General features: G+C 69.1%; 55 protein-coding genes and 3 pseudogenes (1 of these 58 only partly in view). 36 read left to right on the top strand and 22 right to left on the bottom strand.

Going from position 1 to position 55,833, the window contains the following annotated elements:
* Both BCD48_RS01300 and BCD48_RS53035 read right to left on the bottom strand, forming a co-directional pair.
* Window positions 1–1,244, bottom strand: partial view of an aminomethyltransferase family protein gene (locus BCD48_RS01300; RefSeq protein WP_071046389.1) — the 5' portion only. It extends 136 nt beyond the left edge of the window; 1,244 of the gene's 1,380 nt are visible here — the first part of the coding sequence; its start codon is at window positions 1,242–1,244; the stop codon falls past the left edge of the window.
* Window positions 1,245–1,481: 237 nt separating this feature from the next.
* The gene (locus tag BCD48_RS53035) at window positions 1,482–1,643 is read right to left on the bottom strand and encodes a putative quinol monooxygenase (RefSeq protein WP_241841430.1); all 162 of its coding nucleotides are present in this window, start codon (window positions 1,641–1,643) and stop codon (window positions 1,482–1,484) included.
* 311 nt (window positions 1,644–1,954) lie between these two features.
* Between BCD48_RS53035 and BCD48_RS45200 the strand changes: the two are divergent.
* From BCD48_RS45200 to BCD48_RS01275, 6 genes and pseudogenes are all read left to right on the top strand, one after another.
* Window positions 1,955–2,128 (top strand): annotated as a pseudogene (locus BCD48_RS45200) (fumarylacetoacetate hydrolase family protein); the annotation flags it as partial.
* The gene (locus BCD48_RS01290; RefSeq protein WP_071046358.1) at window positions 2,125–2,553 is read left to right on the top strand and encodes a VOC family protein; all 429 of its coding nucleotides are present in this window, start codon (window positions 2,125–2,127) and stop codon (window positions 2,551–2,553) included. The pseudogene BCD48_RS45200 and the gene BCD48_RS01290, both read left to right, overlap by 4 nt.
* A 3-nt stretch (window positions 2,554–2,556) precedes the next feature.
* Window positions 2,557–3,360, top strand: coding sequence for an alpha/beta fold hydrolase (locus BCD48_RS01285; protein ID WP_071046357.1), 804 nt, complete (start codon window positions 2,557–2,559; stop codon window positions 3,358–3,360).
* Window positions 3,357–3,497, top strand: coding sequence for a hypothetical protein (locus BCD48_RS53030; RefSeq protein ID WP_241841429.1), 141 nt, complete (start codon window positions 3,357–3,359; stop codon window positions 3,495–3,497). Before BCD48_RS01285 ends, BCD48_RS53030 begins: the two co-directional genes overlap by 4 nt.
* Window positions 3,494–3,811 (top strand): GlcG/HbpS family heme-binding protein, encoded by a 318-nt coding sequence (locus BCD48_RS01280; protein ID WP_241841428.1) that lies wholly within the window; start codon window positions 3,494–3,496, stop codon window positions 3,809–3,811. The genes BCD48_RS53030 and BCD48_RS01280 overlap by 4 nt, the downstream gene beginning before the upstream one ends.
* Complete coding sequence (locus tag BCD48_RS01275) at window positions 3,804–4,877, top strand: uroporphyrinogen decarboxylase/cobalamine-independent methonine synthase family protein (RefSeq protein ID WP_071046356.1); 1,074 nt, start codon at window positions 3,804–3,806, stop codon at window positions 4,875–4,877. Before BCD48_RS01280 ends, BCD48_RS01275 begins: the two co-directional genes overlap by 8 nt.
* A gap of 260 nt (window positions 4,878–5,137) precedes the next feature.
* Here the strand turns inward: BCD48_RS01275 and BCD48_RS01270 are convergent, their stop codons facing one another.
* The 10 genes from BCD48_RS01270 to BCD48_RS01225 form a co-directional block, all read right to left on the bottom strand.
* The gene (locus BCD48_RS01270) at window positions 5,138–6,064 is read right to left on the bottom strand and encodes an alpha/beta fold hydrolase (protein WP_274536479.1); all 927 of its coding nucleotides are present in this window, start codon (window positions 6,062–6,064) and stop codon (window positions 5,138–5,140) included.
* Entirely contained in the window at window positions 5,961–7,148 is a 1,188-nt protein-coding gene (locus BCD48_RS01265; protein ID WP_071046354.1) for an amidohydrolase family protein, read from the bottom strand. The genes BCD48_RS01270 and BCD48_RS01265 overlap by 104 nt, the downstream gene beginning before the upstream one ends.
* A 528-nt stretch (window positions 7,149–7,676) precedes the next feature.
* Window positions 7,677–8,072 carry a 2Fe-2S iron-sulfur cluster-binding protein gene (locus BCD48_RS01260; protein WP_083418013.1) on the bottom strand — a complete coding sequence of 132 codons (396 nt, stop codon included), beginning with the start codon at window positions 8,070–8,072 and terminating at the stop codon, window positions 7,677–7,679.
* Window positions 8,069–9,778, bottom strand: coding sequence for an FAD-binding protein (locus BCD48_RS01255; protein ID WP_083418012.1), 1,710 nt, complete (start codon window positions 9,776–9,778; stop codon window positions 8,069–8,071). Before BCD48_RS01255 ends, BCD48_RS01260 begins: the two co-directional genes overlap by 4 nt.
* A gap of 55 nt (window positions 9,779–9,833) precedes the next feature.
* Complete coding sequence (locus BCD48_RS01250; protein WP_071046353.1) at window positions 9,834–11,174, bottom strand: aromatic ring-hydroxylating oxygenase subunit alpha; 1,341 nt, start codon at window positions 11,172–11,174, stop codon at window positions 9,834–9,836.
* 55 nt (window positions 11,175–11,229) lie between these two features.
* Window positions 11,230–11,472 carry a lipoyl domain-containing protein gene (locus tag BCD48_RS01245; RefSeq protein WP_071046352.1) on the bottom strand — a complete coding sequence of 81 codons (243 nt, stop codon included), beginning with the start codon at window positions 11,470–11,472 and terminating at the stop codon, window positions 11,230–11,232.
* Window positions 11,465–12,460: an alpha-ketoacid dehydrogenase subunit beta gene (locus tag BCD48_RS01240; protein ID WP_083418011.1), complete on the bottom strand. Its 996-nt coding sequence runs from the start codon at window positions 12,458–12,460 to the stop codon at window positions 11,465–11,467. The genes BCD48_RS01245 and BCD48_RS01240 overlap by 8 nt, the downstream gene beginning before the upstream one ends.
* Before the next feature lie 121 nt (window positions 12,461–12,581).
* On the bottom strand, window positions 12,582–13,580 hold the full coding sequence (locus tag BCD48_RS01235) for a thiamine pyrophosphate-dependent dehydrogenase E1 component subunit alpha (protein WP_071046350.1): 999 nt from the start codon (window positions 13,578–13,580) through the stop codon (window positions 12,582–12,584).
* A 28-nt stretch (window positions 13,581–13,608) separates the two neighbouring features.
* Window positions 13,609–14,376, bottom strand: a complete 768-nt coding sequence (locus BCD48_RS01230; protein WP_071046349.1) for a fumarylacetoacetate hydrolase family protein — start codon at window positions 14,374–14,376, stop codon at window positions 13,609–13,611.
* 430 nt (window positions 14,377–14,806) lie between these two features.
* Window positions 14,807–15,328 carry a nuclear transport factor 2 family protein gene (locus BCD48_RS01225; protein WP_071046348.1) on the bottom strand — a complete coding sequence of 174 codons (522 nt, stop codon included), beginning with the start codon at window positions 15,326–15,328 and terminating at the stop codon, window positions 14,807–14,809.
* 186 nt (window positions 15,329–15,514) lie between these two features.
* On the opposite strand from BCD48_RS01225, the gene BCD48_RS01220 reads away from it, so the two are divergent.
* The 8 genes from BCD48_RS01220 (at window position 15,515) to BCD48_RS01185 (ending at window position 25,635) form a co-directional block, all read left to right on the top strand.
* Entirely contained in the window at window positions 15,515–16,345 is an 831-nt protein-coding gene (locus BCD48_RS01220; protein ID WP_083418010.1) for an AraC family transcriptional regulator, read from the top strand.
* 299 nt (window positions 16,346–16,644) lie between these two features.
* Window positions 16,645–17,931, top strand: coding sequence for an amidohydrolase family protein (locus BCD48_RS01215; protein WP_071046347.1), 1,287 nt, complete (start codon window positions 16,645–16,647; stop codon window positions 17,929–17,931).
* Window positions 17,928–19,148: a CaiB/BaiF CoA transferase family protein gene (locus BCD48_RS01210; RefSeq protein WP_083418009.1), complete on the top strand. Its 1,221-nt coding sequence runs from the start codon at window positions 17,928–17,930 to the stop codon at window positions 19,146–19,148. Before BCD48_RS01215 ends, BCD48_RS01210 begins: the two co-directional genes overlap by 4 nt.
* 103 nt (window positions 19,149–19,251) lie before the next feature.
* Window positions 19,252–20,511, top strand: coding sequence for a cytochrome P450 (locus tag BCD48_RS01205; RefSeq protein ID WP_071046346.1), 1,260 nt, complete (start codon window positions 19,252–19,254; stop codon window positions 20,509–20,511).
* A 30-nt stretch (window positions 20,512–20,541) separates the two neighbouring features.
* Complete coding sequence (locus tag BCD48_RS01200; protein ID WP_071046345.1) at window positions 20,542–20,976, top strand: nitroreductase family deazaflavin-dependent oxidoreductase; 435 nt, start codon at window positions 20,542–20,544, stop codon at window positions 20,974–20,976.
* Window positions 20,977–21,051: 75 nt separating this feature from the next.
* Window positions 21,052–22,509, top strand: coding sequence for an aldehyde dehydrogenase family protein (locus BCD48_RS01195; RefSeq protein WP_071046384.1), 1,458 nt, complete (start codon window positions 21,052–21,054; stop codon window positions 22,507–22,509).
* A gap of 87 nt (window positions 22,510–22,596) precedes the next feature.
* Window positions 22,597–23,379 carry an SDR family NAD(P)-dependent oxidoreductase gene (locus tag BCD48_RS01190; protein ID WP_083418023.1) on the top strand — a complete coding sequence of 261 codons (783 nt, stop codon included), beginning with the start codon at window positions 22,597–22,599 and terminating at the stop codon, window positions 23,377–23,379.
* Window positions 23,380–23,451: 72 nt separating this feature from the next.
* A complete protein-coding gene (locus BCD48_RS01185) occupies window positions 23,452–25,635 on the top strand; it encodes a malate synthase G (RefSeq protein ID WP_071046343.1) in 2,184 nt (727 codons plus the stop codon).
* A 112-nt stretch (window positions 25,636–25,747) separates the two neighbouring features.
* Here BCD48_RS01185 and BCD48_RS01180 read toward each other — a convergent pair whose 3' ends face one another.
* Window positions 25,748–26,656 (bottom strand): NAD-dependent epimerase/dehydratase family protein, encoded by a 909-nt coding sequence (locus BCD48_RS01180; RefSeq protein ID WP_071046342.1) that lies wholly within the window; start codon window positions 26,654–26,656, stop codon window positions 25,748–25,750.
* A gap of 397 nt (window positions 26,657–27,053) precedes the next feature.
* Between BCD48_RS01180 and BCD48_RS01175 the strand changes: the two genes are divergently transcribed.
* The 6 genes from BCD48_RS01175 to BCD48_RS01150 all read left to right on the top strand — a co-directional run bounded on the left by BCD48_RS01175 (window position 27,054) and on the right by BCD48_RS01150 (window position 32,185).
* A complete protein-coding gene (locus BCD48_RS01175) occupies window positions 27,054–28,325 on the top strand; it encodes an aromatic ring-hydroxylating oxygenase subunit alpha (RefSeq protein WP_071046341.1) in 1,272 nt (423 codons plus the stop codon).
* A 5-nt stretch (window positions 28,326–28,330) separates the two neighbouring features.
* Window positions 28,331–28,663 (top strand): hypothetical protein, encoded by a 333-nt coding sequence (locus BCD48_RS01170; RefSeq protein WP_071046383.1) that lies wholly within the window; start codon window positions 28,331–28,333, stop codon window positions 28,661–28,663.
* Window positions 28,660–29,904 (top strand): metal-dependent hydrolase family protein, encoded by a 1,245-nt coding sequence (locus BCD48_RS01165; protein WP_071046340.1) that lies wholly within the window; start codon window positions 28,660–28,662, stop codon window positions 29,902–29,904. The genes BCD48_RS01170 and BCD48_RS01165 overlap by 4 nt, the downstream gene beginning before the upstream one ends.
* Complete coding sequence (locus BCD48_RS01160) at window positions 29,897–30,655, top strand: SDR family NAD(P)-dependent oxidoreductase (RefSeq protein WP_071046339.1); 759 nt, start codon at window positions 29,897–29,899, stop codon at window positions 30,653–30,655. The genes BCD48_RS01165 and BCD48_RS01160 overlap by 8 nt, the downstream gene beginning before the upstream one ends.
* Entirely contained in the window at window positions 30,652–31,242 is a 591-nt protein-coding gene (locus tag BCD48_RS01155) for a carboxymuconolactone decarboxylase family protein (protein ID WP_071046338.1), read from the top strand. Before BCD48_RS01160 ends, BCD48_RS01155 begins: the two co-directional genes overlap by 4 nt.
* Before the next feature lie 394 nt (window positions 31,243–31,636).
* Window positions 31,637–32,185, top strand: a complete 549-nt coding sequence (locus BCD48_RS01150; protein ID WP_241841426.1) for a MarR family winged helix-turn-helix transcriptional regulator — start codon at window positions 31,637–31,639, stop codon at window positions 32,183–32,185.
* A 61-nt stretch (window positions 32,186–32,246) separates the two neighbouring features.
* On the opposite strand, the gene BCD48_RS01145 is transcribed toward BCD48_RS01150, so the two are convergent.
* A complete protein-coding gene (locus BCD48_RS01145; protein WP_071046337.1) occupies window positions 32,247–33,203 on the bottom strand; it encodes a TIGR03564 family F420-dependent LLM class oxidoreductase in 957 nt (318 codons plus the stop codon).
* 19 nt (window positions 33,204–33,222) lie between these two features.
* Window positions 33,223–33,963, bottom strand: a complete 741-nt coding sequence (locus tag BCD48_RS01140) for a hypothetical protein (RefSeq protein WP_071046336.1) — start codon at window positions 33,961–33,963, stop codon at window positions 33,223–33,225.
* A gap of 295 nt (window positions 33,964–34,258) precedes the next feature.
* On the opposite strand from BCD48_RS01140, the gene BCD48_RS01135 reads away from it, so the two are divergent.
* Complete coding sequence (locus BCD48_RS01135) at window positions 34,259–35,008, top strand: hypothetical protein (RefSeq protein WP_071046335.1); 750 nt, start codon at window positions 34,259–34,261, stop codon at window positions 35,006–35,008.
* Window positions 35,009–35,333: 325 nt separating this feature from the next.
* Here the strand turns inward: BCD48_RS01135 and BCD48_RS56320 are convergent, their stop codons facing one another.
* Window positions 35,334–36,287 (bottom strand): winged helix-turn-helix transcriptional regulator, encoded by a 954-nt coding sequence (locus BCD48_RS56320; protein WP_241841425.1) that lies wholly within the window; start codon window positions 36,285–36,287, stop codon window positions 35,334–35,336.
* 92 nt (window positions 36,288–36,379) lie between these two features.
* Between BCD48_RS56320 and BCD48_RS01125 the strand changes: the two genes are divergently transcribed.
* The 6 genes from BCD48_RS01125 to BCD48_RS56315 are packed head-to-tail and all read left to right on the top strand — an operon-like array spanning window position 36,380 to window position 40,347.
* Window positions 36,380–37,207 (top strand): NAD(P)H-binding protein, encoded by an 828-nt coding sequence (locus tag BCD48_RS01125; RefSeq protein ID WP_071046334.1) that lies wholly within the window; start codon window positions 36,380–36,382, stop codon window positions 37,205–37,207.
* On the top strand, window positions 37,174–37,608 hold the full coding sequence (locus BCD48_RS01120; RefSeq protein ID WP_071046333.1) for a pyridoxamine 5'-phosphate oxidase family protein: 435 nt from the start codon (window positions 37,174–37,176) through the stop codon (window positions 37,606–37,608). The genes BCD48_RS01125 and BCD48_RS01120 overlap by 34 nt, the downstream gene beginning before the upstream one ends.
* Entirely contained in the window at window positions 37,605–38,507 is a 903-nt protein-coding gene (locus tag BCD48_RS01115; RefSeq protein ID WP_274536481.1) for a haloalkane dehalogenase, read from the top strand. The genes BCD48_RS01120 and BCD48_RS01115 overlap by 4 nt, the downstream gene beginning before the upstream one ends.
* Window positions 38,504–38,908 carry a hypothetical protein gene (locus BCD48_RS45190; RefSeq protein ID WP_083418008.1) on the top strand — a complete coding sequence of 135 codons (405 nt, stop codon included), beginning with the start codon at window positions 38,504–38,506 and terminating at the stop codon, window positions 38,906–38,908. The genes BCD48_RS01115 and BCD48_RS45190 overlap by 4 nt, the downstream gene beginning before the upstream one ends.
* 29 nt (window positions 38,909–38,937) lie before the next feature.
* Window positions 38,938–40,050, top strand: coding sequence for an epoxide hydrolase family protein (locus BCD48_RS01110; protein WP_083418007.1), 1,113 nt, complete (start codon window positions 38,938–38,940; stop codon window positions 40,048–40,050).
* A gap of 30 nt (window positions 40,051–40,080) precedes the next feature.
* Window positions 40,081–40,347 carry a hypothetical protein gene (locus BCD48_RS56315; RefSeq protein ID WP_083418006.1) on the top strand — a complete coding sequence of 89 codons (267 nt, stop codon included), beginning with the start codon at window positions 40,081–40,083 and terminating at the stop codon, window positions 40,345–40,347.
* Here BCD48_RS56315 and BCD48_RS01105 read toward each other — a convergent pair.
* Entirely contained in the window at window positions 40,279–41,406 is a 1,128-nt protein-coding gene (locus BCD48_RS01105; protein WP_071046331.1) for a Clp protease N-terminal domain-containing protein, read from the bottom strand. The genes BCD48_RS56315 and BCD48_RS01105 overlap by 69 nt on opposite strands.
* 71 nt (window positions 41,407–41,477) lie before the next feature.
* Here BCD48_RS01105 and BCD48_RS01100 point away from each other — a divergent pair, with 71 nt between their 5' ends.
* Window positions 41,478–41,858: an excisionase gene (locus BCD48_RS01100; protein WP_071046330.1), complete on the top strand. Its 381-nt coding sequence runs from the start codon at window positions 41,478–41,480 to the stop codon at window positions 41,856–41,858.
* A gap of 243 nt (window positions 41,859–42,101) precedes the next feature.
* Here BCD48_RS01100 and BCD48_RS01095 read toward each other — a convergent pair whose 3' ends face one another.
* Complete coding sequence (locus tag BCD48_RS01095) at window positions 42,102–42,920, bottom strand: DUF4118 domain-containing protein (RefSeq protein WP_083418005.1); 819 nt, start codon at window positions 42,918–42,920, stop codon at window positions 42,102–42,104.
* Window positions 42,921–43,157: 237 nt separating this feature from the next.
* Here BCD48_RS01095 and BCD48_RS01090 point away from each other — a divergent pair, with 237 nt between their 5' ends.
* The 3 genes from BCD48_RS01090 to BCD48_RS01080 all read left to right on the top strand — a co-directional run bounded on the left by BCD48_RS01090 (window position 43,158) and on the right by BCD48_RS01080 (window position 45,959).
* Entirely contained in the window at window positions 43,158–43,772 is a 615-nt protein-coding gene (locus BCD48_RS01090) for a hypothetical protein (protein ID WP_071046328.1), read from the top strand.
* A 104-nt stretch (window positions 43,773–43,876) separates the two neighbouring features.
* On the top strand, window positions 43,877–45,484 hold the full coding sequence (locus BCD48_RS01085) for a multicopper oxidase family protein (RefSeq protein WP_083418004.1): 1,608 nt from the start codon (window positions 43,877–43,879) through the stop codon (window positions 45,482–45,484).
* 160 nt (window positions 45,485–45,644) lie between these two features.
* On the top strand, window positions 45,645–45,959 hold the full coding sequence (locus BCD48_RS01080) for a hypothetical protein (protein ID WP_198543024.1): 315 nt from the start codon (window positions 45,645–45,647) through the stop codon (window positions 45,957–45,959).
* Window positions 45,960–46,017: 58 nt separating this feature from the next.
* Here BCD48_RS01080 and BCD48_RS01075 read toward each other — a convergent pair whose 3' ends face one another.
* Window positions 46,018–46,323 carry an SHOCT domain-containing protein gene (locus tag BCD48_RS01075; RefSeq protein ID WP_198543023.1) on the bottom strand — a complete coding sequence of 102 codons (306 nt, stop codon included), beginning with the start codon at window positions 46,321–46,323 and terminating at the stop codon, window positions 46,018–46,020.
* Between the two features lie 342 nt (window positions 46,324–46,665).
* On the opposite strand from BCD48_RS01075, the gene BCD48_RS56310 reads away from it, so the two are divergent.
* Entirely contained in the window at window positions 46,666–47,223 is a 558-nt protein-coding gene (locus BCD48_RS56310) for a methyltransferase family protein (RefSeq protein ID WP_241841424.1), read from the top strand.
* Between the two features lie 100 nt (window positions 47,224–47,323).
* Here the strand turns inward: BCD48_RS56310 and BCD48_RS01065 are convergent.
* A pseudogene (locus BCD48_RS01065) lies at window positions 47,324–47,599 on the bottom strand (C40 family peptidase); the annotation flags it as partial.
* Window positions 47,600–47,656: 57 nt separating this feature from the next.
* On the opposite strand from BCD48_RS01065, the gene BCD48_RS56305 reads away from it, so the two are divergent.
* From BCD48_RS56305 to BCD48_RS01050, 3 genes are all read left to right on the top strand, one after another.
* On the top strand, window positions 47,657–49,210 hold the full coding sequence (locus BCD48_RS56305) for an MFS transporter (RefSeq protein WP_491677103.1): 1,554 nt from the start codon (window positions 47,657–47,659) through the stop codon (window positions 49,208–49,210).
* Window positions 49,207–50,868 (top strand): ABC transporter permease, encoded by a 1,662-nt coding sequence (locus BCD48_RS01055; RefSeq protein WP_071046325.1) that lies wholly within the window; start codon window positions 49,207–49,209, stop codon window positions 50,866–50,868. Before BCD48_RS56305 ends, BCD48_RS01055 begins: the two co-directional genes overlap by 4 nt.
* Before the next feature lie 104 nt (window positions 50,869–50,972).
* Entirely contained in the window at window positions 50,973–53,513 is a 2,541-nt protein-coding gene (locus BCD48_RS01050; protein ID WP_071046324.1) for a heavy metal translocating P-type ATPase, read from the top strand.
* A gap of 41 nt (window positions 53,514–53,554) precedes the next feature.
* On the opposite strand, the gene BCD48_RS01045 is transcribed toward BCD48_RS01050, so the two are convergent.
* Together BCD48_RS01045 and BCD48_RS01040 are read right to left on the bottom strand one after the other, a co-directional pair.
* Window positions 53,555–54,523: a M56 family metallopeptidase gene (locus BCD48_RS01045; RefSeq protein WP_131803697.1), complete on the bottom strand. Its 969-nt coding sequence runs from the start codon at window positions 54,521–54,523 to the stop codon at window positions 53,555–53,557.
* The gene (locus BCD48_RS01040; protein WP_083418001.1) at window positions 54,520–54,951 is read right to left on the bottom strand and encodes a BlaI/MecI/CopY family transcriptional regulator; all 432 of its coding nucleotides are present in this window, start codon (window positions 54,949–54,951) and stop codon (window positions 54,520–54,522) included. Before BCD48_RS01040 ends, BCD48_RS01045 begins: the two co-directional genes overlap by 4 nt.
* 354 nt (window positions 54,952–55,305) lie before the next feature.
* Between BCD48_RS01040 and BCD48_RS01035 the strand changes: the two are divergent.
* Window positions 55,306–55,833 (top strand): annotated as a pseudogene (locus tag BCD48_RS01035) (C40 family peptidase); the annotation flags it as partial.

The following is a 55,833-nucleotide window of genomic DNA, read 5'->3' as shown; positions in this document are numbered from 1 at the left end:
AGGACGGTAACCTCCGCCCCCAGCTTGCTGTGCTCGACGTCGATCGAGCAGAGGGACATCATCTCTCGGTAGTAGTAGCTGTACATCCGCCCCGTGCTGATGCCGACGAGCTTGCCGTCGGCCAGCGTCTGATCCGCGTAGTGAGCGGAGCGCCCCCCCTTCTGGGTGAGGCTGATGGGGTCGTCCATCGGCAGGTAGTGCTCACCCGGCTCGTACTGAGAGCGATAGATGTCCAAGATGTCTTCCGGGTTCCAGATCAGCGTGACCATCGTGCGGCGCGGGCTGGCTACCTCCCGCTCCAGGGCCTTGCGGCCGACGAAGTCGTGGTTAAACCTGATCATCTTTTCCCAGCCGACCTCGACGGGAGTGCGGTAGCGCTTCTCGACGCCCGGGCCAAGGCTTCCCAGCAACCGGGCCGGCGACCGGCGCGGCCCCTTCCCGTCCATCCACTCCATGAACCCCTTGTCCGTGGCCAGCGCGCCGGGGAAGTCGACGAACGACTGCGGGAATCCGTTCTCGGTGTGATTCATCGCATAGCCGATGCGACCGAGCTTCCTGATCCCGTAGGGTTCACCGGCCGTCATGATGGCGTTGTAGACGTCGATGACCCGCTCGGTCTTGCCGTGGACCTCGTAGCCGAGGGTGCCTGCCATTCCCATCCGGAGGATCCGGACATCGTGGCCATCGATCTGGCTCGGCCGATGACGGCCGAAGCGGATGTCATGCAGGCACTCTCCGGTCGCGTTCTCGAGGACCTCGAGCGAGCGCGGGCCGCCCATCTGGAAGATGAACTCGTCGCGAATGTATTCGCCCTTCGCGTCGTAGTCGCCCTTCTCGAGCATGTACTCGGCGTACGGCGCGCGGTAATGCATGACGAAGTCTTCCTCGTCGAGTCTCATCAGGACGCCATGAACCAGGATCAGCCCGTCCTCGCCGCACATGATCCCGTGCTTGAGCGATCCGACGGGGAACGGGTCCATGCCATTGACACAGATGTCGGACCACAGCTTGATCGCGTCAGGTCCCGTGGTCCGGTAGGAAAAGGCCGGGTTCAGACCGGTGTGGAGATAACACGCCTCTTTCCACGACATCGCCTCGACACGCCAGTCGCTGTACTCCAAGGGGACGATGGTACCGATACCGAGATTGATGCGGCTGTAGACGTATAAGTCAACATCGGGGTCGTACGGTGCGTATGGCGTGCGATCAAAACTCTTCATCGCGTCCGTGCCTGAGGACTCCATGACGATGGCTCCTATGCTCAGTTCATGAGATGGTCGGCGGACGGGCGCGCGCGAGATTTCCCCGGTCGCGATCAGTGTCCGGGTCACGTCCAGCGGTGACTCGGGAGTCACTCGTCCAATGGCACCAGGTCGTGACGGTGGCGCTCCTGGAGGTGTGGCAGGTTTCCCGCGCGTAACCACCGGGCGAAGTGGTCGGACGCCGTGTGCGCGGAAGGCGGCCTCGTCGAGGTACTCCTCCTAGATCGCGAGCACTGTCGGGTCGGCCGGCGGCCGGCAGACGTTGTAGGCCCGATTGCCCGGCTCCTGGCGGCGGGGCTCGACCATCTGGCGCAGCGATTCGGCGACGCGCCTCTCGGTGCCCGGAGCCGCTCGGTAGTGCGCGACCACGACGAATGTCATCGATGTCCTCCGCCCGGAACCACGGTGCTGAATCGGGTCCATCCTTGCTCATCGGACCTGCCCGCGACGGGCGGAAATGACACCGAGCCCGTACACCTTAGCTTGCGATTTTTCGCGGGTCGCCAACTCCGTTGGCCTCCTACGATCGGACTGGTCTCCGGTCGGGCCGGTCCGCCCGGCAGGTCGAGGATTCGAGAGGACGGTCGGTAGCCGATGCCACCAAAGGCGGTGCCACGACTGGTCGTCGGGGAGTTGCGGACGCCGACACAGCTGTGCGTGTACAACGTCGCGGCGGTACCCGCCCTAGTTACATCACCTTGCGCCCGGGCGACGTGCTGTGGATGGGTACGGACGCGGTCGTCGACATGAAGCCCGGCACGACCCTGAGCGTGACGGTCACCGGCATCGGAACGCTGAGCAACCCAGTGGAACAGGAAGAGCCGCCCCCGGCGGCCGAGGAGCAACCGGCCGAGGAGCAACGATGAGCAACCGCCCCGCCTACATCCATCACGTCAATTTCCCGACTACCAACCCGGACCGCACGAGGGAGTGGTATTCGAAGGTCTTCGGCCTGAAGGCGGTCACCCCAAAAAGCAACACCAAGGTCCTGCTGATGACGCGGGGCAACTTCGACCTGCATTTCACGCCGATCGAAGAAATGGACCGCATGTCGCCCTATCACTTCGCTGTCGAGGTCGAGGACTGGGACGGCTTCCTCACGCACCTGAACGAGCTCGGCGTCCGGCACACCCGAACCATCGAGCGGCCCGAGAACAACTCCAAGTTCTGCTATATCCACGACCCCGACCACACCATGATCGAGCTCGTCTACCACGGCAACCGGTCCAGCGCGGGCGCTCCGGCCGGCGCCGGCCGGAGCGCCGCCGTCCCGGCCGGCCGAGGGGCGTGACCGATGTCCTACGCAACCTCGGCGGACGGCGCGCGGATTTATTACGAGACGCACGGCACCGGCCCCGCCGTCCTGTTCGTGCACGGCTCAGGCGGCCACCACGCCGCCTGGTGGCAGCAGGTGCCGCACCTGCGGGACCGCTTCACCGTCCTGACGCTTGACCTGCGCGGGTTCGGCCGCTCCGACTCGACAATGGACACCTTCGACAGCCGGATCTTTCCCGACGACATCCTCGCTGTCCTCACGGCGGCCGAGATCGACCGCGCGGTGCTGGTCGGCCAGTCGATCGGGGCCGCGGCCGCGCTGAAGGCCGCCCTGCGGCGGCCGGGGCGGGCGGCTGGGGTCATTCTGGCCCATTCCCTGGGCGGCATCGACCATCCCGACCTGGCGGCGCGGGTGCGCGCGGACCGGTCCACGGCGGAGAAGATCCCGGTGCTCGACCGGCTGCTCACGCCACGCTTCCGCGCCGACGAGAAGGCCAAGACGTTTCTGTTCCAGCAGATGGGCACGTTCAACACCGCGAAGATGGCGGACCTGCGCAACCTCAACACCGACGGCCCGACGGTGGACGACGTGGTCGGTTCTCGTATCCCCATCTGTTTCCTCGCCGGCGAGAACGACGCCGTCCTGCGCCCGGACACCGTCCGCGCCGCCGCGGCCCTGGTGACGGGCTCGACCCTGGACCTCGTCGCGAAGGCGCCGCACTCCATGTACTGGGAGGCCCCCATTTTGTTCAACGCCGCGCTGGACCGCTTTTTGACCCGGGTGTATTGCGACGAGTTGGCGGCCGCGGGAGCGTCGGCATGACTCTCGCGTTCAGCGACGCCAGAACGCTCGTCGACGGCGCCCACGCCTTCACGCCCGGCAAGGCGTTGAGTATCGCGGTCGTCGACTACGACGACTTCATCGTCCCGACCGAGCGTATGGACGGAGCCGGCCGATGACGCCGAGCATCGCCCTGTCGAAGGCGTACTCGGCCGCCGTCATGCAGCGGCCCAGCGCGCTGCCGGAGAACTGGAGCCAGTCCGACCCGGACCTCTTCACGCAGGTCGGACGGATGGGCCAGCACCCCATCGTCGCCACGAAGGGCGGCTTCACCCTCAAGCGCGCCGGAACCATCCTCGGTGGCGTCGGCATCTCCGGCGGCAGCCCGGACGAAGACCAGCAGATCTGTGAGGCCATCGTGGCGGCGGCCGGTTTCTCCACCGACTCCCCCGCCTGGGCCGGCGCCGTCAAGGAGACGAGCAACCATGGCTGACGACTTCAAATACCACATCGACCATCACGCGAGCCTCGTGCCGCCGCCCGAGCTGCTCGCCGCCCGGGCGGCGACGGCCGGCGGGGCCGCCGACGTTGACGCCTTACGCGCGGCCGAAGACGCTGCCGTCATCGACGTGCTGCGGATGCAGCGGCGTCTGGGTCTGTCGGCGCTCAGCGACGGCGAACTCCGCCGCGGCAACCACCTGTCGGTGATCTACGACGGGATCGGTGGATTCGGCGTGGCCGGGCCCGGGGGAGCACTCGCGCGGCTGGTGGGTGTTCAGAACGCGCCGGAGGTGCGCGCCCTGCTTGACCGCCCGGTCGAACGGGGCCGGCTCACCAAGCACGAGATCGACTTCGTCCTGTCCGCAACCGACCGTCCGGCCATGCTCGCCCTGCCCTCACCCGGGTACCTCGCCGAGTTGACGGCGACCAGCGGCGATGTGGCGGTCGCCGGGGGCGAGTTCGCCCGCATCCTGCGCGACGAGATCGCGGCGCTCGCCGGCGACGGGGTGCGTTACGTCCAGCTGCGCAATCCCGCCTACGCCTTCCTGCTCACCGAGCCGGGAAGGGCGCGCGCGGCCAGCCTCGGCATCGACCTCGCGTCCGCGATGAGCCGGATGCTCGAGGCCGACGCACAGGTACTCGCCGGACTGCAGGCCCCCCCGGAGTTCCGCGTCGGATTGGACATCACCACCGCCGGCGCCGCCGACGGCGCGCACGACCCGGCGACGGTCGCGTCGTTCCTCGACCGCCAGCCGTTCGGTCGGCTGTGCGTTGAGTACCCCGCCGCGCCCGCCGAGCGGTTCCCGTTGGGGCAGCTGCCCGCCGGCCTGGTGGTGGCCCTGGGGATCGTCGACATCGGCGCGGAGGCGCTCGAGCCGGTGGAGGAACTCGTCGGACGGATCGACGAAGCGGCCGCTGTCATGGACGTCGACGACATCGCGATCTCGACGAACGGTGGCTTCCACGCGCTGGCGAACCCGCCCACGGTCGCGGCGGCCCGCGCCAAGCTGCAGCGGGTCGAGATCGTCGCGCGGTACATCTGGGGCAACGAGCTGTAGCGGGGGGACCCGCTCGGGTCTGTCTTCCGCGCTCCGACGACCGGGCATCGCGAGCGAGCTCGGGCCAGCGTGGGGTGGAGCTCGCGGGCGAACACCGGCGAGAGATGATCGAAATGATGTTCGGTCCATTCGTCGGTGACCGGGCCAGGGCGCCGGCAAAGTTGCTGGCTACGGACTACTCAGGCTGGGAGTCGACTTGAGCCCGCACCCCCGACTGCCCTCGCTTCCTGCCAGATCACCCGGGAGGGTCCCCGGCTAGCTCACCTGGGGCGGAGCGGACCGATCGGTGGCCGGTTCGTTGCTTCCAGGCTCAGTTCAGCGCAGCGGGCGGGCTGGCTGAGAAAGGGGGAATGAGAGGTGTCAATCCACAAGGGATCGACACCTAGCCTAGCAATCGTCTCTCGGACCGCGGTTTCAGGCCCGCCTGCGTGGTCCAGCCGGCAGAGGATGAGGCTGCGCGGTAGCTCGGCTTCCCAAAAACGCGGGATAGAGATAGGTTCCGCGAAGACCGACAGTGGCTGCGGTGTCAGCATGCTGTAGGCCCATTGGGCGACCTGCGGCGAGCAGTCGTGAAAGAAGAAGTCGATGGCTGCCTCGGCGGAGCGGAACTGTAAACGACCGTCTTCGGTGAGCTCGATAATGGCGCTGGCGCCCAACAGGCTGCCAGCTCCCGAGGCCTGCATGGGCTTTCCTTCCACGGGCAGCCCAGCGGCGAGGTACACGACATGGCGGACCAGGTCGACCGTCGCATCAGCTGCCAGGCTGGTGACAAAGCCACCCATCGAGTGGCCGACCAGCACGTCACCGGATTCGATCACTTCAACGACCGCGTCCCGGTAACCGGCGAGAGTGGCATCCTCGTCGACTCGCTTGCCATGGCCGGGAAGATCGACAGCTAGCGCGGCGTGACCTCGCTTCCCGAGTTCTGGCACGAGCCGCTCCCAGCACCATGCACCGTGGAATCCCCCATGAACAAGTACGAAGCGCAACTGTCGTCCTTCCTGTTCGTGTCGTCCTTCCTGTTCGGGTGAGCCGTCGGTGGCGGTGGGGCGACGACGAATATGGTGCGAGTGGTCACGTCGGTCACGTTCCCGCCGTCGCCAGCCACGCCGCAGACGGCTCCTCGATCCGGTACAACCGTGTGGCGTTCTCCCAGAGGATCTTCCGCCGTACCCCGGCCTCGACATGCCCGAGCCCGGAGGAGATGGTCTCCTGGATGTTCCCGAACAGGCAGGTGGTGTGCGGGAAGTCGGTCTCGAACAGGACGTTGTCGACCGGCAGCAGGTCGAGGAAGTGCTTGGGCGCCACCGACTCGAACCAGTAGGTGACGTAGACGCTCTGGCGGAACAGCTCCGAGGGCAGGACGTCGCCCGGTTGGCGCTCCCGGCCAGGCCGGAACGCCCCGAGCCAGCTGTAGTCGGTGGCCTCGAGCATGAACGGCAGCCAGCCGATGCCGCTCTCCACCGACACGAACTTCAGCTCCGGGTAGCGGGACAGCACACCCGAGGTGATCAGGTCCGAGCACTGGACGCCGTTCTTCATGAACAGGCTCACCGCGCAGTACGCCTGAGCCCCTTCCACCCCGTGCTGGGCATAGCGCTCCGGGGTCGACAGCTCCAACGTGTCCCCGGCGCTGCCGATGTGGAAATGGATCGGCAGGTCGGCCGCCCGGGCGACCTCCCACAGCGGGTTCCAGTGCGGCGACCCGAGCACCGGTAGCCCGTAGCGCTGCGGCTCACCCGTGAACAGGATTCCCCGTGCCCCGAGCGGGACGCACCGCTCGATCTCCCGCACGGTCGCCTCGATGTCCCAGAACGGCGTGGCCACCACCGGCAGCAACCGGCGCAGGTCGGCCGAGGACCACTCGAGGAGGAAGTCGTTGTACGCCGTCACGCACAGCAGCTTCAGCACGTCGTCCTTCAGCTTCAGGAAGTTCTCGCTGCCGAAGCCACCGACGTTCGGGTAGAGCACCTGCGCCCAGATACCCGCGCCGTCCATGTACCGCAGCCGGGCGTCGGCCTGGTACGCCCCGGGATGGCAGTCCTCGTAGGTCTGCGGGTACTCGGGCGGGAACGTCGGCCAGCCAGCCGGAGCCGTCGCCCCCACCGGCGCCAACCGCTCGCCGTTGAGCACCCACGTGTCCGCCGTGCCCTGCCGCACCACGTGCGGCACGTCCTGCCGGTACTTCGCCGGAACCCGAGCGGTCCACACGTCCGGCGGCTCCGTGATATGGCTGTCCGAATCGATAATCAGCTCCGGTGCTGCCGTCATCCTTGACCTCCCAGTTTCAACGACGGTGCCCTTCCCGGCTCATCATCGACGGCCGAACCGTGGCCGTCTTTTCGCATTCGGTCAAGTCCTTGCCCATAGCGGCCAAAGTCCGGGACGGCGCGTCGGTGGTGTCCAATGGGTACGTGGGACGCCGGGTCCCGGGCTCGGGCAGCACACCGGCGGGGCCTGCGACAGGTATTCCGTTCGCGATTTTCGATCGCTCCCGTGATCTGTGGGGGCAATGGATGCGAATTGGCCTCGCGACCGGCTCAGACAAGGACCGGCTGTACCAGGAACGGGGCGTCGGGTTTATTGCCGATGCCCCGGCGGCCGAGCAGGCGGGTTCACCTCGATGTGGATGCCGCAGACCCGGGGTCACTTCGACGCGCTCACCGTGGTTCCTGCGCAGTCCGCCATGCGGTCGAGCCATCGACGTCGACCACGGCGGTTTGGTGCCCCCGGCCGGCGAGGTGCCGGCAGATGGAGACCCACCCCCGACCCACCGGCCAACGGGAGGCTGTCCATAGCTCAGTTCCTAGGCTCGTTGACGACGTGGACGGACTGGCTGGCCGGCAATGCCTGGCCGGGTCGTACGCCGTTCTTGCGGACGGCGACGTCGCCGGTTGCGCGCGCCCGGCAGGCAAGCCGAAGCCGGGTGAGATCACGACGATGCGCGCCCGGAAGCTGGTGTTCGAGGGCGTCCTGTTCCTCGTCGTCGGCGGGCGTCAGGTGCTCGGCGCCACGAAGTACCTCGACGTGGCACACCGTGCACCTCGCCTGGCCGTAACACACGGTGGGCCAGTGGTACCCGAGGCGCCACGCGCCCTCGATGATCGTCTCTCCGGGCTCGAGCTCGAGGTCGGCACCGATGGGGTCGACGTGCACCACCGGCCCCCGGCGCCGCCCGCCCTGCTGTTCGGTCACGTCACCGCCCGGTCCCCGGAGGCGACGAGCGCGGCGTGTTTCATGCCAATGTAGGAGAACACGAAGCTGTTGCCGATGCTGGCGCCTGCGCCGAGGTAGGTGCGGCCCATGACCGACGCGGTGCAGTTCCCGGCGGCGTAGAGGCCGGGGATCGGGTCGTGGTTGGTGTCGAGCACCCGGGCGTGCTCGTCGCACAGGAGGCCGCCGCTGGTGCCGACGTCACCCGGGTAGAGCTCTACCGCGTAGAACGGCGGTTTCTCGACGGGTCCCAGCGACGCGTTGGGCTTGTTGGCGTAGTCGCCTTGGTACCGTTCGTGGGCGCCTTCGCCTCGGTGGAAGTCGGGGTCGGTGCCCTGCTTCGCGAACGTGTTGAACCGTGCAATGGTGGCTACCAGCCCGGTGGGGTCGATGCCGCACAGCTGGGCGATTTCCTCCAGTGTGTCGGCCTTCTTCATGTAGCCGCTGGTGAGCCATTCCTCGGGGGTGTCGGGGCGGAAGGCGAACAGGTAGCGGCTGCGGTGGCGGGAGTCCATGATGAGCCAGCTGGGGATGGCATCGCCGTCGACGTTGTGCGCGTACATCTGCCGGCCGGCCTCCATGTACGAGACCGCCTCGTTGAAGTACCGGCGGCCGGCGCGGTCTACAATGATCGAACCCGGCTTGCACCGCTCGCCGTTATGCATGCTCGGACGGCCGTTCGGTTGGACTGAGGCCGGGATCCACAAGGCCTCGTCCATGAAGTCGACGGCGGCGCCAGCCCCCATGGCGGCTTCGATCGCCTCGCCGGTGTCTCCCGGATTGGCGATCGTCCATGCTCCGTCGTTCGGCTGTTTCGAGTACCGCTTGCGCATCTCGGCGTTGCGGCCGAAGCCGCCCGAGCTCAGCAGCACGGCGCGGCGGGCGCGGATACGGACGGACTGTCCGTCCCGGTCGGCGACGACGCCGGCCACCCGGCCGTCCTCCACGATCAGGTCGACCAGCCCGGTGTTTGTCCAGACCGACGCCCCGGCGGCGAGTGCGACCTTCAGGGTCTGGGCCACCAGTGCCCCGCCGTTGGCCAGCCGGGTCTGGCGCCGCAGCCGGCCGACGGCCGTCCGCACCCCGACGCGCACGGCCGTACGCATGGCTTTCGGTCGCCGCTTGACCATTTGCAGCCCGGACGCCTCACGCGTCATGACGACGATCCCGAGCGCGATCGTCATCCCCGGCATCAGCTTGTCGAACCACGGTCCGAGCTGTTTACCATCGGTCACCGCGGGTTCGATCGAGCGCCCGCGGGCCTTGCCGCCATGGACGTCCGCCACGTCGGCGTAGTAGTCGCTGTAGCCCTCGCACCGTTCGAACCGCATGCCCAGGTCCTGGAGAAAGCGGACCATGGTGTCGCCTTCGGTGACGTAGGCGACCCGGCGTTCCTTCGACGACGCCGGGCCGACGTCCCCGACCACGGAGTCGAAGTACGCCAACGCGTCCTCGAGGGAGTCGGGAACCCCTTCGGCCTGCATGAGCGGGTTGTTCGGAAGCCACAGGACGCCCCCCGACATCGCCGTCGAGCCGCCGAGCATTGGCTGCTTCTCGATGAGAAGCGTCTCCAACCCGCTGGCCGCCGCGGTCGCGGCGCCGCACAGGCCGCCGCCCGATCCCACGACGACGACGTCGGTGACGTGGTCGTAGCTGGCGTCGTCGTAGCTGGCGTCCGAATTCGACACGGTGCCCCCTCCATGGAGTGGATGGTTTCGCCTGCGGTGGCTCTTTTGGGGTGGCTCAGCCAGCGAGGTACCGGTCGAGTTCGGTGTGCATGTTGCTGATGAGCTGTTCCCACTCCGTGGCGAGGCGGTGTTCGCGGTAGCTACGCGAATGGAGGCCGCGTTGCTGGCCCGCGATGTTGCTGAAGTCCTGGCGCGGGATCTGGCCCCAGTTCTCGGCGTCGTCGGAGGCGAAGCGACCCTTCAGTTCCGCGCGGCCAGGCTCGTCGCCCTCGGGGTACATGGTGAGCGACCACACCTCGAAGCGGCACCACTCGGGGTCGTCGTTGTAGGGGCGGACCCGGTAGGACAGCGCGTTGCCGAACTGGGGAATCATGATGAAGTTCGGGAACATGAACACCTCGCCGCCCCACAGCCGCATGCCTTCCGGCGTGGGGCGCAGCGGGATGCCGGCGCCTTCGGCGTAGTCGAACAACGCCCTGATCGCCGCGGTCGGGAAGTCCTCGCCGGGTGGGACCCGGTTCTTCATTCCCCGGAAGACGTGCAGGTCCCGTTCGAGGGTCATCGCGTCCTGGCCTTCCCACAGGATCCGCGACCGCTCCAGGAACGCCTCGCTGCCCCGGCCCTGGGAGACGCCGCCCGCGGTCGGGTCGAACCGGCCCCGGAAACGGCCATGGCCGTTCTCGAACGCGGTGTACTCGACGTTCCCGACCGGGTAGTCGTCACCCAGCCCGAAGGTCAGCTGTGGGTGGGTTCCCATCACGTGGTAGCCCTCGTGGAACGCTTCCTGGGCAATCTTCCAGTTCGCGTTGAGGACGGTTTCCTTCCACCACCACACCCGCATGTTCTCGACGCAGACGTCGTCCAGCAGCCCCGCTGCCGGGGCCAGCGCCTCCCGCAACGGGCGGGCGTCCGGGTCCATGTTGACCCAGACGCAGGCGCCCCAGGTGTCGACCTTGCACTCCTGCAGCCGGATGTCGTCGGGGCGCAGGCTCTCCGACGCGAACCCCTCGGCACCGTACACGAACGAGTTGCTGCCGTCGAGGTTCCAGCGCCAGCCGTGGAAAGGACAGACAATCTGCCCGCCGAGCCGTCCGGAGCCCTTGCACAGCTGGGTGGCCCGATGACGGCAGGTGTTGTGGAACGCCTTGACCGACCGGTCAGGCTGGCGCACCAACAAAATCGACTGGTCGCAGATCTCGTACTCGACGAAGTCCCCAGGCCGCGGGATCTCCTCCAGACGGCACGCCATCTGCCAGACGCGCGGCCACAGGTACTCCCTTTCGAGCTCGTAGAACCCTCGGTCGTAGTAACGCTCGCGAGGTACATGTAAAAGGTCGCGCATCGCGAACGGGACATGACCGGCGGCGACGGGCCGGCGGTCGTCAGTGAGAGCCATGAACGTCAACCTCCTTCCGTGCGGGGATTTCCCGTGCGGGGTTTTCGGGCCGGGGTCAGCCCGCCGGGCGGATCTCCCCGATTTCGGCACCGATCTCATAGACCGTCTCGAGGGTGCCGGTCCAGTGCACCGTGCCGGACGCGCCGGCTTCGACCTCGGTCTCGGCCTTGTCGGTGGCTATAATGAACAGCGGTTCGCCCTGCTGGACGTGCGCTCCTTCGGCCACGAGCAGGTCGATGAGCTCCGCCTCCGAGATCGCGACCGACACCCGTGGAATACGAATGGTGAATTCAGCCATGTGCACCCGTCTTAGCCGATTCCAACCCGAGCGTCCGCCGAACGGCCGCGACAATGCGCTGGGCGCTCGGGTACACCTGTGACTCCAGCGCCGGCGGCGCCGGATTCGGCACGAACCGGGCACCCACCCGCTCCACCGGTGCCGAAAGCCGGCCGAACAGCTCCCGCTGCAGAATCGCGGCGATCTCCGCCCCCGGCCCGGCGAACTGCACCGCGTCGTGCACGACGACTGCCCGCGTCGTGCGGCCCACGGACTCGACCATCGCCGCCACGTCGAGCGGGACCAGGGTGCGCAGGTCGAGCACCTCGGCGCTGACGCCGTCGGCCTCGAGCTGGGTCGCCGCGCCGAGCGCCTCCACCACCCCCCGGCCGTAGCTGATCAACGTGACGTCGCTACCCGGTCGCTTCACGTCCGCCTCGCCGAGCGGGATCGAGAAGCCAGGGTCGACCGGCACCATCCCGCGCTGGGGCCCTAGCCGGATCGTCTCCACGAAGATGCACGGGTCGTCGTCGAAGATCGCCGATGTAAGCAGTCCTTTGCCGTCTCGCGGCGTCGAGGGCACGATCACCTTGAGGCCCGGGACGTGCATGAACCACGCTTCCAGCGACTGTGAGTGCGTCGCCCCGGTCCCTATCCCGCCGTAGACCTGGGTCCGGACGGTAATGGGTGCGCTCGTCCGCCCCCCTGTCATGAACCGCAGCTTCGCCGCGTTGTTGATGATCTGGTCGGCGGCGATGCCGATAAAATCCATGATCATGATTTCGGCGACCGGTCGGAACCCCTCCATCGCGGCGCCAATCGCCGCACCCACGATCGCCGACTCGGAGATCGGCGTGTCGAGCACCCGCTCAGTGCCGTACTTGGTCGACAGCCCCTTGGTCGGCCCGCTGGCGCCGGGATCGGCGATGTCCTCCCCCAGCAGGAAGACGCGTTCGTCGTGCGCCAGCGCCTGGTCCAACGCCAGGTTCAACGCCTCGCGCATCGTCATCCGTCGCTCGTCCACGTCCACCTCTATGCGGGTCCGATGAGCCAATCAAGTGTGCGTTCATGGTGAACCCGGCGTGGCCCGCGAGGTGTTCTCTCAGCGACGCCAGGCGGGATATGCGGACCTAGGCGGGGCAGTTGCGTGGGTCGGCGTACACATCGCGATCGAGCTCGTCGACCAGCGCGCCAGGCGCCGTCAGGACGGCGGTCAGTGCTTCCTCGACCGCCGTGACCGCCGCCGCCTCGATCTCGTCGAGGTCGGCCTCACTGCAGATCCCGGCCAGGCGCAGCCGCGACCGGAACCGCGGGATCGGGTCGGCCTCCAACGCGGCGGCCAACCGCTCGGGCGGGATGTACGCCATCGGGTCGCCGAAGTAGTGGCCGCGGAACCGGAACGTCACGCACTCCAGTAGCGTCGGGCCGCCCCCGCTCCTCCCTCGGTCCACGGCCTCGGTCAACGCGGCGACGACGGCGAGCGGATCGTTGCCGTCGACACGGACACCTGGCAGGCCGTACCCACCCGCCCGATGCGCGACCTGGGAGATCTTCATCGTGTGCTCGGTCGGCGTCATCTCGGCGTACTGGTTGTTCTGGCAGAGCAGCACCAGCGGCAGATCCCACAGCGCCGCCATGTTCGCCGCCTCGTGGAACGAGCCGGTGTTCGTGGCCCCGTCACCGAAACTCGCCACGGTCACCCGGTCGAGGCCCTTGCGCTGGGCGGCCATAGCCAACCCCACCGCGACCGGCGGCCCCGCTCCCACGATCCCGGTCGACAGCATCACGCCGCATTCCGGGTTGGCAATATGCATCGTGCCGCCCTTGCCCCGGCTCGACCCCGTCTGTCGACCGAGCATCTCGCCGTAGATCTCCACCAGCGGCACGCCCTTGCCGATCAGGTCATGCAACCCCCGGTAGTTCGTGACCAACTGGTCGTCCCGCCGAAGGCATACCCCCATCGCGGCGGCGATCGCCTCCTGGCCTCGAGGCGGCCAGTACACGCACTGCAGCTCACCCGACGCGATCCCCTTGCTCAACCGGTCGTCAGCCGCCTTCATCAACGTCATCAGCTCGTACAGCCGGCGCTGTACCTCGGGTGATACGCCCACCGTTCGATCCGCCGTCACGTTCCGTCCTCCTCGGACCCGGTCCCGCTCATCTCTCGGCGACCAGGTGGTTGTTCAACACGCCGACCTCTTCCACCTCGCACACGACCTGGTCGCCGACCGCGGCCACCGGAGGCGGCAGTGGCGTGCCCAGGGTCACCACGTCACCGGGAAGGAGGCTGACCCGGTGGCTGACGTGACTCAACATCTCGCTCGGAGCGAACCTGTAGTGGCGGGTGTTGCCTGACTGGACCTTGACGCCGTTGACGGTCCCGGTAATGGCGAGGCCCTGGAGGACTCGTTCCTCGGTGAGGTCGCGCCGGATCCACGGACCCCACGACGCGAAGCCATCGATCGACTTGGCTGTCGCCCAGAGGCCGGGCACCAGGTACTCGGCGGCGGTCACGTCGTTGAAAACGCTCCAGCCGAAGATGGCCGCGGCCGCCTCGGCCGGTGACGCGCCGCTAAGCGGGCGGCCGACGACGACGGCGAGCTCCGCCTCCACATTCACTGGCCCGCGCAGCACCGAGGGCACCCGGATCTCGGCTCCGTCACCGCTGACGAAGTTGCACGCCTTCGGCACCCACATCGGCTCGGCCCCCGGCGGGCGTGACGTGCCCGGTTCCAGGAAACCGCCCATCACAGCGATCAGCCGGACACCGGCCAGCGGCGCGCCGAGCACGACATCCGCCAACGGTAACGACTGCCCGCTTCGACGGTACTCACCGAACACATCGCCCACCAGGAGGTGGAATCGGTCATCCAATACCTCCCCGAAACACGACGTGTCACCGATCAGCGCGCGGCCAAGCAACATGGCTGGTACCCCTTCTGCGGCTGGAGGACTCGGTGGTGTGGCTGCGCACGTCGCAACCTGCTCCGGCGCAGCGCCGTCCACAGCCCTCATGGGTCCACCGGCGGTGCCCTGCCGGCTTATCATCGACGGGCCGAACCGTGGCCGTCTTTGCAGATCCGGCCAAGTACCTGCCCATTTCGGCCACCCCGGTGCCCTGTATCGATCTCCCACAGGCGGCTTCAGCACGCGCTTTCGCCATCATGTCCGGTTCACGCTCCATGCGGAGAGGCACCGTCGAGCCGCACACGATATGGAATTCCGGGATCGATCGCGTCGCCGCCTCGTTCGCGAGCTCGAGCGGCTGTTCGAGGCACTTCCAGTGGCCGAGCCGATGCAGTTCGTCCTGCTCGCCTGAATCGGACGACGGCGGGCGGAGGTGTGCCATCGAACGTCAGTGCTCGAGCGCCGCATACGAAGGGTCATTCCGGTCTCGGGAGCCGAGACCGGAAGGCAGCGGCGGCGGATCCCCCGCCGCGACGATGTGTGTCAGTTCGACGATCACAAGCCGATGCGCGATCTTCCACTCGCCCTCGCGGCGTTCGAAACGGTCGACGTAGCGCCCGAGCGCGAGCAGGAGGCGCTCGTCGCCCTCAGTCTCAATGATCTGCGACGCCATGAAGTACGTCTCGCAGCCCGCGGTCTCGTCGCCGTGCAGGGTGATGAGCTGGTTCGTGACGTGATGCGCCGAGACCTTCCACGAGCGGGCGAGGTCGACGATGCCTCGACCGACAGTTGCGCCCGTGTAGCACTGGCGGCCGTGGTCGTCGACCGCGTCGGGGTGGTACGCGGAACTGATGAGGTCCGGATCAGCTCGGTCGACGCCGCGGCAGTACCGCATGATCGCCTCATGGATGGCCTGCTTGTCGAGCAGCTGCCGGATCGCTGCCTGCTCGGCGCCTGCGCTGTCCGTCATCGCGCGGTGCTCTCCGTCGATCTTGTCGTCTACCTACGGGCGCTCTGCCCGCGAACCGGGTTCGGCGGTGCCCTGTCGGCTCATCATCGACGGGTCGAACCGTGGCCGTCTTTGCAGGTTCGGCCAAGTGTTTGCCCATTCCGGCCACACTGGTGCCCGTTCCCACCGCCGCACTACGGTCCATCCATGACTGTCGCCGCAGAGGGAACCCGAATCTTGCCCATTTCGGCCAACTTCCAGCGCGAGGGTGTCGACCCCGCGGTGGTCCGAGCTGGCACCTACGCCCTGGAGGTCGGGGACGAGGTGGTCACCGGCTGGCACTCGCACGACCTGCATCAGCTGGAGTATGCGTTCGAGGGCGTCGCCGAGGTGGAGACAATGACGGCGCGCTACCTTCTCCCGCCCCAGCAGGCCGTGTGGATCCCCGCCGGGATCGTCCACTGCAGCACGTGGACGCACGTCAAGGCCGTCTCGGTCTTCTTCGACCCGGTGATGGGCATGTCGGCGGGCGACCGGGTCCGCATCCTCGCCGCCGCACCGGTGATCCGGGAGATGATCCACTACGCGAAGCGGTGGCCGATCGGCCGGACGTCGAACGACCCGATGGCGGACGCCATCTTCGAAGCCCTCGCCTACCTCGTGGTCGAATGGCTCGACCACGAGACCCCGCTGTGCCTGCCGACCACCGGTGACCCGCTCGTGGCCGCGGCCATGAAGTACACCACCGAGCACCTGACCGACGTGTCCTTACCCCAGCTGTGCGCCGCCGTGGGGGTCTCCGACCGGTCGCTGCGCCGGGCGTTCCTCGCCGCGACCGGCATGTCCTGGCGTCGGTACCTCCTGGAAAGCCGGCTGCTGAGGGCCATGGCTCTCCTCGCTCAGGACGGCCAGAACCAGAACGTCATCACCGTCGCGCTCGCGGTCGGCTTCCAGAGCGTGAGCGCCTTCACCCGCGCGTTCGGCCAATACACCGGGGAGACGCCCACCGGCTACCGCCAGCGCGTCCGCGCCAGCTGAACTCGTTCAGGCGGCGAACCGGCTCCAGACAGCACACCGACGTCGACGTGGGCGCGCGCAGCGCTCGACGTAACCCACCAACGGCCTACCTGCTACGGCCTGGCCGAAAGGGGCAAGCACTTGACCGGGCGCGCAAAGACGGCCAAGGCCCGGCCGTCGATGATGAGCCGACAGGAGACCGTCGGCGGACCCAGACGGGCAAGGATGGCGCTCGCACCGGAGCTGACTACCGATGCGGACCATCGAGCCGTCCGACCTGTGGACGTCGAGGGTCGTCGTGGCGGCGTAGCGGAGGCAGCGTGAACAAGGACGACTTAATCCTGATCAGCGTGGACGACCATGTGATCGAGCCACCTGACATGTTCGACGGCTACATCCCGGCCAAGTACGCCGACCGGGCGCCTCGGCTCGTCTCGGACGAGGTGAGCGACAAGTGGGTGTTCGGTGAAGGCGAGGCTCGCAGTTCTGGGCTGAACGCGGTGGCCGGCCGCCCACCCGAGGAGTACGGCCTGGAACCGACGCGGCTCGAGGAGCTGCGACGGGGCTGCTACGACGTCCACGAACGCGTCAAGGACATGAGCGCCAACGGCGTGCTCGCCTCCCTGAACTTCCCGTCGATGGCCCGGTTCTGTGGCCAGTTCTTCGCGAGCCGCGTCGACCAGGATCCCGACCTGGCCCTCGCCGTCCTGAAGGCCTACAACGACTGGCACCTCGACGGCTGGTGCGCCTCCTACCCCGAGCGGTTCATCCCCTGTTCGATCCCGCCCATCTGGGATCCGCAGCTGATGGCGAAGGAGATCCACCGGAACGCGGCCAAGGGCGCCCACGCGGTCAGCTTCTCGATGAACCCCTACGCCCTCGGGCTGCCGTCGCTGCACAGCGAACACTGGGACCCGTTCTGGGCGGCGTGCCAGGAGACCGAGACGGTCGTGTGCGTGCACATCGGGTCGGGCGGGATCGGTGTGGTCACCGCGCCCGACGCCCCGATGAACGTCGAGATCACCTGCGCGGCCATCAAGACCTTCCCGACGGCGACCGACCTCGTGTGGTCACCGATCTTCCAGAAGTTCAAGAACCTGAAGGTGGCCCTGTCCGAGGGCGGCATCGGCTGGATCCCGTACTTCCTCGAGCGGGCGGACTACACCTACAAGCAACACAAGGCCTGGACCCGCCCCGACCTCGGTGGTCGGCTGCCCAGCGAGATTTTCCGCGACCACGTCGTCACCTGCTTCATCGTCGACGACTTCGGCCTGGCCAACCTCAACTGGCTCAACGAGGACATGGTGACCTGGGAGTGCGACTACCCGCACTCCGACAGCACCTGGCCGCGGTCCCCCGAGGTCGTGGCGGAGGCGGTGGCCGGGCTGACCGACACGCAGGTCGACAAGATCACCCACCTGAATGCCATGCGGGTGTTCTCGTTCGACCCGTTCTCCGTCCGGCCGCGCGAGCAGTGCACGACCGGAGCGTTGCGGCGGGAAGTCGCGGGCCACGACATCTCGATCGTCTCCCGCGGCACCCGGGACTGGCACGCGGCCACAGTGGGGCAGTTCGCCCACTCGCACCAGCCGACCAGCACGGCGTGAGCGCGGCCCCGCTCGCCGGGGTGCGGGTGCTCGAGGTCGCCTCGCACGTGTTCGTCCCGATGTCGGGGGCCGTGCTCGCCGAATGGGGCGCCGAGGTCATCAAGATCGAACACCCGGAGACAGGTGACCCGTACCGGGGCCTGGTCACCGCCGGCATGCACAAGCTGTGGAACGGCGTCGACGTGCACTTCCAGGCCACGAACCGTGGCAAGCGCTCCGTCGGGGTGGACGTCAAGCACCCGGCGGGCCGGCGGCTGCTGTCCCAGCTCATCGCCGCGAGCGACGTCTTCGTGACCAACCTGCGGGCCGACACTCTCGCCCGGCTGAAGCTCGACGTCGCCGACGTACGGGCCGACAACCCCGCGGTGATCTACGTGCGGGGCACCGCGTTCGGTGCCCGGGGGCCTGACGCCGGCCGGGGCGGCTACGACGCGGGTGCCTACTGGGCCCGCAGCGGCATGCAGCAGATCTTCACCGCGCCCGACGCCCCCTGGCCGGCGACGCCCCGGCCGGCGTTCGGTGACGTGGTCGGCGGGCTGGTCATCGCCGGCGCCGTCAGCACCGCGCTGTACCGTCGGTCGGCGACCGGCCAGCCATCGGTGATCGACGCCTCGCTCCTCGCGTCCGGCATGTGGCAGGTCCAGATGGACGTCATGAACGCCGCCATCAACGGCCCGACGGCGCCCGTGAGCGTCCGTAGCCGGTACGAGACCTCGAACCCGCTGATGCTTCCGTACCGCACCGCCGACGGCCGCGTGATCGTCCTGCAGATGCTCGCCCCCGACCGTTACTGGCCCCACCTGTGCCACGCCATCGACCAGCCCGACATGGCGAGCGACCCCCGCTTCCTCGACATCGACGCCCGCCGCCGCAACGCCCAGGCGTGCGTCGAATGGCTCGACGGCGTCTTCGCCCAGCGCACCTACGACGAGTGGCGGCACGTGCTGTCCGAGTTCGAGGGAGAGTGGGCACCGAGCCAGCCGCCCCACGAGCTGGCCGACGACCCCCAGGTCCAGGCCAACGGCTACCTCGCCCAGGTCGACGTCGGCAACGGCCACTCCCTCCCGCTGGTCACCGCACCGGTGCAGTTCGACGAGCAGCCAGGCGAACCGACCCGCGCCCCCGAACACGGCGAACACACCGAGACCGTGCTCCTCGCACTCGGCCTCACCTGGGACGAGATCGGGGAGCTCAAGGCCAACAAGGCCATCCTGTAACAGCGCGACGTCACGTCGCCGAGGGGGCCGTGTACCTGGTGTCGGATCGGGCCTCGAACATCGCGGGCGTGCTGTTGCCCGTCGACGGAGGATACGTAGCGAAATGACCAGACCGGACAGTATCGGATTACTCGACCGCGCGCGTTTGCGCGAGGTCTTCGACCTCCGTAACGAGGCGAACGTCGGGGCGGTCGCGGGCTACACCGAAGATCCGTACCCGAGGTGGCACGAGCTCCGGGAGCGCGCAGCGGTGCATCCCGGCACATTGCACGAGCTGACCGGTTACCACGGCCCGGTGATGTTCCAGGGGCTGCCGTTCGAGGACCGGCCGCACTTCACCGCGTTCACGTTCGCGGCCTGCGACGAGGCGTTGCGGAACCAGGAGGTCTTCGCTTCCTCGCCGGTAGCGGTCGACCTCGAGGGCGGGCAGCTCGCTCCGCTGAACAGCATCTTCTCCATGGCCGGCGCCCAGCACCGCCGTTACCGGAGGCTGGTTCAGTCCTCGTTCGTGCCACCGCGGATGCGCTGGTGGACCGAACGGTGGATCGAGACGACGGTGCACGCGCTGATCGACTGGTTCGTCGACGACGGCTACGCGGACCTGAACGTCGACTTCTCCGCGGCCGTCCCGGTACTGACGATCACGGGCAGCTTCGGGGTCGCGGTTGAGCAGGCCATCGCGATCCGGGAGGCACTGAGCAAACCGGACGAGCTCGTCCCGTTGCTGGCGCCGATCGTCGCGGCCCGCCGGGAAGCTCGCGAGGACGACCTCATCAGCGTCCTCGTCGACGCCGAGGTGCAAGACGACGATGGGAACACTCATCGGCTGTCGGACGCGGAGATCTATTCGTTCGCGGTGTTGCTCCTCCTCCTGGCGGGATCGGGCACGACGTGGCGACAGATGGGCATCGTCCTGACCACGTTGTTACAGCGCCCCGAACTTCTCGACGCGGTGCGCGCCGACCCGCAGCTCCTACGCAACGCGATCGACGAGTCGTTGCGATGGACGCCCACCAATCCCATGTTCTCCCGGTTCCTGACCAGGGGCATCGATTTCCACGGCACGCACCTTCCCAAAGGCGCGGTGCTGCACCTCGCGCTCGGCGCCGGCGGCCGGGACCCCAGCCGCTGGGAACGGCCTGACTCCTTCGAGGTGACCCGCCCCCCCAAGCCGGCGCTCGGGTTCGGCGGGGGACCCCACGTGTGTCTGGGGATGCACGTCGCTCGAGCCGAGATGTACACCGGCATCAGCGCCCTGCTCGACAGGCTGCCGAACCTTCGGCTCGACACCGGCGCCGAACCACCCCGCATCATCGGCATGTACCACCGCGGCCCGACAGCGATCCCCGTGCTGTTCGGTTGACCCGTGCTGTTCGGTTGAGAGGAGCGACCCGTGACTGAGATCGACTTCCAACTTCCTGACCGGACCCTGCTCGGCGAGGAACACGTCCGCCGTTACCAGGAGACCGACGGCGAGGTCGGCTACCTCTGGAACGCCGTCCCGACATTGCTGCTCACCACGGTCGGCCGGCGCACCGGCGAGGCACGGACCACCCCGCTCATCTTCGGGCGCGACGGCGACGACTACCTCGTCATCGCCTCCACCGGCGGCTCACCCCGCCACCCAGCCTGGTACCTCAATCTCGCCGCCAATCCCCAGGCCGAGATCCAGGTACGGGCCGACCACCTCGCGGTGACCGCCCGCACCGCGACCGAGCAGGAAAAACCACGACTATGGGCGATCATGACCGACCAATGGCCCAACTACAACGTCTACCAGCGACGCACGGAACGAGTCATCCCCCTCGTCGTGCTGACCCCTTCGTGAGCAGCGGTTCGCCGGCGGCCCGCCGGACGGAAGGAGCAGGGCACCGTGGCTGACACGCCTCAGTTCGAGTCGAGAATGCTCGTCGACGGAAAACTCGTCGAGGCCGCCACGGGCAGGACCTTCGACAACGTCAACCCGGCGACCGAGGAGGTGCTCGGCCAGGTCGCCAATGCGTCCGCCGTCGACATGCACCGCGCCGTCGACGCGGCCCGCCGGGCCTTCGACGAGACCGACTGGTCCACGAACCGTGCCTTCCGCAAGCACTGCCTCTCCCAGCTGCAGGACGCGCTGGAGGCGGAACGCGAACAGTTCCGCGAGGAGCTGATCGCAGAGGTCGGCTGCCCGCGGGCGACCACCAACGGCGAGCAACTCGACGCGCCGCTCGCCGGCGCGCTGCGCCACCCGACCAAGCTCATCGACGAGTACCCCTGGGAGACCGACGTCGGCGACAAAGTCGACCCGCGAAGCGGAAAGCTGACGTCACGCAGGATCTGGCGCGAGCCGATCGGCGTCGTCGGCGTCGTCGTGCCGTGGAACTACCCGCTCCAGATCACACTGCACGGACTCGGCCAGGCCCTCGCCACCGGCAACACCGTCGTGCTCAAGCCGGCGCCGGACACCCCGTTCCACGCGACCCGCCTCGGGCGCCTCATCGCCGAGCACACCGATCTCCCGCCCGGGGTCGTCAACATCGTCACCGCATCGGACCACCTCGTCGGCGAGGAACTCACCCTCTCCCCCAAAGTCGACATGATCGCCTTCACCGGATCGACGGCCGTCGGCAAGCGAATCATGGAGAAGGGCGCGGCCACCCTCAAGCGATTGTTCCTCGAGCTGGGCGGCAAGTCGGCGACGATCGTGCTCGACGACGCCGACCTGCAGACCGCCACGAGAATGGGCATCGCCGCGTGCGTCCACGCCGGCCAGGGCTGCGCCATCCCCACCCGGATGCTGCTCTCCCGCTCCCGCTACGACGAAGGCGTCGCCCTTCTCGAGGCCATGTACGCCGACGTCAAGGTCGGCGACCCTCAGCAGCCGGACACCATCACCGGCCCGGTCATCTCGGCGAAGCAACGCGAACGCGTGCTCGGCTACATCCGCAAGGGCATCGACGAAGGAGCCCGGCTCCTCGTCGGCGGCACCGACCGGCCCGAAGGACTCGACAAGGGGTACTTCGTCAGACCGACACTGTTCGTCGACGTCGACAACTCGACGACAATCGCCCAGGAAGAAATCTTCGGCCCCGTCCTGGCGGTGATCCCGTTCGACGACGACGAAGACGCCATCAGGATCGCCAACAACAGCTCCTACGGCCTATCCGGCGCAGTCATGTCGGGATCGCTGGAACGGGCACTGGCGGTGACCCGCCGCCTCCGGACAGGCACCGTCCACGTCAACGGCGGCTCGGCGTCCGGCCCGGACATGCCCTTTGGCGGATACAAGGCCAGCGGCATAGGACGACACAAAGGACAAGTCGGCTTCGACCAGTACCTCGAAACAAAGTCCACAGCCTGGCCGACAGAAAGCCAATGAGCAACGGCCGATTAACGCGATTCGCGTTGCGGCAGAGGCGTGTCCGACCAGCGCGATCCGGCTCTCGTTAGACGATGGAGTGTGACGGTGTTACTCGAGAGGAAAAGCGCGGTGATCACCGGCGCCGGGTCGGGCGTCGGTCGCGCCTCGGCCTTGCGGTTCGCCGAGGAGGGCGCGCTGGTCGTCTGCGCCGACCTTCGACTCCAGTGGGCGAAGGAGACCGTGCGCCAGGTAGAGGCTGCTGGCGGCGTCGCCGTCGCCCAGGAGTGCGACGTGGCGTCCGAGCAGGATGTCGCCGCCTCGGTCGCCGCCGCCGTCGAGCAGTTCGGCCGCCTCGACGTCATGTTCAACAACGCCGGCATTCCGACGCCGCGGCGCGGCAGGGCGATCGAGGACCACACGGTCGAGGACTTCGAGCGCCTGACCTCCGTCAATCTGCGCGGAGTGTTCCTCGGCTGCAAGCACGCGGTGGCGCAGTTCAAGAAGCAGGGCGACGGCGGTGTCATTCTCAACACGGGTTCGGTCGCCGGGCTGGTCGGCCTGGGCGACGTGGTCTACGGAGCGACAAAGGGCGGCGTCCACCAGCTGACCCGCGGCGTCGCCATCGAATGCGCACCCTTCGCTATCCGGGTCAACGCGATCTGCCCCTCCGGCATGCCGTACACCACCAACTTTACGGCGGCAGGCGGGACACAGGTCCCACCCGACGCCCTCGAACAGTACGCCAAGCACGTCGGGTCGATCCATCCACTGGGACGGCCGATCACGGCGGAGGACTGCGCCGAGGCAGCGGTATACCTGGTGTCGGACCGGGCCTCGAACATCACAGGCGTACTGCTGCCCGTCGACGGAGGATACGCAGCAAAATGACCCGACCGGAGCCGTCCTCACCGTGATCCCGGCATTGCGCCGCCACTAACAACCCGACCAGGAGGCGACACCATGACCGACCGGACCCGGGTGGGGACGTTGCAGGTGGCCACCAGCCTCCACGACTTCGTCGAGGCGGTCGCGCTACCCGGCTCCGGGGTGGAACCGGCCGCGTTCTGGGCTGGCGTCGAGGACATCCTCGTGGCCCTGACGCCGGCCAACAGGGCGCTGCTCGCCGAGCGGGACAGACTTCAGGAGGCCATCGACGAGTGGCACCGCGCCCGGACCGGCGGCCACCTCGACCCGCGGGAGTACCACGATTTCCTGGTCGGGATCGGGTACCTGCGACCGCGGCCAGAACCCTTCGAAATCTCCACCGATCGCGTCGACGAGGAGATCTCGAAGACCGCCGGGCCGCAGCTGGTCGTGCCGGTGCTCAACGCGCGCTTCGCGCTCAACGCCGCCAACGCACGGTGGGGCTCGCTGTACGACGCGCTGTACGGCACGGACGCCATCAGCACCGACGGCGGCGCCGAGCAAACCGCCGAGTACAACCCGGCGCGGGGCGCGAAGGTCATCGCGTATGCGCGGCAGTTCCTCGACGAGGCAGTCCCGCTGCGCGAGGGCAGCCACGGCGACGCCGTCGGCTACGCGATCGCCGACGGCGAGCTGGTCGTCACCCTGGCTTCCGGTGCGGCGACGGCCCTCGTGGACGCCTCGGCACTACGCGGGTACACCGGCGATGCGGCCGCCCCGTCCGGCGTGCTGCTGGTACACCACGGCCTGCATATCGAGGTCGTCGTGGACCGGCAGGGCTCGATCGGTGGCGGCGACCCGGCCGGCGTGCAGGACGTCCTCGTCGAGGCCGCGATCACGACGATCGTAGATTTCGAGGACTCCGTCGCCACGGTCGACGCCGAGGACAAAGTCGCGGGCTACCGCAACTGGCTCGCGCTGAACCGGGGTGACCTCAGCGAGGAGGTCACCAAGGGCGGCAGGTCCTTCACCCGCGCGATGTCGCCCGACCGGGAGTTCACCACCCCCGACGGCGGCCGGCTCGTGCTGCCCGGCCGGGCGCTTCTGCTCGTGCGCAACGTCGGGCACCTGATGACGACGGACGCCATCCTCGACCTCCACGGCGAGGAGGTCTTCGAGGGCATCCTCGACGCGGTCGTCACCTCATTGGCGGCGCTGCCCGGCCTGCGCGAGGACGCGGCGCGACGCAACAGCCGCACGGGCTCGATCTACATCGTGAAGCCGAAGATGCACGGCGCCGCCGAGGTGGCCTTCACCGTCGATCTTTTCGGGCGAGTGGAGCAGCTGCTGGGCCTACCCACCAACACCATCAAGATCGGGATCATGGACGAGGAGCGCCGCACGACGGTGAACCTGGCCGCCTCGATCGAGGCGGCCAGGGAGCGCGTCGTGTTCATCAACACTGGCTTCCTCGACCGGTCGGGCGATGAGATCCACACGTCCTTCGAGGCCGGCCCGATGGTGCGCAAGGCCGATATGAAGCAGCAGCGCTGGATCGCCGTCTACGAGGACCAGAACGTCGACGCGGGGCTGGCCGCCGGGCTGCCGGGCCGCGCCCAGATCGGCAAGGGCATGTGGGCGATGCCCGACTTGATGGCCGACATGCTGGCGGAGAAAATCGCCCAGCCGCTGGCCGGCGCATCGGCCGCCTGGGTCCCCTCCCCGAGCGCCGCCACCCTGCACGCGCTGCACTACCACCGCGTCGACGTGGCCGCCCGCCAGCGCGAGCTGGCCGGGCGAGCCTTCGCCGACGCCGGTGAGATCCTGCGCATCCCGCTCGGCGACCCGGCGGCCTGGAGCGAGAGCGACCGGCGGCAGGAGGTCGACAACAACGTGCAGTCGATCCTCGGTTACGTGGTGCGCTGGGTCGACCAAGGCATCGGCTGCTCGAAGGTGCCCGACATCCATGACATCGCGCTGATGGAGGACCGCGCCACGCTGCGGATCTCGAGCCAGCTGCTGGCGAACTGGCTGCGGCACGGCGTCGTCACCGCCGAGCAGGTACGCGCCAGCCTCGAGCGAATGGCGGCGATCGTCGACAAGCAGAACGCCGGCGATGCACACTACCGGCCGATGGCGCCGGACCTCGACGCCAGCGTCGCCTTCCGCTGCGCGACTGAACTGATCTTCGACGGGGCGCGGCAACCGAACGGCTACACCGAACCGATCCTGCACCGCCACCGCCGCGAGGCCAAGGCAGCCGCCCAGCCCACGGGGTGACCGCACCAATCAACTCCGCTTGGTCGTGTCGCCAACGAGGTCGAGCGCGAAATGGATTCCCATCTGATCTCGCGCAGGCCGAAGTAGGTCTCCTCGACGCGTCGCGCCTACGTCAGCGCTCATCCGACAGCACCAGCTCGGGGTGACGAGCCTTGATCATTTGCCGAAAGCCATCTCGCCACGCCACCTTGGTGCGGCCGAGCACCTGGTGCATGTAGGCGACGTCGGGCCAGAGCGGGGTGTGGGCTCGGGGCGTGTACTCGAAGATCGGTTCGGCGCCGACAAGCTCGCCCATGTACGCGCAGTAGTCCTCGACGCTGACCGTCTCGCTGCCTGCCCAGTTGACGGTGACGGGCGGGGTCCGGGCGACCTCCATGGCTCGGATGCCCAGCTCGACGTAGTCGTCTTCGTAGATCGGGTTGTAGTTGTTGGGTTTGTCGGGGTGCAGCAGGATCGGCTTGCCCGCCAGTATCGCGTCGAGTCGATCGGCGGGCGTGCCCCCTTCCGGGCCGTAGGTCGAGCAGATCCGGATGATCGTCAATGGAATACCGAAGTGGTTCGCGGCCCATGTGCACACCGCCTCGCCGGCGATTTTCGAGAAGCTGTAGTTCGCCCGCAGCGGCACGCCCGGCCCGTCCGCCTCGGTGAGCGGCCGCTGCCCTGGGTAGCCGTAGACGGAGCCGGTCGAACAGTAGACGAACCCCCTCGCCTTTCGGCAGTGGTACAGCAGTTTCCCGGAGTTTTCGGCGTTCGTCTCGAGGCAGCGGCCCCAGCCCTCCGCACCCGTATCGACAGCGGCGTGAAAGACGTAGGTGAAGTCATCAGGAAGGGACGAGAAGTCACCGGTGGACACGTCGAGCCGCACCGGGATTATGCCCGCGGCCGTCAGCCTTTCCCGATCACCTGGCTTGCTCATGCGCGCGGCGCCCCAGACGTCGTTCCGCTCGGCCAGGGCACGAGCGATCGGAAAGGCGATCTTCCCTGTTGCGCCAGTGATGAGGATCTTCTCGCCGTCGAGCACAACGACCTCCGGTCTCCCGCGCACCCTCGTGCGACGTCGTCAGAGCACGGCAAGGGTTATCAATGCCTTGATGTGCCCGTCAAGGGCGCGTCGACCGAGGGCGCCGCGCCCGCGACCTTGCCGTGTCGGGACCACGAGACGGTCATGACCACCTTGAGTGTCATACCGGGCACGGTGGGAGCCAGAGATGCCGATGGACCGCCACGATCGCCCCGTTCGGACTGTTGTCTTCCACGTACCTAAGGTCGCCAGCCTTGCATATCAAGTACTTAATATCAAGTACTTGCGGATAGCCCAAGGGGGCGTATAGCTTCGACCCGGGGGGTTCCGGGGACGGCCGGACTCCACTGGGGCGCCCCCGGAACCCGTCCCGTCATCCGTGGCAGAGGAGTAGGCAGTGGTTCGTTGGCCCAAGCCGTCCGAGGGCAGCTGGACGGAGCACTATCCGGAACTCGGAACCGAGCCGGTGTCGTACGAGGACTCGATCTCGCCGGAGTTATACGAGCTCGAGCGGGAAGCGATCTTCAAGCGCGGCTGGCTCAACGTTGGGCGGGTGGATCTGCTGCCGAGGACCGGCAGCTATTTCACCAAGGAGATCCACGTTGCCAAGACGTCGATCATCGTGGTGCGGGACAGGAGCGGCCAGGTCGCGGCGTTCCATAACATCTGTCGTCATCGGGGAAACAAGCTGGTGTGGAACGACTTCCCCGGCGAGGAGACGAGCGGCACCTGCCGGCAGTTCATCTGCAAGTACCACGCCTGGCGCTACGACCTCGACGGCGCACTGAATTTTGTGCAGCAGGAGGGCGAGTTCTTCGACCTCGACAAGAACGACTACGGCCTCGTCCCCGTTCACTGTGACGTCTGGGAAGGATTTATCTTCGTCAACCTCGCCAAGGAGCCCGAGCAGCCGTTGCGGGAGTTCCTCGGCCCGATGGTCACCTCGATCGAGGGCTATCCCTTCGACAAGATGACCGAGCGCTGGCACTACCGCTCCGAGGTCAAAGCGAACTGGAAGCTCTACATGGACGCCTTCCAGGAATTTTACCATGCACCGGTCCTGCACGCGCGGCAGTCGCCGGCGAAGTTTTCCAACGCCGCCCAGGAGGCGGGTTTCGAAGCCCCGCACTACCGGATCGACGGCCCGCACCGTCTGGTGAGCACGGCGGGGATCCGAGCGTGGGAGCTGGACCAGGACATGCGCAAGCCGATAGAGGATATCTGCCGCAGCGGCCTGTTCGGCCCCTGGGACATCCCCGATCTCGGCGTTGACAAGCTGCCGGACGGTGTGAACCCCGCCAAGTGTGATCCGTGGGGGCTTGATTCGTTCCAGCTGTTCCCGAACTTCACCATCCTGATCTGGGGTCAGGGCTGGTACCTCACCTACCACTACTGGCCGACGTCGTACAACAGCCACGTCTTCGAGGGAACGCTCTATTTTGTTCCGGCGAAGACGCCACGTGAGCGGATCGCCCACGAGCTCACCGCGCTGACGTTCAAGGAGTTCGGCCTACAGGACGCAAACACCCTGGAGGCGACCCAGACGATGATGGAGTCCCGGGTGGTCGACCGGTTCCCGCTGGGCGACCAGGAGGTGCTGTGCCGGCACCTGCACAAGGAGACGGCGAAATGGTTGGACGAGTACCAGCGCGGCCGGGTGGGGGCGTGACCGACGTGACCGCGAAGCTGCCGCGGGAGTTCGCCGACCTCGAGCCGTTCGTGGCCGACTGGTGCCTGCCGACCGAGCCGGAGCGTTACGACAAGCGTCTCGCCAGCCCGATGGACGACATGCAGACGTACTACGACGCCATCACGCCGCGGGCCGAGGCGGCGATGACCTACCTCGACCGGTACTCCCTCGACGACATGCCTGAAGAGGCCGTCAACCTGCTGTACATGCTGTACTCCATGATCATGGTGTCGTTCCCGGTCGAGTGCTGGCACCAGCAGCGCATCCCGGACTCGGGCGCGGCACACATCGACTGCCTCGTCGCCCCCGTCCCGTGAGCGACGCGATCGTCCTTCGAGCCGACCGCTGGGTGGACATCGTCGCCGGAAAGGTGCGGTCACCCGCTGTCATCGTGGTCGAGGGCAACCGCATCGTCGCGGTCAACCCCACCGCGCCGCCGCCGGCGGCGACCGAGGTCGACCTGGGCGACGTGACGCTCCTGCCCGGGCTCATGGACATGGAGCTGAACCTGCTCATCGGCGGTCCCGGCGGTCCAGAAGGGCTGCCGAACCCGATGCACGGCGTCCAGGACGACCCGGTGTACCGCACGCTGCGGGCCACGGTGAACGCTCGCGCGACTCTGCTGGCCGGCTTCACGACCGTGCGCAACCTCGGGCTGATGGTCAAGACCGGCGGCTACATGCTCGACGTCGCACTGGCGCGAGCCATCGACCAGGGCTGGCTCGAGGGCCCGCGGATCATCCCGGCCGGGCATGCCGTCACACCGTACGGCGGTCACCTCGATCCGACCGTGTTCCAACGGCTCGCGCCCGGGATCATGCCGCTGAGCGTGGCCGAGGGCATCGCCAACGGTGTGGACGAGGTACGGACCTGCGTCCGCTACCAGATCCGCCACGGCGCCAAAGTGATCAAAGTGTCCGCTTCGGGCGGCGTGATGTCGCACTCGACGGCGCCGGGTTCGCAGCAGTACTCCAACCAGGAGTTCGAGGCCATCACGGACGAGGCCCACCGGGCCGGCATCCGAGTCGCCGCCCACGCGGTCGGCGACTCCGCCGTCCAGGCCTGCATCCGGGCCGGTGTGGACTGCATCGAGCACGGCTTCCTCGCCACAGCGGAGTCCATCCAGATGATGGTCGACCACGGGACGTTCCTGGTGTCGACGACGTACCTCACCGAGGCGATGGCCATCGAGCGGGCCGCTCCCGAGCTGCGGAAGAAGGCCGCGGAAGTGTTCCCCCGGGCTCAGGCGATGTTGCCCAAGGCCATCGCCGCCGGAGTGAAGATCGCCTGCGGCACCGACGCGCCGGCGATCCCGCACGGCCAGAACGCCCGGGAGCTCGTGGCCCTGGTCGACCGGGGCATGACGCCGATCCAGGCGCTGCGCGCCGCGACGGTCACGAGCGCCGAGCTCATCCAGATGGACGGCGAGCTCGGCCGCCTCGCGGCCGGCTATCTCGCCGACATCATCGCCGTTCCCGGCGATCCGTCCGAGGACATCACCACCACGCGGGACGTCCGGTTCGTGATGAAGGAAGGCCGTATCCACAAACATGGCTGACCAGCAGACGCAACGCGTCGCCGTCGTGACCGGCGGCGCCTCGGGGATGGGCCGCTCGATCTGCCAACAGCTCGCGGCGCGTGGGCACCGCGTCGCGGTGCTCGACCTCGACGGCGACGCGGCACAGGTCCTTGCCGCCGAGCTCCACCGCGACGGCGCCGACGCCCTGGCATGCCGGCTCGACGTGGCTGACCGGCCGTCGGTCGACGACGCGGTCGCGAAGGTACGCAGCGAGTTCGGGCCCGTGGAGATTCTGGTCACGAGCGCGGGCGCGGCGGCATTCGCGTCCTTCACCGAGATCACCGTCGAGTCCTGGCAGCGCATCCTCGCCGTCAACCTGACCGGCACCTTCCACTGCGTCCAGGCGGCGATCTCTGACATGGTCGACGCCCGATGGGGTCGGATCGTGACGGTCTCCTCGTCGAGCGCCCAGCGGGGCTCGCCCCGGATGGCGCACTACGCGGCGGCGAAGGCTGGCGTCATCACCCTGACGAAGTCGCTGGCCCGTGAGTTCGCGCCCTACGGGATCACGGTGAACACCATCCCGCCATCCGGTATCGACACGCCGATGTCGCGCCGGTCCCAGTCCCTCGGCGACCTGCCCAGCAACGAGGTCATGGCACGGGCCATCCCGCTCGGCCGGCTGGGAACGAGTGACGACATCGCCGCCGCCTGCCTGTTCCTCTGCTCGGAGGAGGCGGGTTTCATCACCGGGCAGGTCCTCGGCGTCAACGGCGGCTCGGTCATATGACCCGTCTGACGCCGCTGCCGGTCGAGGCGTGGGGCGATGAGGCTCGGGCCGTGCTGCCGGCGTACCTGCGGCGTCCCGAGGTCTTCGCGTCGGGTGAACGGCCGATGCCGAACGTGCTGGGCCTGCTGGCCCGCCATCTCCCGCTCGGCAACGCCTGGCTCGCCTTCAACGAGGTGCTCGCCAGGCAGACCACCCTCGATCCGCGGCTTCGAGAGCTCACTGTCCTCCGAGTGGCGTGGCGCACCCGCTCGGCCTACGAGTGGGCCCAGCACACCCGGATGGGGCAGCAGGCCGGACTCACCGTCGAACAGGTCCATGCCGTCCCGCGCGGCGCCGACGCCGAGGTGTGGTCGCCCGTCGAGCGCGCCGTGCTCGCGGCGATCGACCAACTCCTCGACCGCCACGACGTCGACGACGCCACCTGGACGGAGCTGGGCGGGCACCTCCCCGCCACCGAACTGCTCGAGCTGCTGTTCGTCGTCGGCGCCTATCTGTGCTTCGCCGTCGTCACCAACGGCGCGGGACTGGCACCCGACCCGCCGACCGAGCCTGTCGACGCGCCCACGCTCCCCGCTCCGCACGGCTGATCGCGACCCCGACGGACCGACGGTTCGAGTCACGGTGGACGGTAGGCGGCACCGTCCGCTTCGCCGCGCCGTGTCGTCTGGACCGCCATGCGCCGGGTCGGGTCCGTTTGCCGTCCGCCGACGCCGTCACCGCCCGACGGATCCACCGGGCACCCGGGTGACCGTCGCGGCGCGCCGGGCCTGGGCATCTGTTCGTGTGGACACACCCGTCCGGTGGCGGGTGTTCAATGCGTCGGCCTCGCATATGGTCGGCGTGAGCCCCAAGCCGCTCCACCGGGGACAGCATCAACGCTCGTGAGCGCCACGAGTGGGAGGTCCGCACCACTGTGATCGTGATTGACCGCCGGGGCTCGGCCACGCAGTGCCCTGAGGCTCGACCTCTCCACGCCCGGTCATGCTCGGCGACAAGCCGATTCAGGGAATGCGCGCTGACCGCATCCAGCGCCCGATCCGGTCATTGATGCTCGTGGACAGCGATGATCACATAACCTGGCTCCTGAAGCAGGCCTCGCATTATACCCGGCGAGCGGTAAATGACGCTATCCGCGGCTACGGCGTCACGTCGGAGCAGATCGGCGTCCTCAGGCGTTTGGCCGAGACTCCCGGCCTGTCCGGCGCGGACCTGGCCCGGCGGTTACTCATCACGCCGCAGGCATCCCAGCTGGCGCTGGCCACGCTGGAGAGGCGGGGCTTGATCGAACGAAAGCCCGACAGGAACCACGGGAGGATCCTTCGCGCCTACCTCACGGAGAAGGGCTTGAGCGTCACCACGGACTGTGTCGATGAGGCCCTCAAGAGCGAGGAGAAGCTGCTCGAGGTGTTCGACGCCGCCGAGCAGGAGACGCTCCGGGAACTCCTGCGGCGGCTGACGGCCCGCATGCCGCCGGACGGCGACCCGGCGGCGGATGACGATGCGGCGGCGAACGGCGACGCGGCGGACTGAGCCTGAACGGGCCCGGCCGGAAACTCCACTCCGCCGTGGGCGGGCGGTCGTACGCGGGGGGTCAGAGTTCCGGGCCCAGCGTGGCGAGGAACTCCTGGGTCCGGACCCGTGACCGCAGGCGGGTGGCCGGGTCGGCGCCGAGCGGCACTATTCGCGCGGCGAAGTCGGTGACGCCGGCGTCGCGGTAGCGCTTCAGCCGCGCCACGATGGCCGACTCGTCCCCGGCGGCCATGGTGTCGCCCACGCCCTCGGCTTCCCCGTGTTCAAGCAGGCGCACGTAGTTCGGTGAGATGTCGGCGTGGCCGAGTACCTCGCTCGCAAAGGCCCGTGCGTTGTCGACCTCGCTGTTGAGGCACAGCGCGACGGGTACGCCCGCGATGATGCGCGGCGCACCCCGCCCCGCCCCGGAGGCCGCTTTGGTGATACGCGGGGCGATGTGGCCGGCGATGGCCCGCTCGTCGGCCATCCAGAGGACGGTCCCGGACGCTTGCTCGCCGGCGATACGGAGCATGACCGGGCCGAGCGCCGAGATGACGACCGGCATCGGGACGGGGTCGACGACATCGAACGGGCTGTGCACGTGGTAGGTGTCGTTCTCGACGTCGACCGGGCCGGGTCCGGTGAAGGCCTGGTTCAGCACGGCGAGGTAGTCCCGGATCAGCGCGGCCGGCCGCTCGTAGGGCAGGCCGAGCTGGTCCTGGACGATCCAGTGATGCGACGGTCCGAGGCCGAGCGTGAACCGCCCCCCGCACGCGGCCTGAGTGGTGAGGACCTGCTGCGCCATCGGGATCGGGTGACGCGTCTGCAGGGGCACGACCGCCGTGCCGAGCTCGATGCGTTCGGTCACGTGGCCGGCGAGCGCGATCGCCGTCATCGCGTCGAGGTAGCCGGGGATCTGGGGAATCCACATGGAGGTGAACCCGGCACGCTCGGCGTCCTGTACGTCGGCCACCAGCCCAGCCAACCGGTCGGCGCGCGAACGTTCCTTGTCCGAGCCGACCATCAGGCCGATGCGCATCTCGTCCTCCTTCTCGCCATCAGGGAAGGTACCGGTCCCACGCGTACGGAACGACCGGGTAGAAAGGGCCAGCCAGCAGCCGTGAGACCGCCGCTGTCTCCCAACGCCGTTCGAGCACGGGACGCAGCCGCGCCGCCGTGTCAACCGGGTCGTCGTCGAGGAAGCAGTAGGTGATCTGCTGGCCGGCCGCGGCGGTCGAGAACGCCGTCGGCGTAGACGTCGCCGACCAGATGCCGGCCACGCCCGGAATCTCGACGAGCGCGTGGGTCGGTGCCGTGCCCTGCTCCAGCAGCACGTAAACGCCCGTGACCGGCCGCCAGGGCAGCACATCGGCTCCAGCCCTGATCCGTGGGGCCGCGGCTGTGGCTTCGACGGTGTAGACGCCGCGTTGCACCGGCGGCAGCACGAACGGCGTCCGCCCCGCGTTCCGCAGCGCGACGGAGAGGTCGTTGAACTCCTCCAATCCCACGATGTCGGCGAAGAAGTACGTCATCACATGGTCGGCGCCGTCGTAGCCGGCGTGGCTCGCCGCGCGGGCGGCCCGGCAGTTGGGCGTCGACACGAGCCGGAGCGACGCGCGCAGGGTCGGCAGCCGCTGCTGCTCAGGCCGATGATCCAAGGTGTGCCACTCGAGGTAGTCGGCGTCGCCGCCGTCGGGGTGGCGCGCCGCCATCGACACGAAAATGGTGGTGATGTCCGTCCGTCCGGTGGCGAGGATCTCCGGGACGTCGTCCGACGGTATGCCGACTCCGTCGAGCACGATGATCTCCGTCTCTTGCGCCGTGTCCCCACTCGGTACCTCCGCGCAGAGTATCGATTATCAAGGACTTGATGTAATGGGTTGTCAAGGACTTGATGTAGCGGCGAGGATAGCGGCCATGGCAGCGCTCGTCGGCCCCCCTCGGACGAGGCCACCGAAGTCGGGGGCAGCGGACCGGCCGGCGCCGAGGCGGGCTCGGCGTCGGGTCCGCGGCCGTGGTTCGCCGCCGAGGCTCCCGTCGTGCTCGGCCCCGACGCCGCGCCGCACCCGCCCTGACCACGAGAGGAAGTCGCCCATGTCCGCCCTCGTCGGCACCCCGTCGGACGACGTCCCGGCGATGCTCGCCACCGGTCGAACCGATGTGACCACGATCTACGTGTCGATGTCGGCGCGCCACCCTGAGGGCCGCGATGCCGACTACCTGGCGTGGCACTCGCTCGATCATCGCCCCGAGCAGCATCGGCTCCCGTCCCTGCGGGCGTCCTTTCGCCTGGTCTCGACGCCAACCTGCCGAGCGGCCCGAGCGGCCGGCGACGGGCGCTACGACGCCACCGACCACGTCATGACGTATCTGTTCACCGACGTGGCCGGATTGCCGGCTTTCAACGACCTGAACGTCGCCATGATCGATGCCGGCCGGACGCCCTACCTCCTCCCGCTGGTGGAACGGGCCGTCTACCGCCTCGACGGCACCGTCGCGGCGTCCCGGATCAAGGTCGGCGCCGACGTGCTGCCATGGTGGCCGGTGAGAGGCGTGTACATGCTCGTCGAGCGCGGCGACGCCTCGCCGGCGCCCCTGGCCGACGTCCCGGGCGTCGGCGGCGTGTGGTGGGGCGGCGCGCTGCCGATGCAACCGCCGTACACGACGAGGAACAACGCCGGACTGCGGATCAGCTACTGCTTCCTCGACGACGACCCGGTGGCCGTGGCCGAGGACTTGCGGCCCTTGCTGGAGAAGCGGTGGAGCGATGCCGGCGTCGAGCCCCTCCTGGCCGCGCCCTTCCACGCACTCGTCTCCTACGACTGGGCCCGGTACCTGCCGTGAACGATCCCGTCCACGATCGGCCGTGTGTCGAGATGCCACGCGGGACCGGGCGCGCGAAGCGGTCCACCAGTCCGACCGGCCGTGGCCGAGGCGCTGCTCGTTCCACCATCCACCATCCACCAGCTGAGCTAAAGCCAAGCGTGGCAAACCTGATGTCAGCCAACAAAGGACGCCGTCAACGCCGCCGCGGCCTACCTCTGCGACAACCACGCCGCCACCGACCGGCCCGGCGCGCTGTGGCACTACAACCTGACTTGGGACATTTTAGTCGTCCAGCGCCCCTGGTGGGGCGGCCCGACGCCCGGGACACCCGGGGGTGGCTCGCTCACCTGCCGGCGGTCAGGAGGTGGGCGACTCGGCTGGCTTGCGCCGTGCGCAGCCGGACTTCCACCTGGCCGGACCGGGACGGATTGGTTGTCCCAGCGTCATAGGCGAAGCAGATCCGGTCCGGCCGGTCGGCGACCACCTTGATCGTGGAGCGGATCGGATGGGCATGTGGCACGTCGATGTGTTTCATCCGGCCGGCCCAGACCACCAGGCGCCCGGCCGTGACCGCGATGGCGCCGGAGGCGGCCTCCTTGCTCCACGACGTCCACTCGCCCGGAGCCCGGTAACGGCGGTACGTGACCGACCCGGTCAACCCCTCCTCCAACAGGACCAGCCCTTCGGCGGCGAGTTCGGCGCGCAGTTGCTCGGGTAACCGGCCCGAGCCAATGCCAACCAGCATGCGCAGCAACGGGTGCACACACCGCAGGTTAGCCGCGCCGGTCAAGCACTGACGCGGGCCTGCTTCGGCAAGAATTCGGCGGCTACCGGTCCCCCCGCTGACGGCCAGACCCCGGTCGCTGGTGCGGCGGCGCTGCCCTCGTCCCCCCGCGCCGACAGGCTTGTAACCACGAGCGGCGAACGTTAACGGTGCGGTCGCCACCTCGTCGCTTCCCGGTTGCCAACGTTCTTGGCCATACCACTCCGAGAGCGCCGCGAACAGCGGTGCCAGACTGCGGCCCAGTTCGTTGATCTCGTACTCCACCCGCGGTGGGACCTCGGGGTAGTAGGTGCGCTCGACGAGCCCGTCGCGTTCCATTTGCCGTAGCCGCTGGGTCAGCACCTTGGGCGTGATCGTGGTGAGGCGGCGCGACAGCTCCACGAATCGCTGCCGCCCGAACTCGTTGAGCACCCACAGGATCGGGGTGGTCCAACGGCTGAACACGATGTCGACCACGGGCGCGATCGGGCATGCCTGCTCCGGATCGACCTCGGTGAGCTCGGTCACTTCCACACTGTTCCCCAATACTTTCCTCTAGGTACCTACCAGCTCCCCGGTCGTAGCTTGGCCGAGTCAGGAAAACGAACTCGGATTTGGGAGCGAACATGATCGTGGTAACCGGAGCGACGGGCAACGTGGGACGGCCGCTGGTGGAGGCCCTGGTCACCGCCGGCGAAGAGGTGACAGCGGTCGCTCGACGGATCGCTGCCCAGGATGTGCCCGCGGAGGTGGCGTTTCAGCAGGCCGACCTGCTCGAACCGGAGAACCTCAAACCTGCCCTCGACGGGGCTGAGGCGCTGTTCCTGCTGACCTCTGGCGAGTTCATGGGGGCCGGCGGCAACCTCGGCGACGTCCTCGAAGTCGCGCGAGCCGCCGACGTTCGGCGGGTCGTCTTGCTGTCCTCCCAAGGCGTCGTCACCGGGCGCCATCCCTCGAACCTGGAAAAGGCCGTTCAGCAGTCGAGTCTGGAATGGACAATGCTGCGGCCGAGTGGCTTTTACTCCAACGCGCTCCAGTGGGCCAAAATGGTCCGTACGCAACGGATGGTTGCCGCGCCGTTCGGCGATGTCGCGATACCGGGCATCGATCCGGCTGACATCGCCGAAGTCGCCGCGGTCGCGCTGCGCGACGCCCGTCACGTAGGCAATACCTACACTCTGACCGGGCCGGCGCCGGTCTCACCCCGGCAGCAGGCCGCGGCGATCGAGGCCGCACTGGGCGAGCCGGTGCGGTTCGCCGAGCAGAGCCGCGAGGAGGCTCGGGCCCAGATGCTGCGGTTCATGCCCGAGCCGGTCGTGGAAAGCACTCTCGACATCCTGGGCCTGCCTTCGGCCGAGGAGCAGCAGGTGAGCCCTGACGTCGAGCAGGTCCTTCGCCGCCCGGCCCGCACCTTCTCCGAATGGGCGGCGCGCAACATCGCGGCCTTCAAGTGACCCGCGCGAAGGCGAAGCGGTTGTTGGCCTCGGCCGAGGATTTCCTGGCCGAGGCGAACGTCGCGACGCTGACGACTGTCCGGCCCGACGGCTCTCCTCATGTGGTGGTGGTGCGTTTCACCTGGGACGACGACGCGGGGCTGGCGAGGGTGATGACCGTCGCCGCCTCGCGCAAGGCCAGGAACCTGACCGCAAACCCAGGTGGCCGCGCCGCTCTTTGTCAGGTGGCGGGTTTTCGCTGGATCACGATCGAAGGCACGGCCACGGTGTCCGACGATCCCCGCCGGGTGGCCGAGGGGGTGCGCCGCTACACCGGGCGCTACCAGTCCCCGCCACCCAATCCGCCAGGGCGAGTCGTGATCGAGATCGCGATGGACCGGGTGACGAGCCTCAACATCTGACGTTCCACTCAACGCGACAAAAGGAATCTCTCATGCCTACCAAGAATGTTCTCGACTCGACGATCTTCTATCGTGAGGCCGGCACCGGGGCGCCGATCGTCTTCCTGCACGGCAATCCCACGTCGTCGTACGGGTGGCGGCACATCATGTCGGCCGTCGGCGACCCAGGCAGACGACTGGCGCCGGACCTGATCGGCATGGGTGACTCGGGCAAGCCGGACATCGACTACACCTTCGACGATCACGCCCACTATCTGGACGCCTGGTTCGACGCGCTCGGTCTCGACGACGTCGTACTGGTCGGCCATGACTGGGGCGGGGCGCTCGCCTTCGACTGGGCCGCACGCCATCCCGGCCGCGTGCGGGGCATCGCGTTCACCGAGACCATCGTGAAGCCGATGTCGTGGCAGGAATTCCCCGAGGCCGGCCGCGAGCTGTTCCGGTCGATCAAGACTCCCGGGATGGGCGAGACGATGATGCTGGACCAGAACGCGTTCATCGAGGCATTGCCCACCATGGTCGCCCGGCTCACCGATGAGGACTTCGAAACCTATCGCAAGCCGTATCCCACGCTCGCCAGCCGCCGGCCGCTGCTGCGCTGGGCACGATCGATGCCGCTGGACGGGGAGCCGGCCGACGTCGTGGCCAGGGTCGACCGCTACGACGACTGGCTCGCGGCCAGTACCGACGTGCCCAAGCTGCTGATCACGTTCCAGCCCCTCTTCGGCGCGATGATGGGCCCGGAGCTCGTCGACTGGTGCGCCGCCAACATCGCCAGTCTCGACATCGCCGGGCACGATCTTGCCTCCGGCCACCAGACCCCGGAGGACCAGCCCGAAGCGATCGCCACCGCCATCGCTTCCTGGCTGGACAAGCACGACCTGCGAGCAGCTGGGTGAGCGGTTATGGCGGTTTCCAAGAACGGACCCGGCAGACCGCCGAGATCGTCGCGGCAGCGTGCCTGCCACCACTGGTGGCCGGCGCGGGTGGCCACGTGCCGGGGCGCGAGGACACCGGTCACGTAGGCATGCGCGACCAGGGCCGCTCTGCCGGTCACGCCCCACCCCCGGCCACGCATACCGTGGACACGGCGCCTCCGCGCGCCTCGCGCGGCCCTCCCTGTCAGCTCGCGGAAGACGAGCTCCGCGACGTGGCCGACCTCGAACAGCACGCCACCGCCGTGTACCTGAGCAAGCCCGCCGCGCGGCTGAACTGGAACATCCTGAACCGCCTGGTCACCGAGGCGCCCCCGCCAGCCGACACAGAAGCCATCCTCTACCAGATCCTGCGCGAGACCTGAACTCAGCCATCTTCGGTAACATCGCGAGAGTGACAGAGCTAGATCCGTTCCGGGTCGACGTGCCGGCCGACGTGCTCACCGACCTGGCCGAGCGTCTGCGGCGGACGCGGCTTCCGAACGAGATACCGGGCATCGGCTGGGAGCAGGGCATCCCCCTGGAGGTACTCCAGAGGATCATCCGCTACTGGCTGGACTCCTATGACTGGCGGGTCCACGAAGCCCGCCTGAACCGCTACGAGCAGTTCATTACGACGGTCGAGGGCCAGCGTTTCCACTTCCTGCACATTCGGTCGCGTCACAAGACGGCCGTCCCGTTGTTCCTGACCCACGGCTGGCCTGGTTCCGTAGTCGAGTTCCTCGACGTGATCGACCCGCTGTCCGATCCGGCTGACCCTGCCGATGCGTTCCACCTAGTGGTGCCCTCGCTGCCCGGTTACGGGTTCTCCGGCCCGACCACGGAGGCGGGCTGGAACCCCCGGCGGATCGCCGCCGCCTTCGGTGAGATCGCCGACCGGCTCGGCTACCAGCGCTACGGCGTCCAGGGCGGGGACTGGGGCGCGATCGTCTCCTACAACATGGCTGAGTTGCGCCCGGAACGCGTCCTTGGCTTGCACGTCAACCTGATGAACGTGCCGCCGCCCAGCGGCGAGGCGGCCGCTCCCCCAACAGCGTGGGCGCGGCGGATGGGACGCGCTGGCGGCGGCTACGACGCGATTCAGGGGACCAGACCACAGGCGATCGGTTACCTGCTCGACGACTCGCCGGCCGGGCTGGCGGCCTGGATCATCGAGAAGTTTTACGAATGGACCGACCAGTCCGGCGGCAGCTTTGTCCTCACCAAGGACCAGATGCTGACCAACGTGATGGTCTACTGGGTGAACCTCACCGGAGCGTCGTCGGCCCGTCTGTACTGGGAGCGACGCCAGGCCCCGGAGACGATGGTGCCGCAGCGACGGGTCTCCGTGCCAACCGGAGTGGCCAATTACCCGGGAGAACTGGTCCGGTCGCTCCGGCCGCACGCCGAGCGATTCTTCAACATCGTGCACTGGACCGAACTCCCCCGCGGCGGGCACTTCCCCGCGATGGAGGTGCCGGACATCTTCGTGGATGACGTACGGGCATTCTTCCGGCCTCTGCGCTAGGGAGCTTCCCGTGGATCTTCGGCTAGCCAGATGAAGATCCACGCGATGATGATCTCGTTGCAGAAAACGCAGAACGGGATCAGCCTGTTCAACCCGGCCACCGTGACGGTCACCCGTTACCGCTACCGGGGCGCCAGGATTCCGCTCCCCTGGACAGCGGCCACCGCCCTGGAGGGCTTGGCCGATGACGTCGCTGGTGTCGGTGTGGGCCGAGTGGAGCCTGCCCCGCTACGCCAGTGGCTGCGCGGGCTGCTCGTCGTCGGGCTGCGCGGTGGTCGTCTCGTCGGTGCCGTCTGACGAGGCGTGTGGTCGTCCCGCCGCCGCGGCGCGGGAGCGGATGTCCTCCAGGCTGGCCTCCAATGCCTTCCACACGGCGGACAGGCTGCCGGCGACGGCATCCGCACCGCTGAGCAACGGCTCGGCGGCGGGTTCACCTTCGGTGTCCGAGGAAGCGCCGGCGTCGGCGTCGGCATCGGCCACCGGTCCGGGGTCCGGGGAGGCACGGCGGCCGCTCAACGCGCCGAAGGCGAGGCGAGCCAGGCCCAGCAGCCGGCGATCGGTGGCCTCGACCACGACAGCGGCGTCGGTCAGGCGCAGCGACATCCCGCGGCGCCCGGCTATTTCCGGCAGCTCGTCCGACGTGCCAGTCAGCTCGGCGCGGAGCAGGGCGTCGCGGGCGGCCGAGAGGTCGAGGCCGAGGCCCGTCAGCGTCCTGGTCGCCGCACTGGCGGGATCACTGAGCAGGGCCAACAACAGGTGGTGCGAGCCGACCGGGTCATGACCGGCATAGCCGCCCGCACCCGAGATGCTGGCCATCGCCGCCGCGGTGCGGCGCGGCTCTTCCTCCTCGATGCCGAGGACGCCGCTGTCGACATCGGCGAGCGCACCGTGCCGCCGCCGTCCGGTCGCTCTGTCGGCCCCGTCCGCGGCGATGAGCGCGAGAACTCGCGCGCGCAGCTCCCGGCTGTCCACCTTCCACTCGCTCAGCATGCGCGCGGCCAGACCCTCGTTGAGCTCCAGCAGGCCGAGCAGGACGTGTTCGGTCCCGATGTAGTTGTGCCGCAGGCCGAGCGCCTCCCGTAGTGACTTCTCCAGGACCTTCTTGGCCCGGGGAGTGAACGGGATGTGGCCCTGCAGGGGCTTCTTGCCCCGTCCGACGGCCGCGACGACGCGTGCCCGGGTCATGTCGATCGGCAGGTCGATCTCGGCGAGGGCGCGCGCGGCGATGCCGTCGGTCTCGCCAAGCAGCCCGAGCAGGACGTGTTCGGTGCCGATGTAGTTGTGATCGAGTCCACGGGCCTCCTCCTGGGCGAGGACGACGACGTGGCGGGCTTGAGTGGTGAATCGCTCGAACATGAGGCCAGCATCGGCCCGCCTTCTAACCCGGTCAATACCATGCTAATAATAGGCTCGATGAGGAGGTAGCCGTGAACTGGGACGATCGTCTGGATCAGTGGGACGTCGAGCGAGAACTCGCTTCCCGACTGGAGGACTCCGACTGGGTGACCCTCCAGGAGGCCGCCGCCAGGACCGGCGTGTCCCGTGCCGCGTTGCGGACCTGGTACCGCGGGGATCTCATCCCCTCTCGTCTGGTCGACGGCCCACACGGTCCGCAGCGCCTGGTACCGCTGGCGATGGTCGCGGCGCGGGCTGGCGAGTCCCCGCGGCTGCGCCGGAAGTGGGAGAAGCGCCTCGGCGAGGAGGCGCTGGTCGAGCTGCTCCAGCATCGGATCGACGACCTTGAGGCCAGGGTGGCCGCCCTGGAAAAGCGTGACCCCACTGGCCGCCGTGGGTCCGCGCCCGGGTGACCAGACGGCCGACGACTGGCCATCCCATCAGCCCTGTGGGGTGCGAAAAGTCGGCCTGGGTCTGTGAGCTGGGCCGATGCGACGGCCAGGTCCTCGACGTGCTGGCCTCCGAGAAACGGGACCTGGCCGCGGCGCGCCGTGATCGGCTCGCTGCGCCGGCCGGAGTACGCGGACGGGCCACCGCGGGCGGGAGGTGGACAGAGCCGCTGCAAGATCAGGCCGGCCAGGAGGTCGTTGCGGGCACTATCGTCGAGGCCTCGGTGGCAGGAACGCCGGGAGGGCGTGGTCTGCCGTGCCGGTGCGAGATGGGTTCCCGCCGGGGTGATCGGGGCGACAGATGTGAGCAGCGCCGTGCGGGTGCGGTCGGTGGCCGCGGCGGCGGCCGCCTCCTCCGCCTTCGTCGAGAGCCTGCGGTGCTCGAGCGCGACGGCGGCCTGCGCGGCGAAAGGCAGCCAGCACGCTTCGGTCGGAGGCGGGCAGGACCCTGCCGCGCAGCGCCAGGGTGAGGTCCCGGCTGATGGGCACGACGGTGTCCGCGTCGTCCGGGTCCAGGCACGGCGGGAATCCGCGGAATCCGACCAGAGCCCAGGTGTCGCGGGAGGGGGCGACGCCTGTCTCGCCGCGTTGGAGGAGGGTCACCGACTCGACGGCGAAGCTCTCCCGGACGCGGTCGAGCAGTACTGGCAGCGCCACCTGGCCGGCGATGAGGCTTCCGGACAGCGTAGTGAGCATCGCCGCCTCGGCGCGGGCCCGGGCGGCCTCGCCGACGTAGCGGGCCGAGGCCTCCACGACGCCGCTGACGGCGAGCGCGACGACGAGGAAGACGGTGAGCGCGACGACGTTGAGCGGGCCGCGGACGAACAGCGAATGCACGGGCGGGGTGAAGAACCAGTCAGCGAGCAGGCCCGCTCCCACCGCGGTGACCACGGCCGGGTAGAGCCCGCCGACGAGCGGTCCGGTCCGTCGATGCGGCCATGTCAGTGGCGAGGCGCGCGACCGGATGTGTGGCAATGGCCGCGCCGGCAGCGGGCGTAGGACTCCGCTCGATGGACAAGCCGCCATGCATCAGCATGAGGCCGAGCAACACCACGCCGACCAGCAGCAAGGTCCGCGCCCACGCGAGGACCCGCGCGCTGGATATGCGACGGGGCAGGCTCACCAGCCGCCATTCTTACCGGCATCCTTTCCGGACGCCCGGCGGAGCCCGAGTCACGCACCACGTCCTGGGCCTGCCCCATTGGTCATGGCGATACGGGACCTTCTCGGATCACCTGAAGGTTGATAACGGCACTATCATCGATGTCGACGGAGGGGGAGCCGACCACGATGCTCGCGGCGCCAGCCACCGCTGTCCCGGATGGTTCACCCGGGGCGGGCCCGCTGACGCGGGAGCACGTGTCAGGCTGGACCGGCTGGCCTGCGTCGCTTGGGGCGCTAGCGAGCGGGCTCGCGGTCGCGGCGCTGCTGCTTGCCCTGGTCGTGATGCACGCCGGCCTGGCCCCGGCGATGGCCGGGCACTCTGCCATGACCGCGGGTGGCGGTGGCGTGTCCGCCGTGACGATGCCAGGCCACCTCTCCATCGACGAGGCGGCATCGATGACGGGCGCGGCCATGGCGCGGCCCGCCGACGGGAACCTGGCCACGGGTCTGGCGGCGTCGGCGATGGCCGCTGCGGCGGCGCCGGGCGAGACGGGCGCGGGCGGGATGCCCGGCCACGTCGGTGGCGTGATGTGCCTGGCGGTGTTGACGCTGGTCGCGCTGTCGCTGGCTGTGCCGTTCCTGCGGCGGATCGGGCGAGGGCCCGCGGGGCAGGTCGGTGGCCTGATGTCGCCGGGCATGCGCGCGGGCTGGGCCGCCGACCGGCCGCCGCGGCCGGCCGCCGCGCTCGCGCGGCTGTGTGTTCTGCGGACGTAGAAGCGGTTCTCGGCTTCTCGATGCCCTGATCCGTTCGCCCGGGCAGGTGCTTGGACCGGTCCGTTGTCCGGTCGTGCCCGGGTTTCCTCGTCTGGAGAACCTGCATGTCTTCCCAACTTTCAGCCCCGTCGGGGGCTGTCGCCGGCGCGCCAGGACGTCGCGGCCGCCGGGTGCTCGTCGTCGTCCTCGTCGCCGTCGTCGCGCTCGCCGCGGTGACCGCCGGTGTCGTCACCCGTCTGGCCCGCGGTGGCGACGACACCGGTGGCCAACTGGTGGCGCCGTCCTCAGCGGCCGTCCTTGCCACCGAGCGGGCCCGGCCGGCCAGCGGCCGCACCGTGACCAGGACCATCACCGCCCGCCCCGCAAAGATCGACCTCGGCGGAAAGACCGTGACCACCTGGACGCTGGACGGCACCGTGCCCGGCCCGGAGCTGCGGGTCCAGGTGGGTGACCGGCTGCGTCTGACGTTGCGTAACCAGCTTCCGGTGGAGACGTCGCTGCACTGGCATGGCCTGGAGCTGCGCAACGACATGGACGGCGCGCCTGGGGCCTCCGGCTCGGCGATCCCGCCGGGCGGGTCGTTCACGTACGACTTCACCGTGCCGTCGACCCCGGGCACCTACTTCTTCCACAGCCACGTCGGGACCCAGCTCGACACCGGTCTGTACGCGCCGCTCGTGGTCGAGGACTCGACGGCGCCGCGTGACGACGACACGGACGCCGTGCTCATGGTCGATGACTGGACCGACGGCCTGGGCCGATCACCCGACCAGGTCCTCGAGGACCTGCAGGCCAGGGGTATGGCGGGCATGGCCGGCATGGGAGGAGCTGGCGGCTCGGGCGGGATGCCCGGGATGAACATGGGCGGCGGCGGGATGGGCCCGCTCGGAGCAGACACCGGTGATGTCGCCTACCCGGCCTACCTGGTCAACGGCCGGCTGCCGGAGCAGCCCTATGTGCTGTCTGCGCAGCCGGGGCAGCGGATTCGGCTGCGGCTGGTCAACGCCGGCTCGGACACGGTGTTCCGGTTCGGTGTCGGCGGGCACCGGCTCACGGTCGTCGCGGCCGACGGACGGCCGGTGCGGCCGGTGGACGTCGACACGCTGATGGTCGCGATGGGCGAGCGCTACGACGTGGAGATCACCGCCGGGACCGGGGTCTTCCCGCTGATGGCGGCGCCGGAGGGCAAGGACGGCATCGCGATGGCGGTGCTGCGCACGGCCGCCGGCCCGATACCGAACCCGGCCGACCGGCCGGCGGAGCTGAACGGCCGGCTGCTGACCTACGCGGACCTCCACCCCACCGCCGCCGACGCCCTGCCCGCCCGCGAGCCCGACCAGGTGATCACGCTGCGCCTGGGCGCGGACCCGACCGACTACCGGTGGACGATCAACGGTAGGTCCTTCGACGACTCCGCCGGCGACCCGGCCGCCAACCACCCGTCCGAGCTGCGGGTCCACCAGGGCCAGCGGATCCGGCTGGTGTTCCAGAACGCCACGATGATGGCCCATCCGATGCACCTGCACGGGCACACCTTCGCGGTGCTCGCGCCGACCTCGAACGGGGTCCGCAAGGACACCGTGCTGGTCCCGCCGATGGGCACGGTCGCAGTCGAGTTCGACGCCGACAACCCGGGCCAGTGGATGATCCACTGCCACAACGCCTACCACGCGGCGGCCGGCATGATGACCATCCTGTCCTACGTCACCTGACACCAGCCCGACCTCGGCTCGGCGGGCCGCTCCCGGCCCGCCAAGCCGTCGGCCTCCTCGCGCAGTTCTACTTTCGCTTCTAGTACTACGGCCTGGTGTGGGCCCACCGCGGCTTGTCGGCCGCTGTGCTGGCCCTCGTCTCGGTGGGGGTGGTCCGACGATGTCTCTGGGCATCTGTGGTCCCGGAGAAGCCGAAGAACCTCGCACGGTCAAGGCGGCGCGGACGGGTGGTGGACTGACAGCGGCGGAACGCAAGGCGACCGAGCGGCGTGCGCGATATCGCCGCAGGCGGCGGATCATCCGTGCGGGCCAGGTCCTGATGGCCGTCGGTGCCGTCGTCGCCCTGGCGCACCTGCTGGCGCGCTGGGAGGTGTTCGGCGGCCAGCCCTCAGGCCTGGTCGACCTCGTCGCCGGCTACCCGATCGCGGCAGCGCTCTTCTTCGCTGGCGCGGTCGCCGCCGGCCAACGCCAGTAGCCGGCGACAGGCGGCGCGAAGCCGGCGTTCCCACGGGCCACGGATACCGCCGCGCTCGTCAGCGCTTGGCGAGGTGGTCGGCCTCGTGGAGAGCAGCCAGCCGGGCACGGAACTCCTGCTCATCGATCTCGCCGCGAGCGAAGCGGTCGGCCAGCACCTGCTCGGGCGACAGACGAGCCGGTCCATGGGTAGCCGGCGGCTCGGTGGGCGGTCGCGTCGAGGGGCGGTTCCGCTCGTCGGAGCGGATCAGAGCGCGTACCAGCAGGACCGCGCCGGTGATGAGCACAGCCCAGAACAGCAGCATGCCGACGGACATGGCGAACCAGCCCCAGCCACTCATGTCGTGGTCGTACCCATACATCATCACAGCCACCTCCCGCAGTGATCGGGCTGGGACTGGGCGGCGGTTCCGGCCGGCCCCCATGCGCGATCCCTTCTCCTTCGACGGTGCTCCCTTCCGCACGGGCGCGCAGGGGCTGTTCGGCCTAGCGGCACCGGGCCGAGCGGTCACCGCCCCATGCCCAGGTGCCCGGCATAGTCGGGCTGGCTGGGGTCGAGGTTCCCGCTCCTGCGCGACACCCATGCCGGTGGGCACCTGTGGAACGACCTGATCGGCTGGAAGGGCGACCCACACCTGAGCCCGTTCCATCTGGCCAGCTACGTCTTCATCGGCGCCGGCTTCTGGCTGATCGCCGCCGCCTGGCGGGTGCTGCACGAGGCCGCGCGCACCGACAAGCTGGCCACCACCGGCCCCTATGCCCGGGTCCGGCATCCCCAGTACGACGGCCTCCTGCTCGTAATGATCGGATTCCTGCTGCAGTGGCCGACGATCCCTACCCTGGCCATGTTTCCGATCTTGGTTGCCGTCTACGCCCGGCTCGCCCGCAGCGAGGAGCGCGAAGTCGCCACGCGGTTCGGCGAACGCTGGTCCACCTACGCCGCATCCACTCCGGCGTTCGTCCCCCGCCGCCACCGCGCTGCCCCTGATCGGGGAGAAGACGGACGGCGGCCTACCCGGGTCAACCCGTCGACGGGCGACGGTCCCGCGGGTCCGCCGACCGTGCTCGTCACCCGGTCGACGGCCAGCGCCGCCGAGACACTCAAGAGTCGGACGTCGGCGCCGTCTCCCACGGCCACCCCAATGGGACAGGACACGAACATGCCCATGGTCGCGGCGGTTACGCCCGCGACGACTCCTGACGGCGCGGTGACCGCCAGGAACACGGCCGCCACGTGGACAGGACGGCTAGCAGTTACTCGCTGACCTGGTAGCGGTCCTGCGGGAACCGTCTGAGGGCCGGCACGCTAGCCAGCGGCCCGCGGGCGGGAGGGGATGTCCCGCCCGCGGGCCGCCGTCCGTGGGGTTACGGAACCCGGCCGACGTAGTAGGACGACGTCCAGATGGGTTCGAGCTTCACCACGTCGCCGCTCTTGGGCGCGACCCAGATCTGGCCGTCGCCGGCGTAGATGCCCTCGTGGTAGATCGACCCCGGCTCGCCGAAGAAGATGAGGTCACCGGGCTGTTCGGAGCCGCGCGAGATCCGGACTGTGGCCGCGACCTGCTGGTCGGTGGTGCGGGGCAGCGACTTGCCGAGCTGCTTGTAGACGTACTGCACCAGCCCGGAGCAGTCGAAGCTGTACTGCGGGTTGACAGGGCGACCCTGCCGTTTCTCGTCGCCGGGCTGCTGGCCCTGGTCGTGCTGCTCGCGTCGGTGCGTGGCCTGCCCGAATCCCGACATCTCGACCAGGACGTCGAGTTCACGCACGATACGCACCGCTGGCGGCAGGGTCTGGGACTGCGCTGGCTGCTCGGCCTGGTCGTGGCTTCGTCCTCGGGCCCCGCGCTGTTCGAGGGCACGTTCGTGCTCTACGGGCAAAGCCGGCTGGGTCTCGGCCCCGCCTCGGCCAGTGCCGTGTTCATGGTCTGCGGGCTGGTGATGGCTGTCCTGCAGGTTGTCGCGGCCGGGGTGCTGTCGAAGTTCGTGTCACCGACCGTCCAGGTCGCCGGCGGTCTGGCGGTCCTGGGTGTGGGCATCGCCGTCCTCGTCACGGCCCGCACGTTCGCCGCCGTGCTCGGGATCGTCGCGCTGCTCGCCGCGGGGTCCGCGTTCATCACCCCGAGCCTGTCGGTCCTGGTGTCGACCGATAGGGGCGACCGCGCGGGCGCCGCCCTTGGGATGAAGAGCGCGGCGAACAGCGCCGGCCAGTTCGTCGGCCCGCTCGTCGGGGTCAGCCTGCTCGCCTGGCGACCTACCTCCCATTTCATGCTGGCCGGCGGCCTGCTGATCGCCCTCGGCATCGCGGTCGGCCTCGTGCACTGGTCCGGTCGCCGTCACCCTCGTCCACCGAGAAGGACAGCGTCGTTGCACGCTTCCGCGCACGAGGCGAAACGCGTCTCCCGCCGACCGGTCCCCGCCGGTCCCGAATGTGCTCGTCGCCTCCGGCCGGAAGGGATGGGATGGATCATGACCGAGTCGACGCTCGCGGTGGACGCGGGGCAGGTGGACAGGTCTGGGGGCGCGGCCGGCGTCGGGGAGCCGGTGTTGGTGGCGGCCGGTATCGAGAAGTCGTTCCGGCGTGGGATGTGGCCGCTGCGGCGGGTTCACCCGGTGCTGCGCGGGGTGGATCTGACGCTGCGGCCTGGTGAGGTCGTGGGGCTCGTCGGGGAGAACGGATTCGGCAAGAGCACGTTGATGAAGATTCTGGTCGGGGAGCTGGCCGCGGACGCGGGCGTCATCACTAGATCTGGCCGGCTCGGGTACTGCCCGCAGGAACCTGTGCTGTATGAACGGCTCACCTGCGAGGAGCATTTCGAGCTGTTCGGGCATGCCTACGGAATGACGACCGAGGCAGCGCGAAAGTCGCGCCAGATGTTGTATGAGGAGCTGGGTTTCGCCCGCTACGCGGGAACCCGTGCGGACCAGTTGTCCGGGGGTACCAAGGCGAAACTGAACCTCGGGCTCGCGCTGTTGGCCGATCCGGAGGTGCTGCTGCTCGACGAGCCCTATGCCGGTTTCGACTGGGACACCTATCAGCGGTTCTGGCGGCTGGTGGCCGACCGCCGCGCCGCCGGTCGAAGCGTGCTGGTTATCAGCCATTTCGTGGCCGACGAGGAACGCTTCGACCGCATCGTCGGGCTGCGCGACGGCGTCACCCAAACACGTGACGGCGACAACGTGCCGCGCGACGACGCGACCCGGCGCCGTGGCGACGCTGTCGGCCGGGAGGACGACGTGAGGGGGTCACGATGACCACCAGGCGGTTCATGCCAGACGCCGAGCCCGCTCGGGTCCCGGGCGATCCCGTCGGTGTCAGCGGTCTGGCGCTGTTCGTGCGCAGGTTCCTGGCCGACTACACCCGCAACCCGGTGAACCTGCCGATGCTCGTCCTGGTCCCGACTGTGTTTGTGGTCGTCGTGGCCGGATCCCTCGGCGATGCCGCCAAGCTGCTCGGCGGGCCTGGCGGGCTGGCGGTGCAGACGGCGACGGCCGGCTGGGCCGCCGGGTTCCTCACCGCCGTCGCCATGTACTTCCAGACCCGCGCGGCGCACGCGGCTGACCGGCGCCTGGTGCTCGCGGGCCTCGCGCCGGCGCGGCTGGTCGCGGCGAGGCTCGCCAGCGGGCTGGTGCTGGCGCTGCTCGCGGCCGCGACGGCGCTGGTCGCCCTGCTGCTTCGGGCCGGTGTCGACAACCCCGGCCGCACGATCGCGGGAACGCTGATGTTCGCGGTGATCTACCTCGCGATCGGTGCCGTCATCGGCGCGATCGTGCACAGCCCGGTGAACGGGATGGTGCTGATCCTGTTCGTCTGGATCGTCGACGTGTTCTTCGGCCCGGCGATGGGCGCCGCGGACCGGCTGGCCACCCGCGTCCTTCCGACCCATTTCCTGACGTTGTGGATGGTCGACCTGCCCTCCGGGCACAGCGGACGGATCGGCGACCTTGGTATCGCGCTTATCTGGACGGCAGGCGCCCTCGCCGTGGCGTTCACCGTCGTCACGGCCGCCAGCCGCATCGCCGGCCGCCGACGCCCTGGCCACCGGCCCGGGTCCGTCGGCGACCAGCTGGCCGCCGGGCTGCGGATGGGTTTCCGGGACTGCCGACGTATCCCCGTGCTGTGGGTGCTGCTCGTCGTCGTGCCGACCGTGTTCATCCTGCTGGCCGACGCCGCCACCCCGAACCGGCCGATCTCCATGACCGTCGTCGAGGCCGGCCGGAGCACAGTGCGGACGTTCTCGATGCCCAAGGTCCACGGCGCGACCATGGCGCCGATCGCGGTCGCGTCCCTGGCCGCGCTGGCCGGCCTGTTCCTGGTCCTCGACTCCCGCGTCGCCGACCGGCGGCTCGCGCGGGCGGGCTACCGTGTCCCCGCGCTGCTCGCCAGCCGCCTCACCACCGTCGGCGTCGCCGCCCTAGTCGCCACGGCCGTCTCCCTCGCCATCACCGCCACCGTGACCAGCCCGCGCCAGTGGGACGTCTACATCGTCGCGAACCTGCTCGTCGCGGTCACCTACGCACTGCTCGGCGTCATCATCGGGCCCCTGTTCGGCCGGGTCGCCGGCGTCTTCATCGCCTTCCTGATGCCGTTCCTCGACCTCGGTATCAGCCAGAGCCCGATGTTGCGCGACGAGCCACCTCTCTGGGCCCACGCCCTACCCGGCTACGGTCCGGACCGGATCATGCTCGACGGTGCGCTCACCCCGACGTTCGACGAGACCATCCCGTTGCTGATCTCCCTGGCCTGGCTCGTGGCACTGGCCGTCCTGGCAGGCGCGGTGTTCCACCATGCCGTCGCGCCCGGCCGCCCGCGCGCCCGCGTTCCCCGGACGGGCGACCCTGGGCCCACACACGGCGGGGTGGCACCGATCGGGCACGCGACGACGCCGGGCAAATACCCCATGGGGGTATAGTCGGATTGTGGCGGCATGGCCCGTCCTTGCTGGGGCGGCGCGGCCGGTCCGCGGCGGGCAGCAGCGAGGCCGAGCCTCCACCGCGAGGGGATAAGGAGCCGAGCATGGACGGGCAGGACCGCCACCCACACCCGCGTACCGCTCAGAATCCGCGCTCAGAGGGATCGCCGCCGGCCCTCGCGACGGCGGTTCTTGAGGTCTCCGGGATGCGCTGCGCGACCGAGCAGGCCCGGGTGGAGGCCGTACTCAGCCGGCGGCCCGGTGTCATCGAGGTCGCGGCGAACCCGACCGCGCAGACCGCGCTCGTGCGGTTCGACCCGGGGCTGACGTCGGCGGCCGAGCTCGCCGGCTGGGTCCGTGACTGCGGATATCACTGCGCTGGGCAGTCGGTGCCGCGCCACGTCTGCGACCCGCTGGCCGAGCCCGTGCCCCGGGAGGCGCATCCAGCAACGCATGACGACCATGGGGTGCACGCCGCGCACGTCGGCGCCCAGGTGATGCCTGTGACACCCGTGACACCCGTGGCGCACGGCGGGCATACGGGACCGGGGGAACGGGTCGCGTCGCCGCACGAGGCGATGGGTCACGGCGGGCACGGCGGGATGTCGATGTCGGCGATGGTCGCCGACATGCGCGACCGATTCCTGGTCGCGGCGGTGTTCTCGGTGCCGATCCTGCTGTGGTCGGCGATCGGGCGCGACGTGCTCGGGTTCCACGTACCGGCGCCGTTCGGGATGCGCGACGACGTGTTCCAGCTGGTACTGAGTCTGCCGGTCGTCTTCTGGGCGTCGTGGATCTTCTTCGACGGCGCGGTCAGGGCGCTGCGCGCCCGCACGCTGGACATGATGGTGCTGGTCGCCGTCGCGATCGGCACCGGCTGGATCTACTCGGCCGTGGTCACGCTGACCGGCGGCGGTGACGTGTTCTACGAGGCGGCCAGTGTGCTGGCGGCGTTCGTGCTGCTGGGCCACTGGTTCGAGATGCGCGCCCGCGGCGGCGCGAACGACGCGATCCGTACCCTGCTCGAACTGGCGCCCGAGAAGGCCCTGGTCGTGCGGGACGGAGCGACGGTCGAGATCCCGACCAGCGAGGTCGTCGTCGGCGATCTGCTGCTCGTCCGCCCAGGTGGGAAGATCGCCGTGGACGGGGTGGTCGAGGCCGGTGAGTCCGACGTCGACGAGTCGATGGTCACCGGCGAGAGCCTGCCCGTCCACAAGCAGCCGGGCTCACCCGTGATCGGCGCGACGCTCAACACCACCGGCGCCCTGCGGATCCAGGCGACGAAGGTCGGCGCGGACACGGCGCTCGCGCAGATCGTCGCGCTCGTGCAGGAGGCCCAGAACAGCAAGGCGCCGGGCCAACGTCTCGCAGACCGGGCTGCGTTCTGGCTGGTTCTGGTGGCGTTGGCCGGCGGGCTCGCCACGCTGCTGGTGTGGCTGTTCGCCACCCATCGGCCAGCGCAGGAGGCGGTACTGTTCGCCATCACCGTCGTTGTGATCACTTGCCCGGACGCACTCGGCCTGGCCACTCCGACCGCGATCATGGTCGGGACGGGCCTCGGCGCCCGGCGCGGGATCCTGTTCAAGAACGCGGGCGCGCTGGAGATGGCTGCTCGGATCACCACGGTCGTGGTGGACAAGACCGGCACGCTGACCAAGGGCGAGCCGGCCGTCACCGACGTGCTCGTCGCCGACGGTGTCGACGAAGCCGAGCTGTTGCAGCTGGTCGCGGCGGTGGAGCGGGAGTCCGAGCATCCGCTCGCCGCGGCCGTCGTCCGGCATGCGGACGCTTTCAGCCTGCGGCCGGCCAGGGCGGCCGAATTTATCAACGTTCCTGGGCAGGGCGCGGTGGCTACCGTCGATGGACACCGGGTCGCCGTCGGCACCCCACGGCTGATGGAGGCCGAAGGAGTCGAGCTGGGCGCCCTCGCCGAGCGGCGCGCCGCGCTCGCCGCTGACGGACAGACGGCCGTGCTCGTCGCGGTCGATGCACAACCGGCAGCGGTGATCGGCCTCGCGGACGCTCCACGCCCGACCTCGGCGGCGGCGGTCGCTGCCCTGCGCGCGGCGGGAGTCGAGGTCGTCATGCTCACCGGCGACAACCAGGCCACCGCCCGGCGGATCGCGGACGGGCTTGGCATCGACACCGTCATCGCCGAGGTACTCCCCGGTGACAAGGCCGCCAAGGTCACCGAGCTACAGCGCGCCGGCCGGCGGGTCGCCATGGTCGGCGACGGGGTCAACGACGCCCCCGCCCTCGCCCAGGCCGACCTCGGCATCGCGATCGGCGCCGGCACCGACGTCGCGATCGAGACCGCCGACGTCGTCCTCATGCGCTCAGACCCGATCGACGTCCCCGCCGCGTTGCTGATCGGCCGCGGCACCCTGCGCAAGATGCGCCAGAACCTCGGCTGGGCCGTCGGCTACAACGCCATCGCCCTGCCGATCGCCGCCGGCGTCTTCGAGCCTGGCATCGGGCTGGTTCTCCGTCCCGAGATTGCCGCGCTGTCCATGTCCGGATCCAGCTTCCTCGTCGCCGTCAACGCCCTCCTCCTCAAGCGGCTACGCCTCCCCCGCTCGTTGACCAAGGCGGCGGACACGCAGCCCGTCGCCGAAGCGCGGCCCACCGCGACCCCCGTGCCGTGACGACGGGCCGCGGCCGGCCGTCAGAGGATGACCGGTGAAGATCAGCTAGCGGGCGGTGGGACGGCCGGTAGGGGGCAGTAGAGGGTGTGGCCGAGGCCCAGCAGTGGTCCCGCGGCGATCGCGATCGGGACGAGGAGCAGCACCACCGCGAGGGTTCCGCCGGCCATTGTCCGGACGAGGCCGAGTGGGTTGGCCGGTGCCAGCAGGCGATGGACGCGTCCCAGCGCCGTCGGTCCGCCCGCGGCCAGGCCTACCCCCTCGCCGCCGCCAGCGGCCAAGACGGCGAGCGCGGTAGCGATCGACAGGCGGGTGTGCCGGCGGGACGCGGCGTCGTCGGCAGCCAGCTCCAGCAACCGGCCGATCTCGCGCCGGGCGACGGTGAACAGCGGCGCAGCGGGGAACGCCCTGACCAGGACGTCGGCGCCGGCCAAGGCCAGGTGATGGCGGCCCACCAGATGCGCGCGCTCATGCGCGAGCACCGCCGCCAGCTCCCGTTCGCCAAGCGCGTCCAGCGCCGCGGTCGTGAGCACGATTCGCTGGTTGCGGCCGGGTAGGCAGTAAGCGGCGGCGGTCTCGTGGGCGAGGACGACCGCTCCGAGCGTGGGCGCCGGCCGCGCGAGAATCGCGAGTTTCAGCGCGTGCTCTCGACGGGCACGCGCGCTCCGTATCAGCCCGGCCGTCGCGCAGAAGGCGACCCGGATGAGCAGGGCCGCGACCACCGCCAGTCCGCTTCCCGCGACGCTCGCGCTGCTGGGGGTGGCGTACGAGTCCCGCAGCGACACCACACAGGCCTGCAGCATCTCAGCGAGATCGGTGCTGAGAGGTACCGACGGAACTGCCAGCGCCAGCCCGGCCAGCCCGGCGGCGGCCAGCACTGACAGCGACAGTGCCTGCCACAGGCAGACCGCCAGCCGCGGGGCTCGCTCGGCCCAGGCTGCCCCACGTAGCAGCCGGGGGGTCACCACGGCGAGCACAACCGCATAGGTGACCAGCACCGCGGCAACTATCACGTCTGTCCATCCGACGGCAATTGCCGCTGGCCCGGCCGGTTCGCGTCGTTCCGGGAGCCCTGGGTACCGGCCCCGTGCGTTGCCCTGGCAAGGGCGTCGCTCAGCAGCCGGGCCTCCTCGGGCGACATCCGTTCGACGAAATGGATCAGCGTGGTTGCGGGATCCAGGCTGTCGGCGAGCGCCTCGCCCATCAGCTCCGCGTTGTGCTCCTCCTGGGAACGCACGGGCTCGTAGAGATACGCGCGGCCGACCAGTTCTCGGCGCAGCCAACCCTTGCGGTGCAGGTTGTCCATCACGGTCATCACCGTCGTGTAGGCGATCCGTCGCCGCTGTTGGAGCTCCTCGAAGACCGCCCGCACGGTCCGAGGCTCGCCCGCGGACCACAGCAGATCCATCACTGCGGCCTCCAGCGCGCCTAGCCCACGCATGACCGCCTCACCGCCTCTAGCCAGCCGAATACGAAACATCCTAGTAGCAGGAGACTCTCGCCCCGCCGGCTCGACGGCCGGTCGCGCCCGGCAGCGTCACAGAGTCCCGCCTTCGAACACGTGTCGTCGGGCTGGGACATGCGCTGGGCGGCGAGCCGCCCTGCGCCAGATCGGCGCCGGGAGCGCGAGCCTCGTCTCACTCGCCTCGGCCCCGAGTCTCGGCCGGGGTCGAGGCAGCCGGCCGACGCGCCGACACCCTTGACCCCTTTTTCTACTAGAGGGGCTAGTACTACTACTATCCGGCGTAGTTGTTACGGATGATGCGTCTGAGGACGTGGTGAGGGAGGAGAAACGGTGCCTGCTCGGGTCGGCGGTCGGCGGTCCCTTGACGAAAGGTGGCCCAGGCGCGACCCGGGCACCGAATCGGGGCCGGACGAGGCGCCCAAGGAGTCCCTGCGCCGCCGGGCGACCGAGCCTCGGCGTCGGGCAGCCACCGTCGTCCTCCTGGCCGGCGGAACGTTGGCGACGTCGATGACGGGCTTCGCCGCGGCCACCTCCGACACCCCCGGCGACAGCCAGCCCGCCGCTGACCCGATCATGCAGGCCTCCATGCTCGGCGCCTCCATGCTTGGCAACCAGCCGGCTCCGACGGACGCGCCCGCCGGCGTGGCGCTGGCAGCGGAGGTCGCGAATCCGACGCAGCAGTTCACAGCCCTGACCATCACGCCCGACAAGACGGCGATCAGGCCAAACGACCAGGTGACCTTCACGGTGCACGCGGCGGCGGCGACCGGTGCACCCGTCGCGGGTGAGCAGGTCAACATCGTCGTCGTCACCGGCACCCGCTGGTCGAAAAGCGCCATCCTGCGAACCGACGATGAC

This window comes from Pseudofrankia coriaricola, assembly GCF_001854805.1.
Classification (GTDB): domain Bacteria; phylum Actinomycetota; class Actinomycetes; order Frankiales; family Frankiaceae; genus Pseudofrankia.
This window is presented reverse-complemented; position numbering and strand designations above follow the sequence as displayed.

Excerpts from the sequence above, each read along its gene's own strand:
- BCD48_RS01055 (WP_071046325.1), top strand. The coding sequence starts at position 49,207 with ATGACCACCAGGCGGTTCATGCCAGACGCCGAGCCCGCTCGGGTCCCG.
- BCD48_RS01080 (WP_198543024.1), top strand. The coding sequence starts at position 45,645 with ATGTCTCTGGGCATCTGTGGTCCCGGAGAAGCCGAAGAACCTCGCACG.
- BCD48_RS01095 (WP_083418005.1), bottom strand. The coding sequence starts at position 42,920 with ATGGCGGCTTGTCCATCGAGCGGAGTCCTACGCCCGCTGCCGGCGCGG.
- BCD48_RS01265 (WP_071046354.1), bottom strand. The coding sequence starts at position 7,148 with ATGACGGCAGCACCGGAGCTGATTATCGATTCGGACAGCCATATCACG.
- BCD48_RS01290 (WP_071046358.1), top strand. The coding sequence starts at position 2,125 with ATGAGCAACCGCCCCGCCTACATCCATCACGTCAATTTCCCGACTACC.
- BCD48_RS01185 (WP_071046343.1), top strand. The coding sequence starts at position 23,452 with ATGACCGACCGGACCCGGGTGGGGACGTTGCAGGTGGCCACCAGCCTC.
- BCD48_RS01105 (WP_071046331.1), bottom strand. The coding sequence starts at position 41,406 with ATGTTCGAGCGATTCACCACTCAAGCCCGCCACGTCGTCGTCCTCGCC.
- BCD48_RS01205 (WP_071046346.1), top strand. The coding sequence starts at position 19,252 with ATGACCAGACCGGACAGTATCGGATTACTCGACCGCGCGCGTTTGCGC.
- BCD48_RS01090 (WP_071046328.1), top strand. The coding sequence starts at position 43,158 with ATGTCGACGGAGGGGGAGCCGACCACGATGCTCGCGGCGCCAGCCACC.
- BCD48_RS01250 (WP_071046353.1), bottom strand. The coding sequence starts at position 11,174 with ATGGCTCTCACTGACGACCGCCGGCCCGTCGCCGCCGGTCATGTCCCG.
- BCD48_RS01150 (WP_241841426.1), top strand. The coding sequence starts at position 31,637 with ATGCTCGGCGACAAGCCGATTCAGGGAATGCGCGCTGACCGCATCCAG.
- BCD48_RS01220 (WP_083418010.1), top strand. The coding sequence starts at position 15,515 with ATGACTGTCGCCGCAGAGGGAACCCGAATCTTGCCCATTTCGGCCAAC.
- BCD48_RS01275 (WP_071046356.1), top strand. The coding sequence starts at position 3,804 with ATGGCTGACGACTTCAAATACCACATCGACCATCACGCGAGCCTCGTG.
- BCD48_RS01240 (WP_083418011.1), bottom strand. The coding sequence starts at position 12,460 with ATGACGATGCGCGAGGCGTTGAACCTGGCGTTGGACCAGGCGCTGGCG.
- BCD48_RS01040 (WP_083418001.1), bottom strand. The coding sequence starts at position 54,951 with ATGCGTGGGCTAGGCGCGCTGGAGGCCGCAGTGATGGATCTGCTGTGG.
- BCD48_RS01155 (WP_071046338.1), top strand. The coding sequence starts at position 30,652 with ATGACCCGTCTGACGCCGCTGCCGGTCGAGGCGTGGGGCGATGAGGCT.
- BCD48_RS01270 (WP_274536479.1), bottom strand. The coding sequence starts at position 6,064 with ATGTCGAGGCCGGGGTACGGCGGAAGATCCTCTGGGAGAACGCCACAC.
- BCD48_RS01230 (WP_071046349.1), bottom strand. The coding sequence starts at position 14,376 with ATGTTGCTTGGCCGCGCGCTGATCGGTGACACGTCGTGTTTCGGGGAG.
- BCD48_RS56315 (WP_083418006.1), top strand. The coding sequence starts at position 40,081 with ATGAAGATCCACGCGATGATGATCTCGTTGCAGAAAACGCAGAACGGG.
- BCD48_RS01145 (WP_071046337.1), bottom strand. The coding sequence starts at position 33,203 with ATGCGCATCGGCCTGATGGTCGGCTCGGACAAGGAACGTTCGCGCGCC.
- BCD48_RS01195 (WP_071046384.1), top strand. The coding sequence starts at position 21,052 with ATGCTCGTCGACGGAAAACTCGTCGAGGCCGCCACGGGCAGGACCTTC.
- BCD48_RS53030 (WP_241841429.1), top strand. The coding sequence starts at position 3,357 with ATGACTCTCGCGTTCAGCGACGCCAGAACGCTCGTCGACGGCGCCCAC.
- BCD48_RS01160 (WP_071046339.1), top strand. The coding sequence starts at position 29,897 with ATGGCTGACCAGCAGACGCAACGCGTCGCCGTCGTGACCGGCGGCGCC.
- BCD48_RS01245 (WP_071046352.1), bottom strand. The coding sequence starts at position 11,472 with ATGGCTGAATTCACCATTCGTATTCCACGGGTGTCGGTCGCGATCTCG.
- BCD48_RS53035 (WP_241841430.1), bottom strand. The coding sequence starts at position 1,643 with ATGACATTCGTCGTGGTCGCGCACTACCGAGCGGCTCCGGGCACCGAG.
- BCD48_RS01075 (WP_198543023.1), bottom strand. The coding sequence starts at position 46,323 with ATGATGTATGGGTACGACCACGACATGAGTGGCTGGGGCTGGTTCGCC.
- BCD48_RS01280 (WP_241841428.1), top strand. The coding sequence starts at position 3,494 with ATGACGCCGAGCATCGCCCTGTCGAAGGCGTACTCGGCCGCCGTCATG.
- BCD48_RS01120 (WP_071046333.1), top strand. The coding sequence starts at position 37,174 with ATGGGCGGCGCGCAACATCGCGGCCTTCAAGTGACCCGCGCGAAGGCG.
- BCD48_RS01050 (WP_071046324.1), top strand. The coding sequence starts at position 50,973 with ATGGACGGGCAGGACCGCCACCCACACCCGCGTACCGCTCAGAATCCG.
- BCD48_RS01285 (WP_071046357.1), top strand. The coding sequence starts at position 2,557 with ATGTCCTACGCAACCTCGGCGGACGGCGCGCGGATTTATTACGAGACG.
- BCD48_RS01225 (WP_071046348.1), bottom strand. The coding sequence starts at position 15,328 with ATGACGGACAGCGCAGGCGCCGAGCAGGCAGCGATCCGGCAGCTGCTC.
- BCD48_RS01125 (WP_071046334.1), top strand. The coding sequence starts at position 36,380 with ATGATCGTGGTAACCGGAGCGACGGGCAACGTGGGACGGCCGCTGGTG.
- BCD48_RS01085 (WP_083418004.1), top strand. The coding sequence starts at position 43,877 with ATGTCTTCCCAACTTTCAGCCCCGTCGGGGGCTGTCGCCGGCGCGCCA.
- BCD48_RS01135 (WP_071046335.1), top strand. The coding sequence starts at position 34,259 with ATGTCCGCCCTCGTCGGCACCCCGTCGGACGACGTCCCGGCGATGCTC.